The organism is Parabacteroides sp. HGS0025 (assembly GCF_000969845.1).
GTDB classification, from domain to species: Bacteria; Bacteroidota; Bacteroidia; order Bacteroidales; family Tannerellaceae; genus Parabacteroides; species Parabacteroides gordonii.
The window spans coordinates 173,015-230,685 of the sequence record NZ_KQ033902.1 but is presented as its reverse complement, the minus strand read 5'-3'; the positions used below and the strand labels follow the sequence as shown (position 1 = coordinate 230,685).

At 43.7% G+C, this 57,671-nt stretch carries 42 protein-coding genes and 1 riboswitch (2 of these 43 running past the window's edge); of the genes, 37 read left to right on the top strand and 5 right to left on the bottom strand.

What is annotated here, in order from left to right; all coding sequences use genetic code 11:
* Positions 1–1,269 carry the 3' portion of a transglutaminase-like domain-containing protein gene (locus HMPREF1212_RS00785; RefSeq protein ID WP_232430031.1) on the top strand. Its footprint begins 543 nt before the window's first position, so only the last 1,269 of its 1,812 coding nucleotides appear in the window; the start codon falls outside the window, past its left edge; the stop codon is at positions 1,267–1,269.
* Positions 1,270–1,436: 167 nt separating this feature from the next.
* On the opposite strand, the gene HMPREF1212_RS00780 is transcribed toward HMPREF1212_RS00785, so the two are convergent.
* Positions 1,437–2,543, bottom strand: coding sequence for a winged helix-turn-helix domain-containing protein (locus HMPREF1212_RS00780; RefSeq protein WP_157316931.1), 1,107 nt, complete (start codon positions 2,541–2,543; stop codon positions 1,437–1,439).
* A 155-nt stretch (positions 2,544–2,698) separates the two neighbouring features.
* On the opposite strand from HMPREF1212_RS00780, the gene HMPREF1212_RS00775 reads away from it, so the two are divergent.
* The 22 genes from HMPREF1212_RS00775 (at position 2,699) to HMPREF1212_RS00670 (ending at position 37,775) form a co-directional block, all read left to right on the top strand.
* Positions 2,699–2,920, top strand: a complete 222-nt coding sequence (locus tag HMPREF1212_RS00775; protein ID WP_046148082.1) for an NVEALA domain-containing protein — start codon at positions 2,699–2,701, stop codon at positions 2,918–2,920.
* Positions 2,921–2,923: 3 nt separating this feature from the next.
* Complete coding sequence (locus tag HMPREF1212_RS00770; protein WP_046148081.1) at positions 2,924–3,979, top strand: BF3164 family lipoprotein; 1,056 nt, start codon at positions 2,924–2,926, stop codon at positions 3,977–3,979.
* 8 nt (positions 3,980–3,987) lie between these two features.
* Positions 3,988–4,869, top strand: coding sequence for a DUF1573 domain-containing protein (locus tag HMPREF1212_RS00765; RefSeq protein WP_046148080.1), 882 nt, complete (start codon positions 3,988–3,990; stop codon positions 4,867–4,869).
* 218 nt (positions 4,870–5,087) lie between these two features.
* Positions 5,088–5,312, top strand: a complete 225-nt coding sequence (locus tag HMPREF1212_RS00760; protein WP_046148079.1) for an NVEALA domain-containing protein — start codon at positions 5,088–5,090, stop codon at positions 5,310–5,312.
* 117 nt (positions 5,313–5,429) lie between these two features.
* Positions 5,430–6,566 carry a DUF4221 family protein gene (locus HMPREF1212_RS00755; protein ID WP_046148078.1) on the top strand — a complete coding sequence of 379 codons (1,137 nt, stop codon included), beginning with the start codon at positions 5,430–5,432 and terminating at the stop codon, positions 6,564–6,566.
* A 97-nt stretch (positions 6,567–6,663) separates the two neighbouring features.
* Positions 6,664–8,709: a hypothetical protein gene (locus HMPREF1212_RS00750; RefSeq protein WP_046148077.1), complete on the top strand. Its 2,046-nt coding sequence runs from the start codon at positions 6,664–6,666 to the stop codon at positions 8,707–8,709.
* A gap of 44 nt (positions 8,710–8,753) precedes the next feature.
* A complete protein-coding gene (locus HMPREF1212_RS00745; RefSeq protein WP_046148076.1) occupies positions 8,754–10,715 on the top strand; it encodes a discoidin domain-containing protein in 1,962 nt (653 codons plus the stop codon).
* A gap of 30 nt (positions 10,716–10,745) precedes the next feature.
* Positions 10,746–11,621 (top strand): signal peptidase I, encoded by an 876-nt coding sequence (lepB, locus tag HMPREF1212_RS00740; protein ID WP_046148075.1) that lies wholly within the window; start codon positions 10,746–10,748, stop codon positions 11,619–11,621.
* A 10-nt stretch (positions 11,622–11,631) separates the two neighbouring features.
* Complete coding sequence (locus tag HMPREF1212_RS00735) at positions 11,632–13,557, top strand: hypothetical protein (RefSeq protein ID WP_046148074.1); 1,926 nt, start codon at positions 11,632–11,634, stop codon at positions 13,555–13,557.
* A gap of 382 nt (positions 13,558–13,939) precedes the next feature.
* A complete protein-coding gene (locus HMPREF1212_RS00730; RefSeq protein ID WP_046148073.1) occupies positions 13,940–14,173 on the top strand; it encodes an NVEALA domain-containing protein in 234 nt (77 codons plus the stop codon).
* A 78-nt stretch (positions 14,174–14,251) separates the two neighbouring features.
* The gene (locus HMPREF1212_RS00725) at positions 14,252–15,370 is read left to right on the top strand and encodes a 6-bladed beta-propeller (RefSeq protein WP_046148072.1); all 1,119 of its coding nucleotides are present in this window, start codon (positions 14,252–14,254) and stop codon (positions 15,368–15,370) included.
* Positions 15,327–16,355: a hypothetical protein gene (locus HMPREF1212_RS00720; protein ID WP_157316929.1), complete on the top strand. Its 1,029-nt coding sequence runs from the start codon at positions 15,327–15,329 to the stop codon at positions 16,353–16,355. The genes HMPREF1212_RS00725 and HMPREF1212_RS00720 overlap by 44 nt, the downstream gene beginning before the upstream one ends.
* A gap of 27 nt (positions 16,356–16,382) precedes the next feature.
* A complete protein-coding gene (gene lepB / locus HMPREF1212_RS00715; protein ID WP_046148070.1) occupies positions 16,383–17,258 on the top strand; it encodes a signal peptidase I in 876 nt (291 codons plus the stop codon).
* A gap of 23 nt (positions 17,259–17,281) precedes the next feature.
* On the top strand, positions 17,282–19,129 hold the full coding sequence (locus HMPREF1212_RS00710) for an O-antigen ligase family protein (protein ID WP_046148069.1): 1,848 nt from the start codon (positions 17,282–17,284) through the stop codon (positions 19,127–19,129).
* Between the two features lie 87 nt (positions 19,130–19,216).
* Positions 19,217–20,290, top strand: coding sequence for an efflux RND transporter periplasmic adaptor subunit (locus HMPREF1212_RS00705; RefSeq protein ID WP_046150176.1), 1,074 nt, complete (start codon positions 19,217–19,219; stop codon positions 20,288–20,290).
* A gap of 5 nt (positions 20,291–20,295) precedes the next feature.
* Positions 20,296–23,376 (top strand): efflux RND transporter permease subunit, encoded by a 3,081-nt coding sequence (locus HMPREF1212_RS00700; protein ID WP_046148068.1) that lies wholly within the window; start codon positions 20,296–20,298, stop codon positions 23,374–23,376.
* Positions 23,377–23,397: 21 nt separating this feature from the next.
* Positions 23,398–24,885 carry a TolC family protein gene (locus tag HMPREF1212_RS00695; RefSeq protein WP_046148067.1) on the top strand — a complete coding sequence of 496 codons (1,488 nt, stop codon included), beginning with the start codon at positions 23,398–23,400 and terminating at the stop codon, positions 24,883–24,885.
* A 143-nt stretch (positions 24,886–25,028) separates the two neighbouring features.
* Positions 25,029–28,265 (top strand): efflux RND transporter permease subunit, encoded by a 3,237-nt coding sequence (locus HMPREF1212_RS00690; RefSeq protein ID WP_046148066.1) that lies wholly within the window; start codon positions 25,029–25,031, stop codon positions 28,263–28,265.
* A gap of 270 nt (positions 28,266–28,535) precedes the next feature.
* Positions 28,536–30,491: an O-antigen ligase family protein gene (locus HMPREF1212_RS00685; RefSeq protein WP_046148065.1), complete on the top strand. Its 1,956-nt coding sequence runs from the start codon at positions 28,536–28,538 to the stop codon at positions 30,489–30,491.
* Positions 30,492–30,817: 326 nt separating this feature from the next.
* Complete coding sequence (carB, locus tag HMPREF1212_RS00680) at positions 30,818–34,036, top strand: carbamoyl-phosphate synthase (glutamine-hydrolyzing) large subunit (protein WP_028728090.1); 3,219 nt, start codon at positions 30,818–30,820, stop codon at positions 34,034–34,036.
* Positions 34,037–34,123: 87 nt separating this feature from the next.
* Complete coding sequence (locus HMPREF1212_RS00675; protein WP_046148064.1) at positions 34,124–36,196, top strand: ligand-binding sensor domain-containing protein; 2,073 nt, start codon at positions 34,124–34,126, stop codon at positions 36,194–36,196.
* Positions 36,197–36,401: 205 nt separating this feature from the next.
* The gene (locus HMPREF1212_RS00670; protein WP_046148063.1) at positions 36,402–37,775 is read left to right on the top strand and encodes an NAD(P)/FAD-dependent oxidoreductase; all 1,374 of its coding nucleotides are present in this window, start codon (positions 36,402–36,404) and stop codon (positions 37,773–37,775) included.
* 446 nt (positions 37,776–38,221) lie between these two features.
* Here HMPREF1212_RS00670 and HMPREF1212_RS00665 read toward each other — a convergent pair whose 3' ends face one another.
* The 3 genes from HMPREF1212_RS00665 to HMPREF1212_RS00655 are packed head-to-tail and all read right to left on the bottom strand — an operon-like array spanning position 38,222 to position 42,482.
* On the bottom strand, positions 38,222–39,316 hold the full coding sequence (locus HMPREF1212_RS00665) for an ABC transporter substrate-binding protein (RefSeq protein WP_046150175.1): 1,095 nt from the start codon (positions 39,314–39,316) through the stop codon (positions 38,222–38,224).
* Between the two features lie 51 nt (positions 39,317–39,367).
* Positions 39,368–40,462: a YncE family protein gene (locus tag HMPREF1212_RS00660; RefSeq protein ID WP_046148062.1), complete on the bottom strand. Its 1,095-nt coding sequence runs from the start codon at positions 40,460–40,462 to the stop codon at positions 39,368–39,370.
* A 19-nt stretch (positions 40,463–40,481) separates the two neighbouring features.
* Positions 40,482–42,482 carry a TonB-dependent receptor plug domain-containing protein gene (locus HMPREF1212_RS00655; protein ID WP_046148061.1) on the bottom strand — a complete coding sequence of 667 codons (2,001 nt, stop codon included), beginning with the start codon at positions 42,480–42,482 and terminating at the stop codon, positions 40,482–40,484.
* Between the two features lie 33 nt (positions 42,483–42,515).
* A riboswitch (cobalamin riboswitch) is annotated at positions 42,516–42,712 on the bottom strand.
* 164 nt (positions 42,713–42,876) lie between these two features.
* On the opposite strand from HMPREF1212_RS00655, the gene HMPREF1212_RS00645 reads away from it, so the two are divergent.
* From HMPREF1212_RS00645 to nrdG, 12 genes are all read left to right on the top strand, one after another.
* Positions 42,877–44,211 (top strand): threonine/serine exporter family protein, encoded by a 1,335-nt coding sequence (locus tag HMPREF1212_RS00645; RefSeq protein ID WP_028728084.1) that lies wholly within the window; start codon positions 42,877–42,879, stop codon positions 44,209–44,211.
* A 365-nt stretch (positions 44,212–44,576) separates the two neighbouring features.
* Complete coding sequence (atpD, locus tag HMPREF1212_RS00640; RefSeq protein WP_028728083.1) at positions 44,577–46,094, top strand: F0F1 ATP synthase subunit beta; 1,518 nt, start codon at positions 44,577–44,579, stop codon at positions 46,092–46,094.
* 6 nt (positions 46,095–46,100) lie between these two features.
* A complete protein-coding gene (locus HMPREF1212_RS00635; RefSeq protein ID WP_028728082.1) occupies positions 46,101–46,355 on the top strand; it encodes a F0F1 ATP synthase subunit delta/epsilon in 255 nt (84 codons plus the stop codon).
* A complete protein-coding gene (locus HMPREF1212_RS00630; RefSeq protein ID WP_232430030.1) occupies positions 46,352–46,783 on the top strand; it encodes a hypothetical protein in 432 nt (143 codons plus the stop codon). Before HMPREF1212_RS00635 ends, HMPREF1212_RS00630 begins: the two co-directional genes overlap by 4 nt.
* Positions 46,764–47,825 (top strand): F0F1 ATP synthase subunit A, encoded by a 1,062-nt coding sequence (gene atpB, locus HMPREF1212_RS00625; RefSeq protein ID WP_052724895.1) that lies wholly within the window; start codon positions 46,764–46,766, stop codon positions 47,823–47,825. The genes HMPREF1212_RS00630 and atpB overlap by 20 nt, the downstream gene beginning before the upstream one ends.
* Before the next feature lie 49 nt (positions 47,826–47,874).
* A complete protein-coding gene (gene atpE / locus HMPREF1212_RS00620) occupies positions 47,875–48,129 on the top strand; it encodes an ATP synthase F0 subunit C (protein ID WP_007655657.1) in 255 nt (84 codons plus the stop codon).
* A 14-nt stretch (positions 48,130–48,143) separates the two neighbouring features.
* Entirely contained in the window at positions 48,144–48,644 is a 501-nt protein-coding gene (atpF, locus tag HMPREF1212_RS00615) for a F0F1 ATP synthase subunit B (protein ID WP_046148060.1), read from the top strand.
* 3 nt (positions 48,645–48,647) lie between these two features.
* A complete protein-coding gene (locus HMPREF1212_RS00610; RefSeq protein ID WP_028728078.1) occupies positions 48,648–49,190 on the top strand; it encodes a F0F1 ATP synthase subunit delta in 543 nt (180 codons plus the stop codon).
* 13 nt (positions 49,191–49,203) lie between these two features.
* Entirely contained in the window at positions 49,204–50,793 is a 1,590-nt protein-coding gene (gene atpA, locus HMPREF1212_RS00605) for a F0F1 ATP synthase subunit alpha (protein WP_046148059.1), read from the top strand.
* A 14-nt stretch (positions 50,794–50,807) separates the two neighbouring features.
* A complete protein-coding gene (locus HMPREF1212_RS00600; RefSeq protein ID WP_046148058.1) occupies positions 50,808–51,662 on the top strand; it encodes a F0F1 ATP synthase subunit gamma in 855 nt (284 codons plus the stop codon).
* 228 nt (positions 51,663–51,890) lie between these two features.
* On the top strand, positions 51,891–54,098 hold the full coding sequence (locus tag HMPREF1212_RS00595; RefSeq protein WP_046148057.1) for an anaerobic ribonucleoside triphosphate reductase: 2,208 nt from the start codon (positions 51,891–51,893) through the stop codon (positions 54,096–54,098).
* A gap of 16 nt (positions 54,099–54,114) precedes the next feature.
* Positions 54,115–54,615 carry an anaerobic ribonucleoside-triphosphate reductase activating protein gene (gene nrdG, locus HMPREF1212_RS00590; protein WP_046148056.1) on the top strand — a complete coding sequence of 167 codons (501 nt, stop codon included), beginning with the start codon at positions 54,115–54,117 and terminating at the stop codon, positions 54,613–54,615.
* A 206-nt stretch (positions 54,616–54,821) separates the two neighbouring features.
* On the opposite strand, the gene HMPREF1212_RS00585 is transcribed toward nrdG, so the two are convergent.
* The gene (locus HMPREF1212_RS00585) at positions 54,822–55,733 is read right to left on the bottom strand and encodes a helix-turn-helix domain-containing protein (RefSeq protein WP_232430029.1); all 912 of its coding nucleotides are present in this window, start codon (positions 55,731–55,733) and stop codon (positions 54,822–54,824) included.
* Positions 55,734–55,930: 197 nt separating this feature from the next.
* On the opposite strand from HMPREF1212_RS00585, the gene dinD reads away from it, so the two are divergent.
* Positions 55,931–56,767: a DNA damage-inducible protein D gene (dinD, locus tag HMPREF1212_RS00580; RefSeq protein ID WP_046148055.1), complete on the top strand. Its 837-nt coding sequence runs from the start codon at positions 55,931–55,933 to the stop codon at positions 56,765–56,767.
* 266 nt (positions 56,768–57,033) lie between these two features.
* Positions 57,034–57,671, top strand: partial view of an efflux RND transporter periplasmic adaptor subunit gene (locus tag HMPREF1212_RS00575; RefSeq protein WP_046148054.1) — the 5' portion only. It continues 478 nt past the right edge of the window; only the first 638 of its 1,116 coding nucleotides appear in the window; its start codon is at positions 57,034–57,036; the stop codon falls past the right edge of the window.

The following is a 57,671-nucleotide window of genomic DNA, read 5'->3' as shown; positions in this document are numbered from 1 at the left end:
TTCGGTTTATGCGGGGACTATACCCATTTGGCTGTGTATGCCATGCGATCTGTCGGTATACCTGTTTCCACAGGGGTTATCCCTCACTGGGGACGTCGTAATAATAACCATTCATTCAATCTCCTGTACTGTGAAGATGGGAAATATTATGATTTTGCAGGTGGAGAACAGAATCCCGGAGATCATCTAAGACGTTTTGAAGACATACCGAAGGTATATCAGAAAACATTTTCCGTACAACAAAACTCCCTTATCATGACAAATACGTCTAAAGAAGAAATTCCAACATTTTTCAAGAACCCCTTTATGAAAGATATAACAGAACATTTTCCCTTTATCCATCCTCAAACCGTATCTATTCCATTAACAAAAGGAAATACACACAACCAATACGCTTATCTATGCGTATTCGACCCACAAGGGTGGTTTCCGGTAGATTGGGGAAGAATCTCTAACAAAACAGTGACATTCAACCATATCGGCCCGGATATTATCTATCAGGTTGCCAGTTATGAGAATAATTCTTTACGGCCATTGAGTTCTCCTTTTGCTGTCGATTCTACCGGGGAAATCACAACTTACGAATGCCTGAAGGAAAAAGCAAATCTACACCTTGAACGTAAGTATCGCGAACCCACGCAGCTGGCAGCTATACCTCCGGCATTTGTCGGGGGGAAATTCCAAGGATCAGACCATGCAGATTTCCAGATAGCAGAAGACTTGTATACTTTCACGGAAAATCCGGATTTCAAGTACACCACCATTGAAGTCAATCCTAAAAAGAGCTACAAATATTACAGATATCTGTCTTCCCCCAATATACGAGGGAATATGGCAGAACTGGAGTTTTACGATACAAACAGTCAGAACATATTAACAGGAGAAATTATCGGCACAGACAGTACAAGTATCTACAATCCACATGCCACTAAATACAATGTTTTTGACGGCGATCCCCTCACCTTCTTCCACACACGTGACAGCATGAGTTGGGTAGGCCTGGCATTATCAAAACCTACACACATAAATAAAATCCGGTACATCATCCGGAACGATGACAATGGCATCCGGAAGGATAACCTCTATGAGCTTTTTTATATAGACGAATCCGGGAAATGGGCTTCCGCCGGAAAACAAACGGCTGACCAGGACGATTTACTAATATACGAACAGATTCCACAGGGCACTTTATACTGGTTACGCAATTATACCAAGGGAAAGGAAGAAAGGATATTTACTTATAAGGATGGAAAACAGGTTTGGTGGTAAAATTATTCTAAAACATTTTTCGTAAGTTCGCTTTCAAATTTACGTTTGACATATATCAAACGAATAAAACACATATATAGTCTTTTCATTTGATAATTGTTATTCTTTCATTCGATGAACTTCAAATGAAAGATTCTATGTATTAAAAATGTCTATTGAATAGGCTATTATTCATTATTGTGATCTATCTGTTCAATATTTATTTTTATATCATTTTTCCCTTTGATTTGATATCCGCTACCCCGTATAGTATAAATACTTAATGGAATACCTTTCAGGTCTTTCCGTAAACGGATCACGAGTTGTTCCAGATGCTTTTTGTCTACACTCTCTTCATCCGACCAGAGATTTTGAAGTAAGAAATCATACGATTGGAAATAATCTTTCCCTTTCGCCAACAGATAAAACAAACTGAAAACTTTCCGAGCAAGCGATATTTCCTTATCTGCACAAACTAAAGTATGTTTCTTTTCATCCAGAAAAACAACTAAGGTTGTTGGATGAAAATTTAACTCCGGCTGTGTATGCACCTCTACTGGATCTGTAACCAACTCCACATCCTGCTGAACAGATTCGATAGGCAAAACCAGAGGAGTTTCCCGGATAATTTGATTTTCAGAAACAAATTGCTTCAAAGACTTCAACCTTCTCTTTTCCAAGACTAATAGAACCAGAGCCCCAAAGATAATTAAGGATAGTAAGACATAATAACCTTTACCCCATAATAAGCTCTCTAACCAACCGCCTTTAACATACCCCTCTAAAACTATGACATCTTGAATGTCCACCTTATATGTTAATTTCAAATAGTCGGGTAAGAGACATACATTATTTATACCATAAAACGTCTTTTTATCCGAATCATTATTATAAATTGACACTGCCGTTTTAAAATTAAACCCTCTCTCCTTCAAATTCAATCGGAAAATACTGTCCAGCTTTTCGATTTTTACAGGATTCTTGAGTGATAAATAATATTGGTCAGCAAGAAAATCTTTTTCAGCAGAAGTTAACGACGTAGTACCGTCCTTTTTTAAATGCAGAGTTTTATCTTCCGTCTCTATTTTGATACCAGAAGAAATTACAGGAGAAAATCCATGCGTCTTCTTTACACCGATTTCTCTCATCCTATCCGCACAATCATCCCATAAAGTTTGTTTCCAGATTTCAGTCACTTTTGTACGTAAGCTACAAGAATACCAATACCCTACTCCTATAGCAATTACAGAAACTGCAATAATCAAATTCAACCTGCTTGATAAACTCAAATTCATTATCATATTTATTTAAGTTACAAAAATACGAAAGAACCTCTCAAAATGAGGTGAAACAAATAAAAAAACACATATATAGGCAAAATCTAGGTAAAATCTAGGAGTTTCTCCGAAAAAGCCTCCTTATTTTTGCCGCAACAAACATAAAAACAGATATGAAAAATAAATTGAAATTTGTAGGATTAATAGTTTGCCTGATCGCTGGCTTTTGTTTTTGGGCAAATCAAAAAAACGAATTATGCCCTCTTGTATTAGAGAACATAGAAGCATTGGCTAATGGTGAACATGGAGATAGAGTTAACTGCTACGGCGATGGCTCTGTTGAATGCCTCGGAGGTTGGGCTGAAATGAAAATCTCAGGTTTAAGCCTCGAATAAACAATGAAGCATCTCCTATATATATTAATAGGTATTAGCTGCCTGGGCGCCTGCACGAGTTCTCCGGATTCGCACTTCCCGAGATACTCAGACTTTACCAAAACCAAGGCGCTCAGTGCACAGGTTATCAACCTGGATACTATCCTGTTCCGTTATCCATTCCGGGTAACGATCAGGGATAGTATTGCCGTTGTAATGGATCTGCATAATATAGATCATTATTTACATGCGTTTACCTATCCGGAGTGGAAACATATTGCTTCATTCGGCAGACGTGGAGAAGCCCCGGAGGAGATGCTATCAGCAGCAAACATTCAATTTAACTCCTTAGACTCTTTGTGGGCCCTCGATCCCAATAAGATGGAGATTACCCGCTGGAAAATATCTCCTTCTACCGGTTCTGCGGAACGGGTAGAGGAGATTAAACTAGACAAGAAACTTGTCCGCTCTTTGGACTTTCGCACGATGGAATCGGGCTTTTTGATTCCTGACTATATGGGAGAGCATCGCTTTTGGGAAGTGAACAAAAATGGTGAACCAATTAAAAGCAATGGTACAATCCCCAGCGAAACAACCAATGAAAAGACTTCTCGCCCGGCACTGGCACAGGCATGGCGAAGTTTTATGGACTATAATCCTGACAATGGTGTCTTAGCTATGGCTACCCAGTTAGGAGAAACAATAGAAATTTATAACTTGAATGACAATACACATAAAGTCCTGTATGGTCCGGCAGGAGAACCTGAGTTTCAAACGGGTAAAGACGGTTCGGGTATACCTAGCGGAATTATGGGGTTTAGTGACATAAAAGTAACAAACAAACATATCTACGCTGTATTTCAGGGTATTAAATTCAAAGACAAGCTAGCCACCTATCAGCGTGGAGAACGACCGGAAGACGGAGGAAGATTCATCTACGTTTTCGACCTGCAAGGAAACCCGGTTTGCAAATATACCCTCGATCATGCTATATACGGCATCGACATAAACGAAGAAACGAATACGATTGTCGCAACCGAAGTGAAAAGCGATGATCCGATTATAGAATTTAAAATTTAAAGAACAAGATGAAAACTTTAAATCTAATCATACTAGTATTATTACCTATCTTCTTTTCTTGCAAAAATGAGCAAAAAGAGAAAGAAAAACACATTGCGCAGTTGGTGAATGAATGGCAGGGCAAACAAATTGTATTCCCCGAAAATATAATCTTCACTCGTTATCTGACAGATACAACAGATTACCAGATTCCACAATCCGAATATAAAGTATTGGTATACGTCGATTCTATCGGTTGCACCAGTTGTAAACTGCAATTACATAAATGGAAAGAGTTGATCGATTATACCGATTCAGTAACACAGAATAAAGTACCTTTCCTCTTCTTCTTTCATCCGAAAGATGCCAAAGAAATACGTTACTTGCTGAAACGTGATGGTTTCGATCGTCCCATTTGTATTGATTTGGACGACCGGTTAAACAAATTGAACAAGTTCCCGGCTGATATGACTTTCCAGACATTCCTGCTGGATAAAAACAACAAAGTTTCAGTTTTGGGTAACCCCGTACACAATACGGCAGTCAAAGACCTTTATCTGAAACAGATTACCGGAAAAGACAACCCAAACAAAAACATACCGAAAACAATCGCAGAAGCCAGTCAAACTGAAATAGACTTCGGTACATTCGACAAATCGGAAACAAAAGAAACAACCATAGAGGTTAAAAACACTGGGGACAGTCCCCTCGTGATCGTGGACGTAAGTACCACTTGCGGCTGCACGGTAGCCACATACAATAAACGACCTGCGAAGCCCGAAGAAACCCTCCGGGTGGAAATCAAGATGACACCGAAAGACACAGGATTTTTCGATGAAGTCGTAACAATCAAATACAATAGTATTAACAACCAACCTGTCAAGGCTAGGATAAAGGGGAATGCTCAATAAAAGACAAAGGGGAGTCTGCCTTAGGTGTGACAACTGTTACGGCAAACTCCCCGTCCATTCCCTCTTTAATAAAGGAAAGGAGGTATATCAAAATCATTTAAGATCCGAAAACAGAATGATATTAGTTTCAAAAATTTGTATCATTCGACTATCCAAGCTGAATAAGAGTAGGCAAAGATAGAAAATAAACAAAAATACGAATTGTAAATACAAACATTATGAAGAAAAAAATATTCGGGGTAGCTCTTATCGCTGCTATGGCTGTTGCAGCCGGCTGGAATTTCAACCAGAACAAAAATGAAACGAAACTGTCTGATTTGGCTATGGCCAACGTAGAAGCATTAGCTGGTTGTGAAACAATTACTGGTGGAAGTTGTTGGATGAGTTCATACACTTGGCGCTGCTGCGAAGGTGGTGACTGGGGATGCGCTCCATGTGATTAATATTAATTAAAGCTTCCTATCTCTAATTCTTGAAAAATCAATAGATATTCTATAAAAGATAGGAAGCTTTAACTTACAAAGATACAGTAAATCTAATTAAAATCAATTTATTCAACAATGAAAGCAATTCTATTATTATATTTATCCATTTTCCTATTTGCATGTAATAAAGAAAACAAAAGAAATGTTCACCTAGAAAAATCAGGAAGAGAGCTTTCTTTATTACTTGATAGTGACACTAAATCTAATACAAAATCACTTTTTCTGTATAAAAATAAGACAGGAAAGGAATATATTACTTTTCAAAACCAATTCAAAAATGAAATTTATTTCTATAATATTGAAAATCAAAAATTTGAATTCAAAATAACACCTAATTTAGATGGGAACAATGGAGTTGGTATGTTTTTTGGTTATTATATACAAAATTTAGATAGTATCTTTTTGACTAATAGTGAAGTCGAAGAAATAGCACTAATTGATTCTTCTGCCAAATTGAAAGAGCAACTTGTATATGATAAAGCAAGTGATGGGACTCTTCTTAGAAGATCTTTTTCTACTACCAATTTTTTTAGGCCATTAACAATAATAGGAAATAAAATATACACGATTTCAAGATGTAATAGAAATATACATCCTAATCCCGTATCAATTACAATTGATATGAAAACTAAAAAAGTAGATTATTTACCTTTCGAATATCCCCAAATACAAAACAATATTAATAAGATGAAAGCATTTGGTTTAGAGGATCAATTCAGTAGAGTTTTTGATGGTAACCATTTCATCTATTCTTTTTATTTTGAAGAAGATATTTTTGTTGCATCCATTGACCACAAAAAAATTCAAAGGAAAAAAGTAAAAAGTAAATATATTAATAGTGTCCGCCTTTTAGATGATTTTGGAAAATCTACTATACAGGAAGCCTGTGAAAATCCCAATTATGGAAACATGATTTATGATCCGTACAGATCAGTTTATTATCGAATTGCATTTCCTGAAGTAGAATTTGACCATAAATTAGAAATGAATGAAGCTATTGAATTATTGGATTATGGCCGAAAAAAATTTTCTATAATAATTTTAGATAAAGAATTCAATATTATAGGAGAAACGTTGTTTCCCGACTATTCTTACAATCCAGGAATCATGTTTATTAGAGAAGATGGTTTATATATCTCAACTTGTCACCCTATGAATCCTCTGTATAATGATGATTTTTTGAATTTTCAAAAATTTGAGCTAAAAAAATAATTAATAATCTATTTTTTTAATTCTTGATATTATTCCATTTAAATAGATTCCTATCATATACATAATAGATCAACAATTGCACGAAGATATTATTAATATGAAAACAATCAAAAAAAACATATTTTCTTTGACATGCCTAATGTTTCTATTCACAAATTGTTCTTTCAAGCAGGATATGCTGTTAGAATCAACTCTCGACCTTGCCTATGAAAACAAACAAGAATTAGAAATAGTTTTGGAGCATTATCAAGATGATCCTGAAAAACTACGTGCAGCCCAATTCATCATCAAAAACATGATCGGTAAGCAAGTAATAGATAGCAGTTCAATCAAAAACATGCAACCCTTTTATGATGCTCTCACAAACCATCACAAAAAATACGGTGGATACGATAATGATGTACAATATTCCATATGCGATAGCATTAAACGCTTATATCCAAACACAGCAATATTCCCTCGATACCTACCGGATATTCAGAAATTGTCATCTGACTTTCTAATACGTCACATAGACAGGAGCTTTCAAATATGGCGTCAATATCCGTGGTGCAAGGATATCGACACCGAAACTTTTCATAAATATATTCTTCCCTATACAACCAGTAACTACTATTGGGAACAGGCATTGGATTTCTTTGATCGAAAGTATGCGGTATTGAGAGACACAGCACAAAACAAATCCAATACGGAAGTAAGTGAACTTATTATCCATCACATAGATACGACTTTTCTGAGAGAATGGCCTATCTATGATGAAGAACATAAAGGACTGCTTCCAACGACCTTCCAAAATATAGCTGCCGCACAAATGGGCTCTTGCTTAGAAAACAATATTTACCAAATTGCAGCTTTAAGGGCAAACGGTATTCCGGCTGTTTTAAACACTCATCCGGGATGGGGTAATTTTGGTTATACACATTTCTGGACTGAAATAATCAATGATAAACCGGTAAAAAAACTGTATGATAACACTCAAAGACCCTATACATCGAAAGATGATATGTTAATCAGTGATATGTTCTGGGTTAACACTTATAGCCCGGCAGTAAAAGATTTACCTCCGTTTATTTCCCTAAATTATTGCAGAACTGTACCGAAAGTGTATCGATTAAATTATGAGATACAAAAAAACAGTTTAGCACTGATTGCTCAGGAAGAAATTCCAGCCTTATTCAAAGATCCTGGAATAGAGGATATCACAGATAAATATATTGTATGTAAAGATATTAAAGTTCCTCTATGGAATGATCAACATCCCCAAAAGCATATTTACTTATATTGCTATGATGTAGGGAAATGGAATCCTGTATGCTGGAGTGTAGCCGAGAAAAAACAGGCTTCTTTTCATAAAATGGGGGTCAACATTCTTTATTTACCCGCTTTCTATGATAACGGAGCAATGATTCCTGCCGGGGATGCCTTTATCCTAACTGGCGAAGGGGAATTCAGGTTCTTGTCTCCCAAAACAACTGAAAAAGAGAATATTGCCACATTCTACACAAAAATGCCATACCGCCTACATACGGCAATAAAGGCTACCGGAACTATTGGTACGCAATTTTATATGTGTAACAATAGTGATTTATCTGACAGTACCCTTGTTCACACGATTAACAAACAGCCATTTTATATCGATAGTTTCAATATCACAGGAAATACAAAATACCGTTATATGATATGTGATTTTCAGAACGTCCCCTCATTATGTGAACCATTCTGTATCGCTGAAATAAAAGTGTTCGGAAAAGACAACAAATTGATAAAAGGAAACTGGACAGGCACAAAAAATTTACGGAAATATAAGATTGAGAACATCTCAGATGGAAGCCGGGTGTCATTTTATCAACCGGATAAATCCGAAAAACAGCAACGCATCATCCTCGATATGGAACAAGCCCATGAAATCGGGAAAGTAGAATTTTATCCAAGAAGCGATGATAATCGAATAGTCACAGGGGAATTATATGAGTTATTTTATTGGGATGGGAAATGGATCTCTTTAGGCCGACAGCAGGCAGAAGATTACAAACTCGTGTACCACAATATTCCTAAAAACGCTTTATTCATGATCCATAATCATACACAAGGGAAAGAACACAGGCCGTTTACCTACGAAAACGGGAAACAGATTTGGTGGTAATAAGATCGGAAAAGATGGACATGGCAAAAAATTCATAAATAAATATGAGACAGTTGCATAAAAGAATAACAACAGGAGGATTATCCTCGTTTTTAATCATCTTGCTTCTGAATCTTTCGGCCTGTAATTCGCAAAAGTCAGGAATAGACTTTGCGCTAAAAGAGGCAGGAAAGAACAGGGGTGAACTTGAAGCTGTTTTATCGCACTACAAAAGGCTAAACGACACACTCAAACTTAAAGCTGCTCAATATCTTATTCAATATATGCCTTACCATTTTTCTTATGGAACAAACATCAGGGATTATTATCATGCCATAGATTCAGTTGTTGCCTTATCTGATGATAAGCTTGAACAAGAGAAGTATATCAAGCTCCTTCAACTGAGATTTGAGAACAAGTATAGAAAATATCGGGATATCGAAGTCATCACTGCCGATTTTCTAATCCAATCAATCGATGCAGCCTTCAAACAATGGCAACAAGGCAAATGGGCCGCACATCTGAATTTCGATGAATTTTGTGAATATCTTTTGCCGTATAAGTGTTTCGAAGGGCAACCGCTCGAAGATTGGCGAAGTGCCTATTACAACCTTTGCAAGGGGGATATTGACATGGCTTATTTATGCGATGACTATGAACAGAGCTCATTTTTTGCCGCAACGGAAGTAAACAGACGGATGAAAGAGGCAACTCCCCAAAGTTTTGGTCGGCTAACGACGCTACCGATTTACGATCCCGGCATTATCCTAAAATTACCATTCGCCTATTGCAGCACTTACTGCCAGGGATGTGTGCTAACCATGCGCAGTAAAGGAATCCCTGTTGCCTATGATTTCACACCGCACTGGTCCAACAGATCCAATGGGCATTCATGGAACACCGTCTATACATCACGCTTCGGGAATTTGGAGTTTGCTCCTCATGAAACGGATCCCGGTAGCGTTCATTACCCGTACTTAAAAATGCCAAAGATTTTCCGATCGGTTTACAAGCCGAACGAAGAATATCTGAAAATCGCTTCCCGGAAATATATTCCACCGGAAATCAGGAATATATTCATTCGGGACGTAACAGCCGAATACATGCCAACCTTAGACGTTCAAATAAACTTGAAGCAGGCTTTACCCAGCAAACAGTATCCGTTTATTGCAGTCTACGACGGTGAGGACTGGCAACCGGTTTATTGGGGAAAAATGTCTGGTAGAAATGTGACTTTCGAAAGGATGGGATTGAATACTTATTATATGGCTTTTGCTTATGACACGGACGGAAACCGTTTTCCGATTTGCAAGCCTTTTGAAGTCACACTATCTAAACAAATAAAGTTCATGGAATTGGATACTTCTTCATTCAGGACTATCAGGCTGACCCGAAAATTTCCGCAAGGTGACAATATATTCTCCATCCACGAACAAATAGCCGGAGGTATTTTTGAAGCAGCAGACAATCAGGATTTCCATGATGCCCAAAAAATACAGGAATTACCTCAATGGAATTTAACAAATGGTTCTTTTTCCCTTTCAACGGAAAAGGCTTACCGTTATTGGCGTTTCAAGTCTTCCGACACGAATCATTGCGATATGGCAGAAGTCTATTTTTATGATTTACGAGATTCGATCATCCGGGGAAACGTGATGGATTACGGGAATGTACAGCCAAATGAAGAATGGAGAGCAGACAATATTTCGGATAGAGATCAATTGACGAATTTCAGAGCTAAAGGAGAACTAAGCTGGGTAGAATTCGATTTCGGAAAACCGGTAAATATTTCCAGAATCTCATACATTCGCCGTGGTGACGGCAATTCGATCCAACCGGGACTGAGCTATTCTCTTTATTACTGGAATACTGACCAATGGCTATGCATAGGAACAAAGACGGCAAGGGATGTTTTTGTCGAATTTGAACATGCTCCGCGCGAGGCCTTGTTTACTATCAAATGTTCACAAGGCGAAGAACAGAGGATTTTTACTTGTGATGAAAACAACAAGATCTGCTGGTATTAGAATAGCAGGCATTAAAAACATATTAGTCACATGAAGATACAAACATATATATATAACCTGATTAATAAAGTAATCAACATAGTCTTCTGGCTATGTATAATAGTAGCTTTATGGTTTGTGGTACAGGTCTTTGTGTTCGCCTCATTCAAAATCCCCAGTGACTCAATGGAACCGGAATTAACAACAGGCGATAATGTACTGATATATAAACCGACAATAGGCCCCCGCCTATTCAATTTATTTGCTTCCATGCGAAATGAGCAAACAGAGATTTGCAGAATCCCCGGCTTTAAAAAGATCAAACGAAATAATATTCTGGTTTTCAATTTTCCCCATCCAAATAACTGGGATAAAATTGAAATGCATATTCTCAAATATTATATCAAACGGTGTATCGGGTTACCTGGCGATACATTATCTATACGAAACGGATCTTTTCATGTTGAAGGTGTACAAATACCCCTTGGCAATATAGAGTCACAAAAGGAGATTGCTGTTACAGAGAAATTTCAGGACGGAGTATTCCACAGCTTTCCTTATGATAGTATCATCGATTGGAATATCAAAGATTTTGGTCCCCTTTATATTCCGGGGAAAGGGGATTCCATCACATTGGATCGGACAAACTATCGGTTGTATAAAAAGCTGATCGAATGGGAACAACAAGGAGAACTTCAATATAAGGATTCGGCAGTTTTTCTTAAGGGGAACCCGATCAACGGGTATCGTTTCCGGAAAAACTATTACTTCATGGCAGGTGATAACGGAATGAACTCGCAGGATTCGCGCTATTGGGGGCTGTTGCCTGAAGAATATATTGTTGGGAAAGCCTGGATTATATGGAAATCAGTAGATCCGTATACGGATAAGTTCAGATGGGATCGTTTTTTAAAAGTAATTCATTAAACCGAAAGCCATGAAAAGTCTATTTATTATAGGATTAAACATATTTATCAGCATCATTCTGGTGGCATGCAATACATCGAATAGCAAACGTCTGGAACAGGCTCTCCTGTTTGCCGGAGAGAACCGGGGTGAACTAGAGAAGGTGTTAACACATTATGAAAACAATCCTGAGAAACTGGAAGCAGCCCGTTTCCTGATCCGTAATATGCCACGCTGGTATGGATATGAGGGGTGGCAACTGGATTCTATCAAACCGGTATTGATACAAAAAGATAAAGGAGAGGCCGTTCCGAAAGAAGTGATTGAAAAATGGCAACGGGTTTCTTTTTATTCGCTTCCGAAAGTATATGATGCAAAAGTAATCACGGCAGACTACCTGATAGAGAATATCGATCTGGCTTTCGATGTATGGAAAAGATATCCGTGGAACCGGAGTCTGGGATTCGATGATTTCTGCGAACTGATCCTCCCCTATCGTATCGGGGATGAACCGTTGTCGTCGTGGCGGAAATTATATCATGACTATTATACAGCGATACTCGACTCGGCTTATCAGGGAGACGATGTGATAGAAGCAAGCAAAGCTGTGGATGAAGAATTAAAAAAGGTCTATTACCGTTGGGATACAGATTTTAATATACCTCATCAAAGTGCAGACTTCTTGTTTTACCATCGCGTCGGATTTTGCAGAGAAGCTTGCGATGTCATACTTTATGCCATGCGTGCCTGTGGTATTCCGGTAGCCTGCGAATATTTTGTTTACTCACCCGAATACCAGCATCCGCACTTTTGGACAACCTTACGCGATACGACCGGAAAGTTTATTCAGTTCGGCTTTAATGAGTTTGAAGCATCCCGAATCAACCCCGGAAGCGACGGACGAAAAAAAGGAAAAGTTTACCGTTATTGTTTCGGAGCACAGGAAGAGCCTTTTTCCGAAATAACAACGGACGAAAAGGTGCCGGTTCTATTCAGGGATCGTTTTATAAAAGATGTATCTGTCAATTATTACGGGGAAAATGAAGTTTCCATCTCTGTTCAGTCCGGCTATGAAGAATATGTTTATCTGGGAGTCTTCAGTCCAAACGGGTGGATTCCGGTCGATATAGCGTACAATAACAAAGGGAATGTGACTTTCCGGAATCTGGAACCGGATGTCATCTATCAGCCATTAGTCTCGGACGGACAAAACCACCGGGCGGCAGGTTATCCGTTTATTTATACCCCGGAAAAAATATCCGTATTAAAACCGGATACCGGAAATTTGAAAAGAGCTATTGTCAAACGGAAAATGTCACTCTGTGGTGGATATAAAGATTTTCCACATCGTGGAATTATCGGTTCTCGAATAGAAGCTTCCCTAAGCAAGGACTTCTCAAATGCAGATGTATTGTATCAGTTCAATGACACGCTCAGATCGAACTATTGCGAACTGATACCACCTGATATAAACAAAAAATATAGATATATACGTTTTGTTAGTCCTCCAGATAATATATTGGAACTTGCTGAGTTTGCGGTTTTCGCAGATTCCACAGACAGAGGAGAAATCAAATTGAACAGGATAGGTGATTATCCGTGGCCGGAAAGCTGGTTAGACAATATTACCGATGGGGATATATTAAGTTATTTTTCTACAAGCGACAGTTCTTGTTTTGTCGCATACGATCTGGAAAAAGTTACTCCCATCAGGAAAATAGTTTTTTCTCCGCGCAATGATGACAATTATGTTTGGCCGGGAGACGAATACGAGCTTTTCTATCAGGACGGGACAAACGGATGGCAGTCGCTTGGAATCCGGACGGCAACCGGACGGGAACTGGAGTATCTCGTACCGGATAATGCGTTGCTATGGCTTCGCAACAGAACTAAAGGACGGGAAGAGCAGGTTTTTATTTATAAAGATAAGAGACAATGGTTTACTGTTGATTTATGAAGTAGGTGCAGGAAGGATAAACAAAGAAAAAACACCTATATAAGTTATATCTAGGCAAAATCTAGGTAAAATCTAGGAGTTTATCTGAAAAAGCATCTCTACTTTTACAACAACAAACAAGTAAAAGTGATAGAATGCAATAGTATTAACAACCAACCTATCAAGGGAAGGATAAAGGGGAAGTTCGGTGATCGAACAAAAGGGAGTTTGCTGCACGACCGCAAATTGTACAAGCAAACTCCCGGAGACCCCAAAAAGGAGGTGTATGATGGTAATATAACCGACAAAACAGAATGAGTCACATCATTCGACTATCTAAACGGCAAACAGTAAGCAAAGATAGAAAAGAAACAGAATTAAAACTTAATAAGATACTAGAAACATGAAGAAAAAGATCTTCGGAGTAGCTCTTATCGCTGCTATAGCGGTTACAGCAGGCTGGAATTTCAGCCAAAATGAAGAGAATATTAATTTATCAGATGTAGCACTAGAAAACATTGATGCTTTAGCTATTTGGGGTGAAAACCCTGATGGGACATTCCATCTTTGGTATGTAGTACAACATACATCTAGTGGCATGAATTGCACAGGTACAGGTATATTGAACTGTAGATAAAATTAAAAAGAGAATGCTCATAGGTCTTTTTCAATATCAGACGTATAGCATTCTCTCTCAAAAAACAAACATTTTATTATGAAAGCGTTAATTTCATTTTTTATCATTTTATTGGTTTCTTGTACAAACCAAAAACAGATAGAATGTCCAACCATGACATTTGATATTTCTCAAAAAACAACTTTAAATCCAGAAGATATTGAATGTAAGTTCATTGCGCTTGAAACAACCGATAAATGTCTTATAAGAACAATTATTGATATTCACTTTTACGATAACAAAATATTTGTTGTTGATGGCCTAAAGAATGGTAAAGTCTTCATATTTGATGATCAAGGAAAATTTATCACTCAAATAGGAAGTTTCGGAAATGGTCCTGGAGAATATATACAACCATATAGAATGCATATTGACGAAAAAAATAATCAAATAACAATAGCAGACACACGACTTAATAAGCTTATACACTATCGACTAGACAACTACAAATACATATCTGATCAGAAAGCTTTTAACTTTTCAAACTGTGCATGGTTATCTGATGGAAATATTTTATGGTTTGATGCTGTTGGATTTGATACAGGAAAAAGAGAAAATTATTTTATTCAAATTACGAATAAAGAATTGAATACAATCGCCTATTATGGAGAAACAAAAGAAATGCCTCACTATGGTATAGGAGAGCAGGCATTCTATCAATTTAATGGCAATATGTATATTTCTTTTCCTTACTCCCCTGTAGTATATCAAGTAATAGAAAAAGGTATTCAACCACGATTTAAACTTGACTTTGGAATACAAAAAATGCCTTCTTATGACTTTTTCCTCGATTTATTCTCAAAGGGTTCATCCGGGCCTGAAATCATGTTAAAAAGTGATTATATCAATTCCTTTAATATATTTGAAACAAACAGCTACATAGCAGCAAATTACTACAGTAAAAATTTTGAATGCTATTTTGGTTTTTACAATAAAGACACAAAAGAATACAATGCATTATCTAATAAAGATTTAGCTAAGATTATGGAATTACCCAATACCCGCCATATATGCAAAACTATTAAAGATTATTTCATAATGCAACTAGATGCTAAAGATATGCTAAATAAACATTCAACACATAATGAATTAAATAAAATATTAAAAGACACGAATGAAGAAAGTAATCCTATTATATGTATGTTCAAATTTAAATAAAATGAAAATTCTACTTTACATTACAATTGTTGCAATATTTACTTCGTGCACAAATAAAGTAATAACAAAGAAAATAAAAGGAGAAATTTTATTTTCAAAAAATGGAAATTCTTATTTCTATGATTTGAAAATAGACAAATCACATTATATATTTTTAGATGACAAAAGTGATACATTGATGTATGTATATAATAAAAACAACACATCCACTCCAGTACTCTATGTTCTTCGCAGATCTGAAAAAACAAATCTAATTAATCCATTCTTTACAAAAGATGTTCTCTCTAGCAAATATAATGACACAATAACAGTTATTGATAATCATACATATATAAAAAAGATATATTTAATGGACAATAAGCTAGAGATATGCTCTTCACTATTTATCAGAGACTTAACACGAAGCTTTGATTATAACATAACATCCAAAGAATTATATGCCTCACCATTTTTCAGAGAGAAATGTTATTCTTTCTATTATTACAATCCAAAAGAAAAATATTATTGGGTTGATCCTTCCGAACAAGCAAAGAAAGTTTTATCCTACAACCCTATTGCATATACAAGTAATATCTGTGTAAATGAAGAATGTAACACAATAGTTACTTCATATAGATTTAGTAATCTCGTATCTTTTTATGACTTAAAAGGCAAAATTAAAAATACGGTTCAAGTTGGGGAAAACATAGTAATTCCTTATATAGAAAATGACAGAATAGATATGCAAAAATCTATAAAATGTTTTATTTCTATTGCAGGCACAAAAAAATATGCCTATTGCCTATATAATGGTAGATCTGATTTTTCTAATAATTCTACCATTTATGTCTTCACTTGGGAAGGAAAACTCATTGCGACATGGGAACTTGATCGAAATCTAAGAGCCTTAGCGACTAGTGAGAATGATGACATAATATTAGGAATAAGCAGTAATAGCGAAGATGGACAGGATATTATATCATATTCTATAAAAAATAAATTATAATCAACTAAACACTAATAATTCAAATAAATGAAATTTAACACTAAAAAAATAATTGACAAAATTATAAGTTTAATATATTGCATATTTTCATTTATTTGCATTTGTATATTTATTCAAATTTTTATTATTGCCTCTTTCAATATTCCTACAAACTCTATGTATCCTGAATTAATACCGGGTGATAATATTTTAGTATTCAAGCCATTCATCGGAGCGAGAATTTTCAACATATATTCCACCTTAGAACATAAACAAGTTAAGATATTCAGAGCTCCTGGAATAAAAAAAATCAAAAGAAACGATATTTTAGTATTTAATAATCCATATCCAAATAATTGGAATAAAATCGAAATGCACATCCTAAAATATTTCATAAAACGATGTATAGCCATACCTAAAGACACCTTATACATTCAAAATGGTGTCTATCGCATTAATCATTCAAATTTTTCTGTTGGCAATATTCAGTCACAGAAAGTAATTAGCGGATTAAACAAAGACAGTCTGTCCAAAGAGGAGTATTATAGCTTTCCTTTTGATAGTATCATTAGATGGAATATCAAGAATTTTGGTCCACTCTATATTCCGGGTAAAGGAGATACTGTAACATTAGATCGTACAAACTTCCAATTATATAAGAAACTTATCGAATGGGAACAACAAGGCGATCTTCAATATAGGGATTCAACTGTTTATCTTAATGCTAATCCAATTAAAAGTTATTGTTTTCAAAATAATTATTATTTTTTAGCAGGAGACAACGTGATTAATTCACAAGACTCAAGGTATTGGGGATTACTTCCAGAAGAATACATTGTAGGAAAAGCTTGTATTATATGGAAATCATTCGAACCATATACAAATAAATTCAGGTGGGAACGTTTTTTTAAAGTTATTCATTGATAGTAACAGATAATATAAAGAGGATGATATATAAAAAATATATTAGTTACTCCCTACTCGTCATCAGCGGAATTTTTCTGCTGTGCACCGTTTTTGCTGCAGACATCAGTCTGGTAAACGGGCTGGTGATGGGGAAAGTACATTGGTTTCATCTGGCAATGGTGTTTCTGGTTATATGTTGTCTGACGGCAACCGTCCTTACTAAACCGGCGAAACCATTTACTTTCTCAGTGGCAGACGGAGCAATACTGGTCTTAACGGTTATCGTTGCATTTACTTACGACTGGCAATTGAATCCGGAACCGGAAAAAATACTGTTTGCAGGACAATTGGTTGTATTGTGGTTCCTATTACGGTTTATCTTTACCGAATGGCCACAGTCGAAGATTTTTTTCCTGGCTGCGATTGCAGGAACCGGATTGATTGAAGCGGTATCGGGGATGCGGCAATTACATGGATTTGAAGGTTCGAACCATTCGCTGTTCAGACTGACCGGGGATTTTTATAATCCGGGACCTTATTCGGGGTATCTCGCAATGGTGTTACCGGTTTGCCTATGGATGATCCTACAGTTCAACGGCTATAAAAAAGGGGAATGGAGGCAGGCAGAGATTTACCTGCACTACCTGGGGTGGATCAGTTTGCTGGCTATTATTGTCGTATTACCTGCCGGGATGAGCCGGGCGGCCTGGATCGCTGCGGTCGTGTCGTGCGGATGGGTTTACTGGGTACAACGTATCGGATGGGAAAAGACGAAACGGTTTATAAAAGGACACCGAATCTTAACTACAGTATCATCTTTTGTGATACTGATCCTGGTAGCCGGTGCATTGGTAGGTATTTACGTGCTGAAAAAAGAATCGGCCGATGGCCGGCTACTTTTATGGAAAATAACGGCACAGGCTATAACGAAACAGCCCTGGACAGGAACCGGACTCGGCGGTTTCCCGGCGGCTTATGCCGAAACACAAGCAGAATATTTTTCTTCCGGTAAGGCTTCGGAAACAGAAATGCTGGTGGCCGGATGTCCGGAATATGGATTTAATGAGTTCCTACAGATAGGATTGGAACAAGGAGTGTTTGGTTTATTGGTTTTTGTATTGTTGTTAAGTTATTCCTTGTTCCGGGGGGTGAAAAACAGGCAGATCGGGGCGGCCGGGGGGATATTGGCGTTGATGGTGTTCAGCCTGGCGTCGTATCCGTTGCAGTTGCCGGAGTTCTGGGTGGTGTTGGTGGTATTGATGGGAGTGATTTGTACATCTGTTGCCAGTGACACACCCCCTACCCCCTCTCGAGAGGGGAGGAAGATACTTTCGGTCGCTATAACAGGGATATTGATGCTGTGTTGCGGATGGATTTTCTGGCAGCAGAAAGGGTATTATCAGGGATATAAAAAGTGGAATACGATGAAGATGTTGTACAATAACAAGGTTTATGAAGCGGCTTGCGACGGGTATGAAGAGTTGGTACCGTTGCTGGGGCATAAGCCGGAACTGCTGTTTGAAGCAGCACAGTGCTTGAGTAAGGCGGAGCACTTTGCTGATGCGAATGTGTTGCTGGAACGGGCGATGAAGTTAAGCGGAGATCCTATGATACATTATATGGCGGCAAAGAATGAGCAGGCACAGGGAAATTTTCCGGAGGCCGAACGATTATTGCTGCACGCAATCGATATGTTGCCGGAACGGATCTATCCGTATTATCTGTTAACAAAACTCTATGCGGAACCAACTTTCTTTCAGGAAGATAAGTTTATCAAAGCTACCGATGCCGTACTGACGAAAGAGCCGAAAGTGGAAAGTACAGCTATCCGGGAAATGAGAACAGAAGTTAAAAGCATGCTCAACAACATACGACAAAATCGTAATTAATATATTTATGAACAAATTACGAGAACATCGTAACAATAAATTTGTATATTTGCGAATATTGAAAACAGAATCACAGTTTATATGAATATGAAATACTACAATTTGCTGGCAATACTGGTCTTTTTCGGAATGATAGCCTGTTCCGGTGAGAAAAAAGGAGACAGTGCAAAGGAAGAAACTGTAGAAACAGTTCTACCGGACGAGACCAACGAGGTGACCGTGATGACACTGAAGACAACCGACTTCAACCACGAACTGGTGAGTAACGGCAAATTGTCCGCCCGCCGTCATGTCGACCTGCGGTTCGAATCGGCCGAACCGATCGCTTCCATCTTTGTGAAAAACGGCGACCGGGTAACGAAAGGGCAAAAGTTGGCGGAACTATCCACCTTCCGGCTGAAAAATAAAACGGCAGTAGCAAAAGATGCCTTGGAACGGGCCAAACTGGAACTACAGGATGTCCTGATCGGTCAGGGATATGCACTGGCTGATTCCGGGAAAGTACCTCCCGCCACCATGCAACTGGTAAGGGTTAAAAGCGGTTACGACCAGGCATTGGTTCAATATCAACTGGCGGAATATGAAGAGAAGAATGCGGTGCTGACCGCTCCTTTCGACGGGATCGTTGCCAACCTCTTTGCCAAACAATATAATACGGCTTCCACTTCCGAAGCATTCTGTACGATCATCGATCCGCGTAGCCTGGAAGCGGCGTTCACCGTGCTGGAAAACGAATTGCCCCTGATAAAGAACGGTGACCGGGTGGAAGTGACTCCTTTTGCCTTCAACGAGGGAAAAACGGAAGGGCGTATCTCCGAGATCAACCCGCTGGTAGACGAGAACGGCATGGTACAGGTGAAAGCGGCCGTTACCGACAAAGGGAAACTGTTCGAAGGAATGAATGTGCGGGTCAGTATCCATCGTTCGGTTGGCAAACAGCTGGTTGTACCGAAAGAAGCCGTCGTTTTACGTTCCGGCAAACAGGTCGTGTTCATTCTCGACAGCACAAAAACAAAGGCATACTGGACTTACGTACACACCGGACTTGAGAATGCGGAGAACTACACGGTGGTGGACGGCCTGAAAGAGGACGATATCGTAATAACCAGCGGCAATATCAATCTGGCACATGAGGCTCCTGTCACTATCATTGAGAACTAAAAGTTATGGTTAAATTCCTACTACAACGTCCTATCGCGGTACTGATGGCTTTTACGGCCTGTTTTATCGTGGGATTGGTCACTTACTTTACCATTCCTATATCGTTGTTGCCCGATATTGCTATACCGGAGATCACGATACAGGTATCCGGACAGAATACGTCGGCCCGCGAACTGGAAAACACGGTCGTTAAACCGATCCGGCAGCAATTGATGCAGGTGGCCGCCTTACGTGATATCCAGAGCGAAACACGCGACGGGGCAGGTATTATCCGGCTGAGCTTCGACTTCGGGACAAATACGGATCTAGCTTTCATCGAGGTGAACGAAAAGATAGATGCGGCGATGAATTATCTGCCGCGCGAGGTAGAACGTCCACGGGTGATCAAGGCCAGTGCAACGGACATTCCGGTGTTCTGTCTGAATCTGACGCTTAAATCGGGGGATAGCGAAACCGCTTTCCTCGATCTTTGCCAGTTTGCCGAGACGGTGATCAAACGGCGTATCGAGCAGTTGCCGGAAGTGGCTATGGTAGATATTACGGGGATACTGAAACGCCAGTTGCAGATCGTGCCCGATATCAATATGATGGAAATGGCGGGTATTACACTGAGTGATCTGGAGTCGGCATTAAGTTCGAACAATATCGAACCGGGAAGCATGACCGTACGGGATGGATACTATGAATACAACATCAAATTCTCGACCCTGCTGCGTACGCCGGAAGATGTACAGAATATCTATATCCGGAAAAACGACCGTATCTTCCAGCTGAAAGAGTTGGCGAAGGTGGCGGTAGTGCCTGAGAAAGAGGTCGGGGCTTCGCTGTCGGGCGGTAAACGGGCGGTTACACTGGCTGTGATCAAGCAGGCGGACGAGAATATGGATAATATGAAAGAGGCGCTCGGCGAGGTGACGAATTACTTTGCCACGGTCTATCCGGATATCGAGTTCAGTATCAGCCGTAACCAGACGGAGTTGCTCGATTATACGATCTCCAACCTGAAACAGAACCTGTCGCTCGGTTTCCTTTTCATTTGTATCGTGGCGATACTTTTCCTGGGAGACATCAAGAGCCCGGCCGTGATCGGCCTGAGTATGGTGGTCAGCCTGGTTATCAGTTTCCTGTTCTTCTATATGTTCAAGATGTCGCTGAATATCATATCCCTTTCAGGACTGATCATGGCACTAGGTATGATGATCGACAGTTCGATCATCGTGACGGAAAACATCACGCAATACAGGAACAAAGGATGTTCATTGGAAGAAGCATGCAATAAAGGGACTTCGGAAGTTATTACTCCGATGCTGAGTTCCACATTTACCACGATCGCGGTATTTGTACCGCTGGTATTTATGAGCGGGATAGCCGGGGCTATCTTCTACGACCAGGCATTTGCCGTAACTGTCGGGCTGATGGTTTCGTACTTCACCGGGATCATGTTGCTTCCCGTTCTTTACAAGCTGGTTTACAGCATTCCAGACATCAAACATACCGGATTCAATCTACGGATCAATAATCTGATCAAAGAACATACGCTCGATCGTTTTTATGATGCGGGAATCGATTTCGTATTCCGTCATAAGAGATCGAATATGCTGTTCCTCATCGCTATGCTTCCGCTTTGCGCCATCCTGTTTTATGAAGTACCGAAAAGCAGGATGCCGGAGATCGACCAGAACGAGCTGATCGCACATATCGAATGGAACGAGAACATCCATATCGATGAAAACCGGGAACGGGTAAGCAGGTTGTTCACCCAGATGGAAAATGACGTACAGGAATATACCTCGTATGTGGGACAGCAGCAATTCCTGTTAAACAGGGATCGTGAGTTATCGACTTCGGAAGCTGAGTTATACTTTAAAACAGTAAAGACGTCGGATATTGCACCCTTGCAGGAGAAAGTGACGGGCTGGCTCGACAAGAACTATCCGCAAGCCGTTTTCTCTTTCTCCCCTCCGGTTACCGTGTTTGAGAAGTTATTTGTAACCGGCGAAGCGGATATCGTTGCCGAGTTTTATGCACGCAACAAGGCGGAAGCTCCGGAAGCACAGGCTTTAAAATCGTTGGAGTCGAAGATCAAGACAGAAGCCGGACAGGTACCGGTAGGCGTCGCTTTCGAGAACCAGATGAATATATCGGTCGACCGGCAGAAGCTGTTACTTTATAATGTGGATTACAACGAGGTGTATCGTTTGCTGAAAACGGCTTTCAAGGAAAATGAAGTCGCCACCCTCCGCTCCTACCAGCAATATCTGCCGATAACGCTGGCCGGTGACGGCAAGACAGTCAACAGTGTCTTGCAGCAAACATTGGTACAGACCCTCCCGGACAAAGAGGGTAAAAGCCAGTATATCCCTTTGCAATCGCTGGTACGGGTGACGCAGGGGGAAGACCTGAAAACGATCTCTGCCGGAAAGAACGGCGAATACATCCCGTTCAGTTTCTACGATGTTGATAAGGCGGAACCGTTGATGGAAGAGGTGAGAAAGTTAGGGGGACAGGACTGGGAGATAGATTTCTCCGGCAGCTTCTTCTCCAACCAGAAGATGTTGAGTGAGTTGGTCGTGATCCTGCTGATATCCTTGTTGCTGATGTATTTCATCCTGGCAGCCCAGTTCGAGAGTTTCCTGCAACCGCTTATTGTACTGCTGGAAATACCGATCGACGTGGCGGCCGCGCTGTTGATACTTTGGATATGCGGGCATACAATGAACCTGATGAGTGCGATCGGTATCGTGGTGACTTGCGGTATCGTTATCAACGACTCGATCCTGAAACTGGATGCGATCAACGAGTTGCGGAAAGAAGGTACCCCGTTGATGGAAGCGATCCATGAAGCGGGCAGGCGCCGTTTGCGTCCCATTATCATGACTTCGCTGACTACGATATTCGGTATGGTTCCCCTGTTATTCTCATTCGATATGGGTAGCGAGTTGCAGAAACCGCTTTCCATCGCCATGATATCAGCCATGCTGATCGGTACCGCCGTCAGCCTCTTTGTCATTCCGCTGGTGTACTGGTTTATTTACAGGAAACATGACCAGTCGCATTTGACGATTGAAAAACAAACGGAAGTTTAACGAATTATATAGAATGCCGTTATGAAGATAGGTAAGATAATATTATCATTTCTGTTATTCACCTCTGTCTATTTGCAGGCCCAGCCACTTACCCTGTCGCTGGAAAGGACGATTTCGCTGGCGGCGGACAGTTCGCTGGAAGCGTTCAGGACAAAGAATATGTATCTGGCCGGATACTGGCAATACAGGACGTATAAGGCAGACCGTTTGCCGAGCCTGACGCTGAACCTGACACCGGCACAGTATTACCGGGATATTACGCGTAGGTATGACTCTCAGAATGATGTGGATGTATATAAAAAGCAACAATCGTTCTACGCCAGCGGAAATGTAGAGATCAAACAAAACTTCGACCTGCTCGGGGGTACTTTCTATCTGGACTCCGACCTGGGCTATATGCGTAATTTCGGAAACGACGATAACCCCGCAAACAACCAGTTCACCACCGTTCCTATCCGGCTCGGTTATCAACAGAGCCTGTTCGGTTATAACCCCTTCCGATGGGAACGGAAGATCGAACCGCTTAAATACGAGAAAGTGAAAAAAGAACTGCTCTATAATATCGAACAGATCAGCGAACAAGCTACGACCTATTTCTTTGCCCTCGCCATGGCACAAGCCGAATACGACCTAGCCAAAGAGAATGTGGCTTCTACCGATACGCTCTATCGTACCGGCCAGGAGCGGCATAAGATCGCATCGATCAACAAGGCCGAACTCCTGACCCTGAAACTGGATGCCGTCAATGCCCGCAATACCCTGCAAAACACGGAGATCGCTTTGAAAAGGGCGATGTTCAGCCTAGCTTCTTTCCTCAACTTCGATAAGAATACGGAGATACGGTTAAGGCTGCCGGGGCGTCCGCGGGATATGCAGATCTCGGTAGATGAAGCGTTGGTGCTCGCCCGGGAGAACAACCCGAAGTTCCTCGGTCTCCGCCAGGAGATTATGGAAGCGGAACAGCAGGTGGACAAGACAAAGAAAGAGGCCATGTTCAATGCCTCCATCAATGCCAGTATCGGTTTCAACCAGGTGGCGAGCAAGTTGAAAGATGCTTATCGCGATCCGCTGCAACAGGATATTGTCTCTGTCTCCGTCTCCATCCCGCTTGTAGACTGGGGCGTACGCAAAGGGAAACATAATATCGCCAAAAACAACCTGAATGTGACGCAGATCTCCGCCCGGCAGGAAGAACTGACCGTAGAGGAAGATGTGATCATGACGGTAGGCGATTTCAATATCCAGCAGAACCTGATCAGCAGTGCGGAAGAAGCGCTCGACCTGGCTCTTATGGCTTACAGCGAAACCAAACAGCGGTTTATGATCGGGAAGGCGGATATCAACAGCCTGACCCTCTCGCTGAACCGCCAGCAGGAGGCACAGCGCAACTACATCTCCGCCCTTCAAAATTATTGGCTGAGTTATTTCAAGATACGAAAACTGACGTTACATGATTTTGAAACGGGGATATCCCTGTCCAGTGAATTCGACTATGCGCAGGGACTGTAAAAAATGACGGCACCCGTCAACGAGGCTTGACGACCATCGTCAACGGTAACTGACGACCACCGTCAACGAGCTTTGACGACTGCCGTCAATGGCTGCTGAGAATCATTATCGAAAAAACAGATAAATAATAATAGAATATACAGATGTCCGCATCTCCTAAAATATCATCCTTTACGATCATCGTCACCTTCCTTTGCGTGGCGCTGACAGGACTGGCGTTTATTCCTCTCCTGCCGATCAAGCTGTCGCCGTCGCGCACCTTGCCACGGCTGACCGTCAGCTACAACATGCCGGGTAATTCGGCACGTGTGATCGAGATGGAAGTGACTTCGCGGCTGGAGTCGATGCTGGCACGTATCAAGGGGATCAAGGAGATCAACTCCACTTCCGGCAACGGCTGGGGCTATGTGACGCTGGAACTGGACAAACATACGAATATCGATGCCGCCCGTTTCGAAGCCTCCACGATCATCCGCCAGACCTGGCCGAGCTTGCCCGACGGGCTTAGTTATCCGGTACTTGAAATGAGTCGTCCCGACGATAAGGAGTCGGGGCCTTTTATGACCTATACGCTGAATGCCGCGGCCACCCCGATCTTCATACAACGGTTTGCCGAAGACCAGATAAAACCGCGCCTGGCTGGTATCCCGGGCATCTACCGGATCGACGTGCGGGGAGCCACCCCAATGGAATGGCGGTTGGAATATGACAGCCGGCAACTGGCCACGCTCGGTATCACGACGGAAGAGATACAGTCTGCCATCAACCAATATTACAAAAAGGAATTCCTCGGGACAGGAAATGTCAACAGGAAAGGGCACGAAGAATGGATCCGCCTGGCTCTGATACCCGAAGCCGGACAGCAGGACTTCGACCCGTCGCGTATCACCGTCACGAATAAGGAAGGGAAGCTGATCCGTCTGGATCAATTGCTTAAGGTGACCCGGCAGGAAGAAGCACCGCAAAGTTATTATCGTATCAACGGGCTGAATTCGATCTATTTGTCTATCCGGGCAGAAGAAACGGCTAACCAGCTGGAACTGGCCAAACAGGTGAAAAAGGAAATGGAGCATATACGCGGACTACTGCCCCAGGGATATGAGATACATACCAGTTACGACGCGACCGAATTCATCCAGAATGAGCTGAATAAGATCTACATACGTACCGGACTGACTATCCTGATCCTGTTATTGTTCGTCCTGCTGATCACGCGGAACGTGCGCTATCTCTTCCTGATTGTCGTCAGCCTGAGTGTAAATCTCTGTATCGCCGTCATCTTCTTTTACCTGGCCGGATTGGAGATGCAGTTGTATTCTTTGGCCGGGGTTACCATATCTTTAAGCCTGGTGATCGACAATACGATCGTCATGACCGACCATATCCGCAACCGGCATAACCGGAGAGCCTTCCTCTCCATCCTGACCGCTACACTGACTACAATCGGTGCGCTCGTCATCATCTTCTTCCTGGATGAAAAGATCCGGCTGAACCTGCAGGACTTTGCTGCCGTGGTAATTATCAACCTGGCAGTATCGCTGGCCGTCGCCCTGTTCTTTGTTCCCGCCATGATAGAGAAGCTGGGACTGGGACAAAAGAAAAAGGCAGCCCGGAAAGTCGGTGCATTAACAGCCGGTGCAGAACCGACGCGATGGGTACGTTTCAAAAAGCAGGTCAACAGGCAGATCAAACGGTTCCCCGTCCGGTTCAATCGGTTTTACCTGGGACAGATCCACTTCCTCTGCCGCTGGAAGAAGACGGCCTGCCTGGTTCTTGTCCTGATTTTCGGACTCCCCGTATTCCTTCTGCCGGAGAAGATCGAGATGGACGACAAGGACAAGGTATATACCGCTACCGACTCGCTGCTTGTCGAGAAGTATAACAAAATAGTTTCCGGCGAAACATACAAAGAGAAAGTTAAGCCCGTCATCGACAAGGCGCTCGGAGGCACCTTGCGCCTCTTCGTCCAGAAAGTGTACGAAGGCAGTTATTTTACCCGAAATGACGAAACGGTTCTTTCCGTCAGCGCTTCGCTCCCCAACGGAACTACGCTGGAACAGATGAACCAACTGATGGGACGTATGGAGGCCTATCTGAGTACATTCAAGGATATACGCCAGTTCCAGACCAATATCTACAGCGCCCGGCAGGCAGGGATACGCATCTATTTCACCAAAGCGGCCGAACGGAGCGGTTTCCCGTATACACTGAAAAGCAGGATCATCAGCAAGGCACTCGAACTGGGTGGCGGCAGTTGGAACGTATACGGATTACAGGATCAGGGCTTCAGCAACGATGTAAGAGAAGGAGCCGGTTCTTTCCGTATAGAGATGTATGGCTATAATTACGATGAATTATATGAGTGGGCGGAACAGTTAAAGTCGAAACTCCTCACCTACCGCCGTATCAAGGAAGTACTTATCAACTCGGAATTCTCCTGGTGGAAAGACGATTATCAGGAGTTCTATTTCAACCTGAACAAAGCCCGGATGGCACAGGAGAACATCCTGCCGATCGAACTGTTCGCCTCCATCGATCCGGTATTCGGCAAAGACATTTACAGCGGAACGATCATCGTGGACAACGAAACGGAGAAACTGAAACTGAGTTCCCGCCAGGCACGCGACTACGACGTGTGGAGCATGCAGCACGTCCCGCAGCAGATCAAAGGACGATCCTACAAACTGTCGGAACTGGCAACCGTCGAGAAAGGCCAGATGCCCCAGAAGGTGGCCAAAGTGAACCAGCAATACCGCCTGTGCCTGCAATACGAATATATCGGTGCTTCCAACCAGGGGACGAAAATACAGGAACGCGTACTGAAAGAGTTTAACGCAGCCCTGCCGATGGGGTACACCGCCAAGTCGGAAAGTTATTACTGGAGCTGGAATACAAAAGATAACAAACAGTATCTGTTATTATTGCTGATCATCGTGATTATTTTCTTTACAACCAGTATCCTGTTCAATTCGCTTAAGCAACCGTTGGCTGTTATCTTCGTTATTCCGATCTCTTATATCGGGGTATTCCTGACTTTCTACTGGTTCAAACTGAATTTCGACCAGGGAGGGTTCGCTTCTTTCGTCCTGTTATGCGGTATTACCGTGAACGCCAGTATTTATATATTGAACGAGTACAACCAATTACGCACCAATAAACCGCTGATGCCGGCCTGGCGTGCTTACCTGAAAGCATGGAACGCAAAGATCACGCCAATCTTCCTGACCGTGATCTCTACCATCCTGGGATTCATACCTTTTATGCTAGGCCCAGACAAAGAAGCATTCTGGTTTCCGCTGGCAGCCGGAACTATCGGAGGACTGATCATGTCTATTGCCGGAATCTTTATTTACCTGCCTATTTTTACCCTGAAAAAATAATCATATTGTAATCGGTTTAAACGATCTAAAACTATTTTCTTTCCTAAATTTGCGGGATTAATAGACAATTTGTTAAATCCTCTAAACCCTTCTTACCCCCGGGATGTTTATTCTAGGAGCTGAAAAGTAGCGCCTAAGAGAACATCTAAGCTTGAACTTTATTGATCTTTTTCTATGGCGACATCTTAGGATTATGTAAGAAATGGGAAAAGAAGTCCTCTCTTTATTGCAAGAAGCAGAGTCCGATATCACCCTAAAAATAAATTAAAGATGAAAGTTTTATTCAAGTACCTACGACTATTCTCCCTCTCAACGAGCGGAGCGTTACTTCTGTGTATTGTATTTGCCGCTAATCCCAATATTGCGGAAGGAACAATTACCGGCAAAGTATTCTGGTTTCATTTTACCATTTTATTACTTGCATTCAGCGTACTTTTTATGGAAGCCACTATCAGAAAATGTAACTTTACCTTTACACTGCCTGACGGACTTTTGCTACTGTTCTCCGGACTGGTTCTGCTAAACTACGACCATGATCTGAATCCCCAACCGGAAAGACTACTCTTCGCCGGCCAATTGACTATGCTATGGTTCATGCTGCGGGCCGTTATGCAGACACATCCTGAAATCAGGCTCTTTTTCCTTTCAATCATCATGTGTACCGGTGTGTTTGAGGCCTTTTGGGGAATGGGGCAACTATACGGAACTCCGGCGGACAACCATCCCCTGTTTAATGGGAGCGGACTGGAATTTAGCCCGGGGCCGTTTTCCGGTTACTTGGCAATCGTACTCCCCTTATGCCTGAATATTGCATTGCGATTTCGCGACTGCGACAAAATAGCCTGGTGGGAAACCAGAACAATGCTATTTTACCTGGCCGTGTTCGGTATCATTATCATTCTCATCGCTCTTCCGGGAGGACTGAGCCGCCCGGCATGGCTGGCTGCAATCGCTTCTTGCAGCTGGGTATTCTTTCTTCGCAAATCCGGGTGGAAAATACTCAAACAAAGGGTTCTAACACATAGCAAAACCGTTGTGATCACTTGTGCTTTCTTATTTCTTTTCATTGCGGGGCTACCCACTCTGGGAGGTCTTATCCATCCCGATAAGTCGGCCGGGCGTATGCTGATGTGGAATGTCACCACCAAAGCCATACTGGAACAACCCGTAACAGGAACAGGGCTGGGCGGTTTTCCCACCTCCTATGCAAAATCACAAGCCGATTACTTTTCATCCGGAAAAGCTTCCGACATGGAACGGCTGGCAGCCTGTTGTCCGAGATTTGCATTCAACGAGTATCTGCAAATGGGACTGGAGTACGGTATCGTCGGATTGCTGCTTTTCTCTTTGTGGATCGGGTTTGTCCTCTACTACGGACTAAAGAATAAACAGGTCGGATCGACAGGATGTATCATTGCCCTGCTCTTCTTCTCCATGTATTCCTATCCGTTGCAGCTGCCGTCATTCTGGGTGTTACTGTTGTTTTTCTCCGCTACCTGCGTAACGATACCGGGCAAACTACAGAAGCCTTCCCCGAAAACATTCCCATATATCGGAACATTTGCAGCATTGGCCGCCTGTATGTTATTTTTCGGGCAGAGAAGTTATTACCAGTCTTATAAGGAATGGAAGATACCGGGCAAACTACAGAAGCCTTCCCCGAAAACATTCCCATATATCGGAACATTTGCAGCATTGGCCGCCTGTATGTTATTTTTCGGGCAGAGAAGTTATTACCAGTCTTATAAGGAATGGAAAACGCTACGGATACTGGAACAGAAGGACGAACACAGTGTGGCAGCCCAGGGCTACCAGAGCTTGTATCCCAAGTTATCGCACCAGGTAGAATTTTTACGGGAAGGAGCGAAGTGTCTCCAGCAGAACAAACAATTCGCAGATGCGGTTATCTGGACGAACCGCGCCTTACAGCTAAGCGCAGACCCTGAGTTCTATGATATAATGGCAGAGAGCCACCGGCAACTCGGACTTTACAAACAAGCCGAAAAATGCTTGCTGCAATGTCTCCACATTCTGCCGGAACGGATAGAGACTTATTATCAGTTGACAAAATTATACTCGGAAGACTCTTATTATCAACCTGATAAATTAAAGTTAGCCGCCTACTCCGTTCTTACCAGTCAACCTGCGGATAAATCAAAAGCGAGCGAATCGATGAAGGAGGATGTAAACAGACTTCTTCAGCATGCAATAACAAACAACAAATAATTAACTGATTATCGGACAAGCAATACCATTTTAGGACCACTATTCCCTCCATTTTTATTGCACAATTAAATTATATGCCCTATCTTTGCCGAAATTTTGCGAGGAAGAGTTTCATGACGAATAAGATACATAAGTGTAATCCGATGTTTATCTCCGGTTCAACGCCGGACATTGAAGCTCATTTCTTTACTTTACGGGAATATAATTTGTTTATATAGGATGCGTTAGTTATTTTTACTAACGCATTTTTTTTGTGTCCCGCGAGTGGCAATTATATAAGGAATAACATTCTATAAAATATTAATAAACAAAACAACCCAATTACTATGTCGAAAATTGGAATCAAAAAGGTGATTGTTCTGGGCTCGGGTGCCCTGAAGATCGGACAGGCCGGAGAGTTTGACTACTCTGGTTCACAAGCATTGAAGGCACTGAAAGAAGAAGGTATCAGTACCGTATTGCTGAATCCGAACATTGCAACTATTCAAACATCGGAAGGGGTAGCAGACAAGGTGTACTTCCTGCCTATCACTCCGTATTTTGTTGAAGAAGTAATCAAAAAAGAACAACCGGACGGAATCCTGCTGGCTTTTGGTGGCCAGACTGCCCTGAACTGCGGAACCCAGTTATACACCAGCGGCACACTTGCTAAATATGGCGTAAAGGTACTGGGTACTTCTGTCGAAGCTATCATGTACACGGAAGACCGCGACCTGTTTGTAAAGAAACTGAATGAGATCGACGTAAAAACACCGGTAAGCCAGGCTGTTGAGACAATGGATGATGCCGTGAAAGCTGCCTACAAGATCGGCTTCCCGGTAATGATCCGCTCCGCTTATGCACTGGGCGGTATGGGTAGCGGTATCTGCAAGGACGAAGCAGAACTGCGTACGCTGGCAGAAAGCGCTTTCGCTTATTCTTCACAGATCCTGGTGGAAGAATCGCTGAAAGGCTGGAAAGAAATTGAATTCGAAGTAATCCGCGATAAGAACGACCATTGCTTCACGGTTGTAAGCATGGAAAATGTAGATCCGCTGGGTGTACATACCGGTGAAAGTATCGTAGTTGCTCCTACCTGCTCACTGACCGACAAAGAGCTGGATCTGCTGAAAGAACTGTCTACCAAGACAATCCGCCACCTGGGTATCGTAGGCGAATGTAACATTCAATATGCATTCAACTCCGACACTTGCGACTACCGCGTGATCGAAGTAAACGCCCGTCTGAGCCGTTCTTCTGCCTTGGCATCCAAAGCGAGCGGTTATCCTCTGGCTTTCGTTGCCGCTAAGTTGGCGTTAGGTTACAGCCTCGACGAAATCGGCGAAATGGGTACTCCGAACTCTGCTTATAAAGCTCCGGAAGTAGACTATATGATCGTGAAGATCCCGCGTTGGGACTTGACAAAGTTCGTTGGTGTCAGCCGCCTGATCGGTTCGAGCATGAAGTCTGTCGGCGAAATCATGTCGATCGGTAAGAGCTTCGAAGAGATCATGCAGAAGGGTCTGCGTATGATCGGACAGGGCATGCACGGTTTCGTTGGCAACAACGACCTGGAATTCGACAACCTCGACGATGCACTGGCCAACCCGACCGACCTGCGTATCTTCGCCGTAGCAAAAGCGCTGGAAGAAGGTTACACCGTAGAACGTATCCACGAACTGTCGAAGATCACTCCGTGGTTCCTGAACGGTTTGAAAAATATCGTAGACTATACCAAGGTATTGTCTCAATACAATAAGATCGAAGATCTGCCCGAAGAAGTGATGAAGGAAGCTAAACGCTTAGGTTTCTCCGACTTCCAGATCGCCCGTTACGTTGAGAATCCGGAAGGAAACATGGAAAAGGAAAACATCCGTGTACGTAACCTGCGTAAGAAAATGGGTATCCTGCCAAGCGTAAAACGTATCAACACAATCGCTTCCGAACATCCGGAACTGACGAACTACCTGTATATGACTTATGATGGTAGCGAACATGATATTCCTTACTACAAGAACGACAAGAGCGTGGTTATCCTGGGTTCAGGTGCTTACCGTATCGGTTCTTCCGTAGAGTTCGACTGGTGTTCGGTGAACGCTGCACAGACAGCCCGCAAACTGGGTTACAAGTCGATCATGATCAACTACAACCCGGAAACGGTTTCTACCGACTACGATATGTGCGACCGTCTGTACTTCGACGAACTTTCTTTCGAACGTGTACTCGACGTAATGGATCTGGAAATGCCAAAGGGTGTAATCGTATCCGTAGGTGGTCAGATACCTAACAACCTGGCCATGAAGCTGTATCGCCAGAACGTTCCGGTACTGGGTACTTCCCCGCTGTCGATCGACCGCGCTGAAAACCGCCACAAATTCTCCGCCATGCTGGATACACTGGGTATCGACCAGCCGCGTTGGGCAGAGTTGACCAGTATGGAAGAGATCGACGGCTTTATCGAAAAGGTAGGCTTCCCGATCCTGATCCGTCCGTCTTATGTTCTTTCAGGTGCAGCGATGAACGTATGCCACAACAAGGAACAGATGATCGAATTCCTGGATCTGGCCGCTAAGGTATCTAAAGAATATCCGGTCGTTGTTTCCGAATTCCTTCAGGGAGCAAAAGAAGTGGAATTCGACGCAGTAGCCATGAACGGCGAAGTGGTTGAATACGCCATCTCCGAACATATCGAGTTTGCCGGTGTCCACTCAGGTGACGCCACACTGGTATTCCCGGCTCAGAAGATCTACTTCGAAACGGCACGCCGTATCAAGAAGGTGAGCAAGATGATCGCGAAAGAGCTGAATATCAGCGGCCCGTTCAATATCCAGTTCCTGGCTAAGAACAACGATGTGAAGGTTATCGAATGTAACCTGCGTGCATCACGTAGTTTCCCGTTCGTATCAAAGGTTCTGAAACGCAACTTCATCGAAACGGCCACACGCATCATGTTGGATGCTCCTTATACAAAACCGGACAAAAGCGCTTTCGACATCGACTGGATCGGTATCAAGGCTTCTCAATTCTCATTCGCCCGTCTGCATAAAGCAGACCCTGTACTGGGTGTGGATATGAGCTCTACCGGTGAAGTAGGTTGCATCGGCGATGACTTCAACGAAGCATTGCTTTCTGCCATGATCGCCGTAGGTAATACCATTCCTAAAAAGAATGTCCTGGTTTCTTCGGGTGCAGCCAAGAGCAAAGTAGATTTGCTGGAACCCTGCCGCCTGCTGAATGAGAAAGGATACCAGATCTATGGTACCGCCGGAACTGCTAAATTCCTGAACGAGAACGGTATTGCCGCTACAGCCGTATGCTGGCCGGATGAACAGGGCGACCTGAATATCATGGATATGTTCAGCAACCACGTATTCGAACTGGTTGTAAACATCCCGAAAGACCATAGCAAACGCGAGCTGACCAACGGTTACAAGATCCGCCGTGCAGCGATCGACCATAACATTCCGCTGATCACCAACGCACGTCTGGCCAGCGCGTTTATCGAAGCTTTCTGCACTATGGATGTGAAAGATATCCAGATCAAAGATTGGCAGGATTATAAATAAGCAAATATTTTTATTATATTTGTGACCATAATACGTAGAGACAGGACAAAACCCTGTCTCTACACGTTTAATTCTTATTCGAAGCTTATGTATAGACTACCGATATTATTCCTTGCCTTCATGCTCACCTTCTGGGTGGCGCGTGCATCATCGGTAGATGTTCCTAATATCTTCATCAAAAATTTTACTGTAGACGATTATAAAGCCAGTTGCCAGAACTGGGGACTATCGGTAGCCTCCGACGGGGTGCTGTATGTAGCCAACAACATGGGCTTGCTCACCTTCGACGGCAACACCTGGAAACACTATGAAACACCGGACAAGGAAGCCATTAACGGCGTCACTTTCCTGAACGATACGATTTACACCATCAGCGAGGGTTCTTTCGGAGGGTGGACACGCGACAATCTCGGCGTAATGCGTTACCACAAACTCAACAAGATACCGGCCGAAGTTAAATTCAAGGAACCGCCGGCATCCATTCCCTTCGTTCTTCCCGATGAAATACTTCATGCGCAGCCATCTGTCTTTATGACGATAGATGATATGTATTTCATAGGGACACAGAATCGTGGGCTGTATATCACAAGCCCCGACGGAACTATTCTCCGCCATTTATCGACACAGGATCAATCGTTGCCCGACAATATCGTGCGTGCTATCTGTATACAGGACGCCCAGCAGATATGGGTCGCTTTCGATAACGGGCTGTCGCAGATATCATTCGAACCTTCCCTCGTCAGACTGGGAAAGAGAAGCGAGATAGGCAAGCTCAAAAATGCTTTTCTGCGCAACGACACGTTATATATCCAGACCAATACCGGCTATTTCAAAAGGACATTAAAAGGCGGCGACAGTTTCCAGCCTCTCGACATCAGCAAGGAGCTGTTTTATTTTCCGCCTCAGACAATCGCTTACGATACACTTCAGGTCAATTCCATATTCAATAATCCCGAAGCTTTAGGAAACTTTGCCGATGCCGACCAGATTTATCCCATCGGGAACGACCTCTACTGGCTCTGCGTGAAGAACGAAGCCGGACTGTTCCATAACGAAAACGGGAACGCGACATTAAAATGCAGGCTGCTGCTCGACAATTACAATATGAATATGGTGAGCAGAGACAGGAGAATGTTCCCGCTTAGCGACTCTTTACACCTGATCTCAGCCATGCAAGGCGTATTACTGGTCAATATACGCGACCTGATCGGCAGTGGGCTGGGAGCCGGAACGCCCCTGCAAATATCGGAAATAGAATATGTAGACAAGCACGGCGAACATAATTTACCCGTCAACTCGGAAAAGATCACATTACCCCATAATTTCCAGGAACTATCCGTTTACGTGGGAAGTACGATCTTTACGCCCAACCATCTGATCAGCTACATGATAGAGGGAGTGTCGTCCGATTGGTCGCCCTGGCAGAAAGACGGGGAGATATCCTTTCTTCAGCTACCGGAGGGCAAATACACCCTGAAGATACGAAAATACGTGGTCAGAGGCCCTTATATGGAAATAGCGATCCCGATCACCGTCCGTCCCCCCTGGTATAATACCATCTGGGCATGGCTGGCCTATATTATCCTTACCGGGATAATAGCCAAGTTCGTACTCGGTTATCACCTGCGAAATCTGCGTAAGGAAGAACTTGCCCGGCAGGAAGCCGAAAGACAGGCTGAAAAACAGAAGATCCAGCAGATGAAAAGCGACATGCTGGAAGCCGAACTGCAAAATAAGAACAACGAGCTGAGCCTGCAAACCTCGGCACTCCTGAAAAGAAACCAGGCCATACAGGCATTGCTGGACGAGTTGGAGCGTCAGAAAGAAACGCTGGGCGACCGTTATCCGAATAAGTTATATATACGGATGAAGAATCTGATAGAAGAATCTCTGAACGACCAGGCAGACTGGCTGTTGTTTGAGAGCCACTTTAACAGTGCACATCAGAATTTCATCGAACGTTTACGCCAGCAATATTCAGATATCACAACAGGAGATTTGCGTATCTGCTGTTTGTTGCGGATGAATCTCTCTACAAAAGAAATTGCATCGCTTCTAAACGTATCCGTACGTGCCATAGAACTACGCAGATACCGTTTAAGAAAGCGCCTTTCACTGGATGGGGACACCAACCTCATCGATTTCCTTATGAATTACTAAAAAATATTTTCTATTTTTCCACATTCGGCAATAAGCTACATATCAATGATATACCTATCATTGTAGTAGCGATGAGAAAGTATTGTAGCATTATTTTCCACCTCACAAATAAATTGTGCAAGTAGTGTAGTAGTACTTTTTATCCGATATACTTTTAAATATACTTCCTTTGCCAGTGCAAATGAATCTTAATTTCTAAGACACGATGAAACACGAGCTGGAAGAACAACTTGAAGAGTTGGAAAGGCAAGGCATCAGTCGCCGCCATTTCCTGAAAATATTAACAGCCGCTGGTATTATAACAGCTGTAGGTACACAAAAAGTTCACGCATTCTCAAGTGATGCAAAAGGTAAAATTGTAGTTATCGGTGGAGGGGCAGCCGGAATCAGTATGGCAGCACGCCTGATGCACTGGCTGGATAACCCGGATATTACATTGATCGATCCAAGCGACCGTCAGTATTATCAACCCGGTTTTACTTTAATTGCTTCAGGGGTTTACCAACCGGAAGATGTTTGGAAGAAGCAGGAGAATTGTATTCCGGACGGCGTGAAATGGATTAAAGATTCAGTTGCAGCAGTCGACCCGGTAATGAACCAGGTGACAACAGCCAACAACGAAAAGATCCCATACGACTTTCTGGTATTGACACCGGGGGTACAAACAAACTGGGAAAAGGTTGAAGGCATTACACACGATACGTTAGGAGCAGGAAACGCTCACAGTATATATGATTTCGAAGGTGCACAAAAAACCTGGAAAGCGCTTCAGGAATTCTCTAAAACAGGTGGCCGTGGTATCTATACCGATACATACACGAAACACAAATGTGGAGGAGCACCGAAAAAGATTTGTTTGCTGACAGAGGATTACACCCGCCAACACGGGACAAGGGACAACGTTAAACTGGATTACTTCACAGCCGCCAAAGAGCTGTATGATATTCCTTTTTATACTCCCCGTCTACTGGAGATCTATAAGGAACGTAACATTCCGATCAATCTCAACGTGCGTGTAAAAGGTGTCGATACCTCAGCCAAACAGGTACATTTTGAAAAGGTTGAAACAGTCGGAGAAGAAAAGGTGATCACTCCTTTCGTGGAAGATTACGATTTCTTTCACTTCGCACCGCCAATGTCGGCTCCCGATTTCGTTCGCGAAGCAGGCCTGGGATGGACAGAAGGCAAACTGGCTGCCGAAGCCTGGGTGATGGTCGACAAAGCGACACTGGTTCATAAAACGTATCCGAACATTGTCTCCCTGGGAGATGTTGCCGGAATACCGACCAGTAAAACCTCTGCTGCCGTACGTATGCAGGTGCCGATCGCAGCAAAGAACCTGATCTCGCTGATGGAAGGCAAAGAACCTGTTGAGAAATACAACGGTTACGCAGCCTGCCCAATTGTAACAGACTATGGACACGTACTTTTGTGCGAGTTCGACTATGATAAAAAGCCGGTTCACTCGTTCCCGTTCAGCATGCTGGACACATCGAAAGAACAATGGGCGGCTTGGTTACTGAAAGTTTACATGTTGAAACCGATGTATTTCTACGGAATGCTGAACGGTTACGCTTAACGGACCAAAAATAACAACTCCCTATAATTCAAATGCCAAACTACAGAAAATCCCCGGCTCAACTCCTTGAGACCGGGGATTTTGTTTTAAAAGCCTATAAGTACTAATTGTAAACTCCTTACTCAGTATTGCCAGGGTGTACAGGGTATTCCGCCAGGGTGTACAGGATAATTCACCAGGGTGTACTGGGTAACCGATTATCCTGTACACCCTGGCAATACTGAATCCTTACTTTTATACTAATAGGTAATAAGCTTTAAACTAAAAGACAGGCTGAAAAGGAATAATTTTCACAAAAGGGAGTGATAGATAAAGGGTGGCAGATGGCAGATAGGATGACAGATAAAAACATATCATCTGCCACCCTTATAAAACTAGTATTCAATCAAATAAATCATTTTATTGCAGATGGCAGATAATATTCATAAAACTCTTGTATAAAAAAGTTATTCCATCTTCCGGTAATAACGCGGTGTATAATCCGGTAATAATTCCGGATGGAACACCCACACCAGGTCTTTCAACAGATAGTCGGGATGGATCGGAAACTCTTCATAATAAGGCACAACGCCAGTATTGCAGGTATAGATACGACGGTTTTTGAAGGCATCGAAGTTTTCGTAAGGGGTATATTCGATACGCAGATCCTTGTATGTCATATCGTTTGCCTGATTATACTTGATCAGCCACATATCGGCATGGATCGCTTTGTCGAGCACCGTTTCGAATGCCAGAGGTGTACTGCCTGCTCCGGGAAGGTCTTTAAAGACATAATCGGCTCCGGCATCTTTATACAGGTGGGCGATATAACTGTCGCCGGCCGGCATATACCAGGATGAGCCGAATTTCTTTTCGGAGATAACGGTAGGTCGGTCGGCAACCGTCTTTGTCAACTCCTTCAATGCCAGATAGCGTTGTTCCGTTTCGCGGAAAATAGAGTCTGCCATCGCAGCTTTATTGAACAGCAAGCCGTAGAAGCGCACCCATTCGGTTCGCCCCAAAGGCAACGACTCCATATAGTCGGCCGCTTCGATGATAGGAATACCCAGTTTCTCGGCAGGGCCGTAGCCTGCATTCTGGAAAGGGGAAGCAATGATGATCTCTGCACCAATATCAATGATCTTCTCGATATTCGGTGCCGTAGCCTCGCCCAGATCGGCGATCTTTCCGGCACGCAAACCTTCCTGAATAGAAGGAGTATCCATATACCGGGGCTCACATACACCGATAACCTTATCGGCTTCATTCAACTGATCGATAATGGCGGCATGCACAGAGGTATAAACGACTATATTATGAATAGGGGTTCGTACAACCGTTCCTTTAGGCAGATTGCCCGGCACAGCGGACAGATCGCGATCCACCAGAAGATAACGTTGCAGAATACGTGTACTGTCCCAGGGGTCACGTACTTCAACGGACGTATAATCCGCGAAATGCTGTACAGTGAAACCGCTGGCATAACGGATAGAGTCGGTAGAGAGGGATTGATGGTCGGCAGAACCCTGCTTCACATTACAACTGAATGTGAAGCAGAGCATCAGACCTATTAGTATTTTACAAACATCCATTGTACTTACCTTTTACTTTCCTTATTTAAGAAAGCCAACCCCCATCGGGTTGATACCGGATACTTCCAACTGGTTAAGTTTCTTTCCTTCAGCAGAGAAAATAAACATATCACCAGTGCTGGTATAATCGGATGTACCGATATAAATATCACCGTTAGATGGATTTACGTTCAGGCTATAAGCTTTTTCCACCACTGTACCGTCAGTAATAAAGTTCTTCGAAGTCTCGGTATCGCTTTTTGTATCATAAGAAACAAACTGAGTATTGACAGGTTGCCAGTTAGCATCATTCTGCGAATGAATAACATATAATTTATCAGCAGCCATGCCCATCAGAATATTATCGTCTGTATAGATAGAAGTAGATGTTTCGGCTTTTAAGTCGACACGCTGCAAGGAAGCCTTCACATCCCCGAAGTTTCCACCACATACTACATACATTTCTCCATCGCTGTCTGCTCCCATGTACATCGGGTTCAGACCGACAACGATCTTCTTTTCTTCAGTGAATGAAACAGGATCCACAACCGACAAAGTAGAATCCTGTACCGGATTATACCCCCCGGAATTAGCCACATACAGTTTTCCGCCTACTTCGCGAACCTGATAAGGATTAGGGCCTACTTTTGTTTTTTGAGTAATCTCCATTGAAGTCGTATCGATTTCTGCCAGATGACCGTCAAACAGAGTTACATATACTTTTCCTGCATAGGCAGCCAAATAACGAGGAGATTGAGGCTGACCGGAATCATCCTTCGGAGCTAATGTTTTCAACGATTTAGCATTCAGGTCGGTAATCTCGACCGTATTAGACTCACTAACAGTAATATACATTTTAGAGCCGTAAACCATGATATCATTGGCAGTATCTCCCAGACCACGACCGTTAACAGAGGAAAAGACTTTTGTATTCAAATCCTTTGTTTCAAAATCATAATAGTCCAATGTTGCATTATTTGATTGCCACTTTCCGCTATTCATTATATATACACCACGTTGCTGTTCTGATGTTGAGCCTCCCTGTCCTCCATTATCATCATCATCGCTACACGCTGTAAATGAAAAAGAGACACACGCACATAAAGCCGAAAAGCATAGTAATTCTTTTGTTTTCATCTTGTTTCTAATTAATATATTAATAATTTACACTCAAAGTTATTCGCCACGACCGTCCGGGCATAGGATAATATTGTATGACATCATACATTTTATTTGTCAGGTTCACCACTTCTCCCTGTAAACGGAATTTACAGTTCCGAAGATTGAACTCACGGTTCAGTGAAATTGTATGTTCGGCATACCGGTCGATACGGTTATCATCAATATTCTGCGGCAAGGCATAACGATCGCCTACCAATGTCACAGAATAACCGGCATTCACCCACGGATTTTGCAAAGATAAAGCAACCATACCCGAATGTTTGGGAGTATATGGTATTTGATGACGGTAGGTCTTTGCCGTCTCACTCGTTATATCTATTGCTTTCTGAAAAGTGTAATTAGCCTGCACCTGTGCTTCCATTTTCTCAAACAAAGGGATTTCCGCCAGAAAGTTCACATCCGTTCCCCCGATAGACACCTCTCCCATATTCATCATCTTCCAGACAAACATGGTAGGAATGGCTACAATCTTATCCTTTACTCGGTTATAATACCCATCGGCCGAAAGACTAAGAAAACTGAATACGGAAAAATCACCGCTCCAGGTCAGCCCCGCATTATATTGGGTCGCTTTCTCCGGCTTCAGACTTGTATTCCCCATCCGCTGATAATAAAGGTCATTGAATGTCGGGACACGGAAAATATCTTTATAGGAAACACGAACACGCAGATTCTCTTCCGGCAGAATACGCCAGGAAGCACTGACAGCCGGGGATAAACGTTTCCGGTCGGCCGGCTGGTCACCGGTCTCTACCCGTTCAGTCATATAAGTACCCAGTAAACTGGCGGTAACGGTTAGCCGGTTGTCCCGGTATTGCCCCGCCAAATAGGTCAACGATGAGTAGCGGGTTGGAAACGGACATTTCGGTAATGTATTATCCAACGTATTAACGAAGAAATCTTCGATGAGGGAGAAGGAAAAACGATCCGACAAAGTATACAAACCGGATACGGAAGTATAATATTCACGTTGGGTATAATTGTCGATCTGTACACCGTTCTCATATTTATTATTTACATCCTTATACCGGTTCCACGCATAATTAAACTTAGCCTGCGCCTGCAATGCGAATTTTTCACTTAACTGATTCTTATAATAGGCCTGCACAAAAGCATTCTTATCCCACAAACGCTCACCTGCATAATCGTTGTATAAAACAACAGAGCCGGGTAGTCCGCGTTCGGAGTCAAAATAATATCCTTTCACCGAGAAGGTTCCGCCACGTCCTAAATCTCCCCAGAGGTTCAGTTCCGTACGCCACGATTCGATATCACTGTTATGTCGTTTCAACTTTTCCGTTTGTGATACGTTTGTTAATGTAAAAGGATAATTACCATCGGCTCGCAGGTAGTCGCCATCCAAGGAAGCCGCCCATTTCTTTCCCAACTTTTGTTCATACCGGATATAAGGATTGACCATACCGAAAGAACCGGTCTTTACCTGCGCTTTCAGATGAAACGGTTTTACCAGGAAGTCAGGACGTAGCGATTTCACACTCAACGCCCCCGCCGAAGCATACATCCGGGCTGTCTGGAAAATATCATCCGTCTGTCCGATCGACAACGAAACCATTTCGACGTTATCGAGCGAGAAGCGGCTGATATCCACCTGTCCGCTCTGGGCATCCGTGATCGTTATGCCGTCATAGCTGACAGCCGTATGCTGCGCACCCAGACTTCGCACCGAGACAGTCTTCAATCCCCCTATCCCACCGTAATCTTTCACGGTAGCACCGGAGAAGCGTTTTACCGCTTCCGAAAGATCCTGTATGCCGAGCCGTTCGATACCGGTACGATCCATCACTTGAAGAGGAGTAGCCTCGCGGGTAGTGGAAGGACGCGCCTTCTCGACCACCTCGACACCCTTCAGTTGGTGATAAGTCGTCGTATCGATCTGTTGGGCAATCGCAAACACTGACGCATGCAACCATATGCCAAACAGGCATAACATTCTTATTATGTATAAATTACGCATATATCTTTTGGTCTACCAACACCTTACCCGAGGTATTGCATACAAAACAATGGCAGGTTTTCTGACTTGTTCTCCCATGATCGGCCGCCTTCCCGAAGTCATAAAGACTCAGTGGCAACAAGATTTGCCGGGGTTACAGAACTTACAGCTACGGGTACAGTTCCGGACTTGCACCGGATTCCCTTTTACTAGCGACCAGCGAAAGCCAAACCGCTACACCATAATTCGATGGCAAAAGTACGAAATATATCGGAATAGTCGTTATACTAATGTCATTTTGATATCGGAAAAAATCAGTACCTTCGCGCCCAAATTGATTCAAGACCTACTATTCACTCATACTCGTTCCCTTGTGGGTTTAGGTTATTAGATACATTTAGAATTAAACAAAAAGATGACAGACAAAGAAGTATTGTTACTACGACGCAAATTGGATCTTTTGCTCCGTACAGGCAAATTATTGATGGAGAGTGCTGCCGATACGAACCGTATTGAACGAAACATGAAGAGGGTAGCGGCCTTTATGGGTATCCCGGAAGAAAAATTACACATCGATATCCGGTGGACGATGATCATGGTAAATGTGAGTGATGAGAAAAACTCATTCTCCAAATTCCAGAAATGCGAGAAACATGGTATTAATATGACCATGATCTCACAGATCAGTGATCTGTCGTGGCATGCCATCGAGCAGGATTATTCGCTGGACAGATATGAGGAAGAACTGGAAAAGATAGCCTGCAAACCGCGTAACTATATACCTTATCTAGTAGCTATCGGAGCAGGGTTTGCCTGTGGAGGATTCTGTAAGTTGTTCGGATGCGACTGGATCGCCTTTTTGTTTGCTTCTATTAGTGCGTTTATAGGCTTCAGGGTTCGTGCCCGTTGCATAGAGGCCGGCCTGAATGTGTATATGGCTATAGCACTCGCCGCTTTTGTTTCCACATGCCTGGCGTATGTTTCATCCTTTTCGGGGTTATCCGTTACACCATATCATCCGCTATTGGCCTGTGCCCTGTTCATCGTGCCGGGTGTACCGCTGATCAATTTCGTGGATGATATGATCGACAATCATTTGCTAGTCGGGATCACCCGTGCCGCCAATACGGCAATGATGGTCGGAGCCATGACTTTCGGTATCACATTTGCCATGCGTGTTCTTGTGATGAATGACATCGCGATCGACCATAAGTTCAGTGAACTGAGTATGGTTCCCCATGAATCCTATCTTACATATGCAATCGCAGCCGCTATTGCCGCCATGGGGTTCTCTATGATCTTCAATATCCAGCGCCGCCTGTTATGGGTGGTGGCCGTAGGAGGTATCATAGCGGTATGTACACGTAACTTCGTCAACTTCGAACTGGGTTACGGGCCTGTTATCGGTTCGTTCATGGGAAGTTTCGTAGTCAGTCTCCTTGCGGTAAAGGCAGTCCATTGGTTTCATGTACCTAACCACGTACTGACGATACCTTCCGTTATCCCGATGATTCCGGGGGTACTGATGTACCGGTCGTTACTGGCGTTTATTAATATGCACGGAGTGATTGGCGAAGTCACCAACGCTTTTGCCAACGGTATCAATTCGGCACTGATTATTCTTTGCATCTCGCTGGGAGTAGCCGTACCTAATATCTTTGCCCGCCAGTACATCGCCAAAGACCGCAAAAGGTATCTGCAGGAGGAATTGGAAAAACGCCGTCAGCGTGGTAAATTCCTGGAATGGTAAAAACAAATTGTAATAATACATAGTAAGAGGCTGTCTCATTATAACATATGGGGCAGCCTCTTACACTTTTTATACGAAACCTTCTGAAAAAGCCGAATTTTAACAAAGAAAAACAGAATAAGAATTTTCATCCTACTTTTGACTGAGACCAAAAATAATCACTTCCGGAATAAGATTTTAGCCAATTCGTCTCTGAATTGTTCCATATCAAAAAGTTATTGGTTCATTTAGGTACACATTCAAAAATAGTTTAAAGTTTAACTAAATGCAAAAAAGCCCAAAAAGTAATATCTTCGGAATTCCGGCAGGTTGTTTTCGTAATATTGCAACCTTGAAAACAGATTGTAAAGGTTAAAAAGAATTGTATGGGAGAAACAAAAGGTTACGTTTCGCAGGTTATCGGCCCGGTTGTGGACATTCACTTCGATAATGAAAAAGAAGTAAAAATAGTGCTGCCCCGCATCCATGACGCTATGGAGATAGCCCGTCCCAATGGGAAAGCGTTGATTGTCGAAGTACAACAACATATTGGGGAAAATACAGTCCGTACAGTCGCGATGGATACGACAGACGGATTGCAACGGGGAATGGAAGCCGTTTCATGCGGCTCACCTATTACTATGCCGGTCGGCGACCAGGTAAAAGGACGTTTGATGAATGTTACCGGCGATTCGATCGACGGAATGGATGAACTGGATCGGAAAGGCGCTCTCCCCATCCACCGCGAACCGCCGAAGTTTGAGGATTTGACCACCAGTAAAGATGTACTTTACACAGGTATTAAGGTCATCGACCTATTGGAACCCTATTCCAAAGGGGGTAAGATCGGACTTTTCGGAGGAGCCGGCGTAGGTAAAACCGTTCTTATCATGGAACTTATCAATAACATTGCTAAAAAGAATAACGGTTTCTCGGTCTTTGCCGGTGTGGGTGAACGTACCCGCGAAGGAAACGACCTGTTGCGCGAAATGATCCAGTCGGGTGTGATCCGCTACGGGCAGGCCTTCCTCGAAAGTATGGAAGCAGGCCATTGGGATCTGTCGAAGATTGATCATGAGGAACTGGCCAAATCGCAGGCTACACTAGTGTTCGGACAGATGAACGAACCGCCGGGCGCCCGTTCTTCGGTAGCTCTATCCGGATTGACCATTGCAGAGTCGTTCCGTGACCTGGCGCCCGAAGGCGAAACACGCGATATCCTGTTCTTTATCGACAATATATTCCGTTTCACCCAGGCAGGCTCGGAAGTGTCCGCCCTGTTGGGACGTATGCCGTCAGCCGTAGGTTACCAGCCGACACTGGCCACCGAAATGGGAGCCATGCAGGAGCGTATCACCTCGACAAAGAAAGGTTCGATCACGTCCGTACAGGCAGTTTATGTGCCTGCCGACGACTTGACAGACCCGGCACCGGCCACCACCTTTACACACCTGGATGCCACCACCGTGTTGAGCCGTAAGATCACCGAGCTCGGCATCTATCCGGCTGTCGACCCGTTGGAATCGACTTCCCGTATCCTCGACCCGTTGGTCGTGGGAAAGGAACATTACGAAACAGCCCAGCGTGTAAAACAGATCCTTCAGCGAAACAAGGAGTTGCAGGATATCATTTCTATCCTGGGTATGGAAGAACTTTCGGACGAAGACCGCCAGACGGTAAACCGTGCCCGCCGTGTACAACGTTTCCTGTCGCAGCCTTTCGCCGTGGCAGAACAGTTCACCGGCATACCGGGCGTAATGGTCTCTATCGAAGACACGATCCGCGGATTCAATATGATCATGGATGGTGAAACTGACGATATTCCCGAACAGGCCTTCCTCAACGTAGGTACAATCGAGGATGTGATCGAAAAAGGTAAGAAACTGGCAGAACAAGCTAATTAATAACGTATGGAACTGGAAATCATATCACCCGCAGGCATCTTATTCAAAGGTGAAACAGACTACGTATCCTTTCCGGGTATCGCCGGATCGTTCGACGTATTGCCGCATCACGCCCCTATGATAGCCGCGCTGGAAGAAGGTGTCATCCGGTATCAGACAAAAGAAAAGGAAACACAACAGGAAATAAAGATACAAAGCGGATTCGTTGAAATAAAAGATGATACCCTATCCGTATGCATCGAAGAAAAAATACGATCATGAGCAGCGGTAGATTAAGAATGAAGCTAATGGGCCTGATTACTTTTATAAATGTAGTCATCGGTGTCACTTTAGGAGGTTTGTTATACACGATATGGCCTTCGATTTACTTCGAATGGTATCCGTCTATCCCGGTCTTTTACTGGTTGATGGCCATGTTAATGACTTTCTTCCTCGACCATGTAAAACGAAAACATGGCGACGTCACGATCGTTACTTATATGGTAGTCCGGTTATGCAAAATCTTACTGGCGCTTGTTTTCTTATGGTTGTATGCCGCATTTGTCGGACAGAACCTGAAAGCCTTTGGCTTTACGATGATGTTGTTTTATTTCATTTATCTCGTACTAGAGACATATACCATGTATCTATATGAGAAAAAGAGGTTGAAAAGTGAGAAAAGAGAAAAAGATGAACAGAATAAAAAGTAAATACCTGTTTTGGTTTACCTTCCTGCTACTGGCCTGTATCAGCGCCCCGATAAATGCGGCTGCTGCAGGTGAAGAACCGGGAAAGGTGGATGTGCAGGATATCGTATTCTCCCATATCCGGGATGCCTACACCTGGCATATTACCGAATGGAACGGCAAGGAGATCTCCATACCGCTTCCCGTTTTGGTAAAGAGCGAGGAGCGCGGCTGGGATATGTTCCTCTCCTCCCACCTGCATCACGGAAATGTACATCATAATTATTATGTGGCAGGAGAAGGCGAACATGCCGGAAAAGTGGTGGAGAAGAACAGCAGAGGGGAAGAGGTGAAACCGCTCGACCTGTCGCTCACCAAGAATGTGGTCGGCCTGTTGATCAGTTGCGGGATATTGCTTTTTATCGTGCTGCGGACAGCCCGCTGGTATAAGAAGCACCCCAATGAAGCACCCGGCGGATTTACCGGGCTGATGGAAATGGCCGTCATGTATATCCATGAAGGGGTGGTGAAAGAAGGGATCGGCAAAGAGTACAAACCTTTTTCATCTTATCTGTTGACGGTATTCTTCTTTATCCTGATCAATAACCTGATCGGCATTATCCCGGTTTTCCCCGGGGGTGCCAACGTCACGGGTAATATTGCCGTAACGGCGGTATTGGCAGGATGTACGTTCCTGGCGGTGAACCTGTTTGCTACCAAGGAATACTGGAAGGAGATATTCTGGCCGAATGCTCCCCTGTTCCTGAAGTTACCGTTGCCGATCATGCCCTTCGTAGAATTCTTCGGCATACTCACCAAGCCATTTGCCCTGATGATCCGTCTGTTTGCCAATATCATGGCCGGACACACGATCATTCTGGCACTGACTTGCCTGATATTCATCACCGCTTCGATGGGAGTAGCCATAAACGGCACGATGACAGTCGTTTCAGTACTGTTCACCGTGTTTATGAACTGTCTCGAATTATTGGTGGCATGTTTGCAGGCCTATATATTCACCCTACTGTCGGCCAACTATATCGGACTGGCCAAAGTAAGAGAGTGAACAAACATATTTATTAAAAACAAGGTTACTAATTAAAAGATTAAAAACTATGTTATCAGCAATTTTATTACAAGCAGCAGCCGGTGCAGGCATAGCTAAACTAGGTGCAACAGTTGGAGCAGGATTGGCAGCTATCGGCGCAGGTATCGGTATCGGACTGATCGGAAAAGGTGCAGTTGAAGGAATCAGCCGCCAACCGTCGGCAGCCGGCGATATCCGTACATCCATGCTTATTATGGGTGCGTTGGTAGAAGGGGTTGCCCTGTTTGCGATCGTGGTATGTTTCTTAGGATTATTCCAATAAAATAAAAGTAAACTATGTCATTGCTCACACCAGACGCAGGGCTTTTATTCTGGATGATCCTTTCCTTCGGAATTGTCTTTGTCATTCTTTCCAAATATGGGTTCCCGGTGATCATCAAAGCCGTGGAACAACGGAAAGAATACATCGACCAATCCCTCGAATCGGCACACCAGGCAAACGAACAGCTTGCCGGCATACAGGCCGAAAGCGAAAAGATCCTTGCCCAGGCAAGAGAGCAGCAGAATGAGATCCTGAAACAAGCCCTGGTTGAAAAAGAAGAGATCATCAGCGAAGCCCACAGGAAGGCTACCGCTGAAGCCCATCTGCAGGTAGAAGAGGCTACCCGGCATATTCGGGAAGAAAAGGAGAAAGCGATCCGCGAAGTCCGCACCGAAATAGCTGACTTGTCCGTCGCTATCGCAGAGAAAGTAATGAAAGAGAAAATCAGCCGTACCGATGAACAGGAAAAGATCATCAACGGACTGCTCGACAATGTTTCGTTTAGTAAATCGTAAGATATGGATGTAGGTACAATCTCTTCCCGGTATATCAAAGCGCTCTTTTCGCTTGCGAAAGAGAAGCAGCAGGAAACCCGGGTATATGATGATATGAAGATGCTGGCCGTTAGTTTCGAACAGGAACCGGGGTTGAAAGTCGTACTGGATAATCCGATCTTTCCCGAAGAGGAGAAAGTAAAGTTACTGACGACGGCAGCCGGTCTGGAAGTATGCGACCTGTTTGCCCGGTTTATCCGGTTGGTACTGCAGCGTAAAAGGGAAAGCCTCTTACCGCTCATGGCCTATATCTATATCCATATGTACCGGAAGGATAAGAAGATCACCCGGGTATTGTTCAAGACACCGGTTCCGGTAGACGAAGCGACCCGGGAGCATCTGAAGAAACGGTTGCAGGAAGAGACAGGCGATACGATCGAGTTCACAGGAGTGATCAGGCCGGAACTGATCGGAGGATTTGTGCTCCGGATCGGTAATATCCGGATCGACGCCAGCTATTCCAGACAACTCCGGGAGATAAGAAACAAGCTGATCGAAAGAAATTAAAAAAGAAAAACGTATGACAGACCAGATAAAAGTAAGTGAAGTTTCCGCCATATTACGCGAGCAACTGGAAGGTATCAACACCAGCATCCATCTGGAAGAAGTGGGTACCGTGCTCCAGGTAAGCGACGGGGTAGCACGCATCTACGGACTGGATAATGCCGAAGCCAACGAGCTGCTGGCCTTCGACAACGGCATGGAAGCCATCGTCATGAACCTGGAAGAGGATAACGTGGGTGCCGTATTGCTCGGCCCGACCGACCAGGTGAAGGAAGGCGATACCGTAAAACGTACCCGCCGCATTGCTTCTATCAATGTAAGTGAAGATATGATCGGCCGTGTGATCGACCCGCTGGGTAACCCGATCGACGGCAAAGGCGAGATCGTCGGTAAGAAATACCAGATGCCTCTGGAGCGGAAAGCACCGGGCGTGATCTTCCGTCAGCCGGTCAACGAACCGTTGCAGACGGGTATCAAGGCGGTAGATGCCATGATACCTATCGGACGCGGACAACGTGAACTGATTATCGGCGACCGCCAGACCGGTAAGACTTCCATCGCGATCGATGCCATTATCAACCAGCGTAGCAATTACGAAGCAGGCAACCCTGTTTACTGTATTTATGTAGCGATCGGACAGAAGGGCTCTACCGTAGCCTCTTTGGTCAGTACGCTTCAGGAGAAAGGAGCTATGGACTACACGATCGTTGTCAGTGCCACCGCTTCCGATCCGGCTGCGATGCAATATTTCGCTCCTTTTGCCGGAGCTGCTATCGGCGAATATTTCCGCGATAGCGGACGTCATGCCCTGGTGGTTTATGATGACTTGTCAAAGCAGGCTGTTGCTTACCGTGAAGTATCCCTGATCCTTCGCCGCCCTTCCGGACGCGAAGCATACCCGGGCGATATCTTCTACCTGCACTCCCGCTTACTGGAACGTGCGGCGAAGATCATCAACCAGCAGGAAGTAGCCCGCGAAATGAACGACCTGCCGGAAAGCATGAAGGATCTGGTAAAAGGAGGCGGCTCGCTGACAGCCTTGCCGATCATCGAGACACAGGCGGGCGACGTTTCCGCCTATATCCCGACCAACGTGATCTCTATCACCGACGGACAGATATTCCTGGAGACAGACCTGTTCAACCAGGGGAACCGCCCGGCTATCAACGTAGGTATCTCGGTATCCCGCGTAGGTGGTAACGCCCAGTTGAAGGCAATGAAGAAGGTGGCCGGTACGTTGAAGATAGACCAGGCACAGTTCCGTGAACTAGAGTCGTTCACGAAATTCGGTGGCGAAATGGATGCGGTAACGGCCTTTACGATCGATAAGGGACAGAAGAATACCCTACTGCTGATACAGCCCCAATACAGCCCGATGCCTGTCGAGTATCAGATCGCGATCCTGTATTGCGGTACGAAAGGCTTATTGAAGGAAGTGCCGCTGGATAAAGTGCATGATTTCGAAAAAGCCTATCTTCAGACATTGATCACCAATCACCAGAGGGATGTACTCGACGTACTGAGATCGGGAGTGATAAACGACGATGTTTGCCGTATCCTGGAAGAAACTGCTCACCAGGTAAGCGGAGCATACAAAGCAGATTGAATAGAAACTAGATTATGGCATCACTGAAAGAGATAAAAATCCGTCTTGCATCGATCAGGAATACACAGAAGATCACTTCCGCCATGAAGATGGTATCTTCTGCCAAGCTGCATCATACACAGACGATTGTCGAACATATGCTTGCATACGAAAGTAAGCTGAGCACTATATTGAACGGAACCCTGGCTGCCGAAAGCGAACTGAATACCCCTTATACCGCCCGGCGGGAAGTGAAGCAGGTCGCTATCGTTGCCTTTTCGTCCAATACGGGTCTGTGTGGTGCTTTCAATGCCAACATATGGAAAGAGTTGTCCGCCCGCCTTCACCGGTATGAGGCGGATGGCATTGCCGTACGCATTTATCCCGTCGGCAAAAAGATCGCCGACGAACTGCATAAAGCCGGATACCAGACCGACAACAGTTTTCTTCAGGCAGGTGACAAGCTAAACTACGAAGATGCCAGCCAGCTGGCAACTGCGATGATGACGCTTTATACTTCCGGTCAGGCCGACCGGGTGGAACTGCTCTACCATCATTTCAAAAATATGGCGGAACAGATATTGACCGAAAAGGTATTCCTTCCGATCACGTTACCGGAGATAACTCCCACAAGCATGTCGGCCAATTACATTCTGGAGCCGTCGTCCGAACATCTGCTGGCTTTATTGCTTCCCAAAGTCCTTCACCTGCATATCTACACGACACTGCTCGACAATACGACTGCCGAACATGCCGCCCGTATGCTGGCTATGCAGACCGCCAACGACAATGCCAACGACCTGATCCAGGAACTGACATTGCAATACAACAAGAACCGCCAGCAGGCTATCACCAATGAACTGCTGGATATAATGGGAGGGGCAGGATAGTAGCATAAGCGACTGATACTTTTCACATTACAGATTCCCAGCATAAAACAAAACGGAAAACTTTTTATTCGAAAGAATATTAAAGTTTTCCGTTTTTGCAAATATCGCATCTAGCAATCAGGCAGTTGACATATTTTAACTGGTTAAAAGTTTTCCAAAAAGAAAACCGTATTACAATAGAGCATACCTTTGCATAGAAATAAAACGTAATACACCAATACATTTATCATGATTCAGACAGTTATCAAAAGGGATGGTCGTATCGTCGGATTTAATGAGGAGAAAATCGTGACGGCAATCAGAAAAGCCATGCTACACACAGAAATAGGAGACGATTTGCAGCTAATTCGCCAGATCGTCGACCATATTTCATTCAAAGGGGAACCACAAATGACGGTGGAAGCGATTCAGGATGCAGTCGAACTGGAACTGATGAACAGTAGCCGTAAAGACGTAGCACAAAAATATATTGCTTACCGCAATCAGCGTAGCGTTGCCCGTAAAGCAAAAACGCGCGACATGTTCCTGGAAATTATCAATATCAAATCGAATGATATCACCCGCGAGAATGCCAATATGAATGCAGACACGCCCGCGGGTATGATGATGAAATTCTCCAGCGAGACAACCAAACCGTTTGTCGATGACTATCTGTTAAGCGAAGAGGTAAAGGAAGCCATTTCCAACAATTACCTCCATATCCATGATAAGGATTATTACCCGACCAAGAGCCTGACCTGCGTACAGCATCCGCTGGATCGCATTCTAAAATACGGTTTCTCTGCCGGACATGGCGAATCGCGCCCGGCAAAACGTATCGAAACGGCCAGCATACTGGGATGTATCTCACTGGAAACTGCTCAGAACGAAATGCACGGTGGACAAGCGATCCCGGCTTTCGACTTTTATCTGGCTCCTTACGTGCGCAACAGCTTTATCGAAGAGATAAAAACGCTTGAAGAATTGAACGGAGCCGATTATTCGCATCTCTACCAGGTAGAAGTAGACGACTATGTGAACAGCCCGCTGGATGGCCTGACGGGTGAGCAACGAATCATACAACACGCGATCAACAAAACTGTCAGCCGCGTCCACCAGTCGATGGAAGCTTTTATCCATAATATGAATACTATTCACTCACGTGGTGGCAACCAGGTAGTATTCAGTTCTATCAACTACGGTACAGATACTTCGGCGGAAGGTCGTTGCATCATCCGCGAAATATTGAAAAGTACCTACCGGGGTGTCGGTAACGGCGAAACGGCTATCTTCCCGATCCAGATATGGAAAAAGAAACGGGGCGTAAGCTATCTGCCGGAAGACCGAAACTACGACCTGTATGTATTATCCTGTAAAGTATCGGCACGCCGCTTTTTCCCGAACTTCCTGAACCTGGATGCAACTTTCAACCAGCATGAGGATTGGAAAGCCGACGATCCTCAACGTTATATTCACGAAGTGGCAACGATGGGATGCCGCACGCGTGTATTCGAGAACCGTTTCGGGCCGAAAACATCTATCGGTCGCGGAAACCTGTCTTTCTCTACGATCAACATCGTACGCCTGGCTATCGAATGTATGGATATTGAAGATAAAGAGGTACGTATTGCCCGCTTCTTTGCCAAACTGGACGAAATGCTGGAGATTACAGCCCGTCAGCTGCACGAACGTATGGAGTTCCAGAAAACGGCGTATGCAAAACAGTTCCCGCTGCTCATGTCTTCACTCTGGCTGGGTAGCGAAAAGCTGAAACCGACAGACACGATCGCTTCGGTCATCAACCAGGGTACATTGGGTATCGGATTTATCGGGTTGGCAGAATGCCTGGTCGCCCTTACCGGTAAACATCATGGTGAAGATGCAGACTCACAGGAATTAGGTATAAAGATCGTGACTTATATGCGCGACCGTGTAAATAAGTTTTCGGAACAGTATCAGCATAACTACAGTGTGCTGGCAACTCCGGCAGAAGGTCTTTCCGGCAAGTTCACAGGAAGAGACCGTAAGAAATTCGGCCCGCTGCCCGGTATCTGCGACCGCGATTATTATACGAACTCCAACCATGTTCCGGTATATTACAAATGCAGCGCCCGCCATAAAGCAGAAATCGAAGCACCTTACCACGCTTTGACTGGTGGCGGTCATATTTTTTATGTCGAAATTGACGGCGATGCGACCCATAATCCGGAAGTGATCATGAAAGTGGTCGATATGATGGATAAATACAATATCGGTTACGGCTCGGTAAACCATAACCGCAACCGTTGCCTGGATTGCGGCTACGAAAACGCAGATGCCAACCTGGAAACCTGCCCGAAATGCGGCAGCCAGCATCTGGATAAACTGCAACGCATCACCGGCTATCTGGTAGGTACGACCGATCGCTGGAACAATGCCAAGTTATCCGAATTGAACGATCGCATTATTCATAATTGATAAACAGTCAATAGCTATGTTATCTATTATCGATATTATAGAAGATACAACCGTAGATGGCCCCGGTTTCCGGACTGCCATCTACGCTGCCGGTTGCCCGAACCAATGCCCGGGCTGTCATAATCCCGAATCGTGGGATATCAACAAAGGCCGCCCCGTTCCTACCGAAGAAATATTGGAAAAGGTGCTGGCCGATGATTTCGCGGATGTAACCTTCAGCGGCGGCGACCCGATGTACCAGCCGGAAGAGTTCACCAAGCTGGCTCGTGCCATCAAAGAGAAAAGCCGGAAGAACATCTGGTGCTATACCGGATACAAATTCGAGAAGCTACTGGAGAATCCCAAACAAGCAGCATTACTCCAATATGTAGACGTCTTGGTCGACGGTAAATTCAAGCAGGCTCTCCATGACGAAAGTCTATTGTTCCGTGGCAGCACCAATCAGCGGCTGATCGATGTGAAAGCTTCTTTAAAAAAGCGGGAAGTAGTTTTCTATAATTACAATCCGTTTATTTGAGCCCGCCACACCACTAACCCACAATTACATTTTGCTTATATAAACCCTCTTTTGGAGCCCATATGATATGTTAAAAAATATTAGTCGCGATACTAATTCAATTTACCCGCTATATTAATCCCGATTAGTCGGGATAGTAGTATCATTTTGATATAACGGGAAAATCATTTACGTGCCAGAGTAAAAGGATTGCCTGACAACTATCCCTACTCTGCAACAAACTGCTTTTTGTAAGCCAAAGGAGAAATGCCCCGATGCTTCTTAAAGAACTTTCCGAACGATGACTGGTCAGAGAAGTTCAGCATATCGGCCACCTGTTGAATGGTTAAGTCGGGGTTACGCAAGGAGATTTCAGCTTCACGCATCAATGCTTCACTGATCCATTGGTTGACGGTTTTTCCGCTGAAACTCTTCATTATACGCGAAAGATATTCAGGAGTTATACATAACTCACCTGCATAAAAGGAAACGGAATGTTCCGTCCGGCAATTTTTATTCAACAGCTGGATAAAAAGGAACAAAAGCACGTCTTTACTGGGTGGGTTCGGACTTACTTTTCCCCGGTTGGCCTGGTAAATGATATCATTCATTTCCAAAAGAAAGCCACGCAGTTCGTTCAGGACAATGTCCCGTTGCCAGGCATGACCGGTACGTTCCATGTTACGTTCAATCCGCAACAGGCAATCTTCCAGTAAAGCCCCTTCTTCGTCTTTCAATTTCTGGATCGGACGGCTATGGCGCGAAGCGATATAAGCAGCAGGCATACGGCGGCTATTCAGCATGATCTCGGCAAACAGGTTCCTTTCGATAATCAGATGATACCCTCTGAAGTCAGGAGATAAACGAAAATCCTTTACCGCATGCATATCCATAATATCCAACAGCACATTATCCGTCAGATAATAGGTAAAATCATCAATTGTAATCTCTATCTTGCCCCGACGCACCAGAAAAATAGAAAAGGCATCCAATCGAATGGATACACCTTCCTTAAATCCCGGATTTTCATGACCGTCACCATTTATCCGGGCAATGATCAACTTATCCTGATAGGACTTAAAAACCAATTTATAACGCAGCAAATCCTCGATACTGAGTTGTAAGACAGATTGTTCCATGAATACTCTTTTGTAAGTTGGCAAAGATAAGAAATATATCTAAAATCAGATAAAACCATTTTGCGGACATCCGCAAAATGGTCAGGGTTAATTCAAGCATTGAAAGAGAAGGAGATATAAACAAATAATAATAGAATAAATCCTGTTATTATTAAATACTAATCCATATATTTGCGGAAACTATAAAAACAGTAACTATGAAAACTGAAGAAATCAAAGAATTATTTACTCGATTTGAAAGTATTGTCTGTGAATACAATGGGGTTGAATGTTGGAGTGCAAGAGAATTATATCCCCTATTAGGATATACCCAATGGCGTAACTTCCTGCCAGCCATAGAAAAAGCAAAAGCATCCTGCCAAAATGCAGGAGAAGATACAGCCTACCATTTTGCGGACGTCCGCAAAATGGTTTTACTTGGCTCAAGGTCTGAAAGAGAGATAGATAACATACTGCTAACCCGCTATGCATGCTACCTAATTGCACAAAATGGAGACCCTCGTAAGCCTGAAATAGCTTTTGCCCAAAACTACTTTGCCGTACAAACACGCCGTGCAGAGCTTGTAGAACAACGCTTATTGGATTACGAACGCATCAACGCCCGCACCAAACTAGCCGAAACAGAGAAGCTTCTTTCGGGTGTATTATACGAAAGAGGCATCGATAACAAAGGTTTTGCTACCATACGTTCAAAGGGAGACAAAGCCCTGTTTCGCATAGATACCAAGCTGTTAAAACGCAAGTTAGGTGTACCTGAAAGTCGTCCGCTTGCCGATTTCCTACCGACAATCAGCATTAAAGCAAAAGATTTTGCAGCAGAAATGACCTCTGTCAACGTACAGCAAAAAGACTTGTACGGACAATCGCCCATCGAACATGAGCACGTAGATAATAACCTGGCTGTAAGAGACATGCTAGTCAACAGAGGTATTTTTCCGGAACATTTTCCAGCTGGTGAAGATATTAAAAAAGTGGAAAAACGCATGAAAAAAGAGACGAATAAGCTGAGCGACCCCAGGAAGAAAAAGAAATAACGCAATGAAATCAATATAGTATCCTGATCATTTTGCGGACGTCCGCAAAATGATCAGGCGCTATCCCCCTGTTCAAATTTGGAACAACAATATTCAATTTTCAACCACATGAAATCGGGGGAAAAGTCGGACATTTGCACCGGTTATTAGTTAAGGCAGTATATATCAATGAGTAGCAAACTTTCACACTCTGACATTACCGTGTTGATGTTTTGATTTTGGAACAATCCTACTGCCGGGATTATAATTGAAATAATAGCAGAAAAATGAAGAAAAATTTTATTGCCCGATGCCTCAGCGGCCTCGGGGTAGGGCTTATATGCCTTATTGTAAGCTCGTGTAAAGAGCAACCGGCAACAATGGTTAACAGTGAGTACAAGGTACTAAAAGTGTCGACCACTGACAAAACCCTGAGTAGTCTTTATTCCGCCACTATACGGGGACGACAGGATATAGATATCTATCCTCAGGTGTCAGGATTCATTACCCAACTATGCGTAGAAGAAGGGCAGGCTGTACGAAAAGGACAGTTATTGTTTGTTATCGACCAGGTACCCTACCAGGCAGCCTTGCAGACTGCACTTGCCAACGTAGAAGCGGCAGAAGCTGCCCTGAGTACGGCCAAACTGACGCTCGACAGTAAAAAAGAACTGCATGCACAAAATGTAGTATCCGCTTTCGACCTGCAAACAGCAGAAAACAACTGGCTGAGTGCCAAAGCACAACTAGCCCAGATGAAAGCACTGGAATTGAATGCACGCAATAATCTTTCCTATACGGAAGTGAAAAGTCCGTCGAACGGCGTTGTAGCAACACTCCCCTATCGTGTCGGAGCATTGGTAAGTGCCAATTCACCTAAGCCACTGACTACCGTTTCCGACAATTCGGATATGTATGTCTACTT

Excerpts from the sequence above, each read along its gene's own strand:
- HMPREF1212_RS00780 (WP_157316931.1), bottom strand. The coding sequence starts at position 2,543 with ATGAATTTGAGTTTATCAAGCAGGTTGAATTTGATTATTGCAGTTTCT.
- HMPREF1212_RS00775 (WP_046148082.1), top strand. The coding sequence starts at position 2,699 with ATGAAAAATAAATTGAAATTTGTAGGATTAATAGTTTGCCTGATCGCT.
- HMPREF1212_RS00770 (WP_046148081.1), top strand. The coding sequence starts at position 2,924 with ATGAAGCATCTCCTATATATATTAATAGGTATTAGCTGCCTGGGCGCC.
- HMPREF1212_RS00765 (WP_046148080.1), top strand. The coding sequence starts at position 3,988 with ATGAAAACTTTAAATCTAATCATACTAGTATTATTACCTATCTTCTTT.
- HMPREF1212_RS00760 (WP_046148079.1), top strand. The coding sequence starts at position 5,088 with ATGAAGAAAAAAATATTCGGGGTAGCTCTTATCGCTGCTATGGCTGTT.
- HMPREF1212_RS00755 (WP_046148078.1), top strand. The coding sequence starts at position 5,430 with ATGAAAGCAATTCTATTATTATATTTATCCATTTTCCTATTTGCATGT.
- HMPREF1212_RS00750 (WP_046148077.1), top strand. The coding sequence starts at position 6,664 with ATGAAAACAATCAAAAAAAACATATTTTCTTTGACATGCCTAATGTTT.
- HMPREF1212_RS00745 (WP_046148076.1), top strand. The coding sequence starts at position 8,754 with ATGAGACAGTTGCATAAAAGAATAACAACAGGAGGATTATCCTCGTTT.
- lepB (WP_046148075.1), top strand. The coding sequence starts at position 10,746 with ATGAAGATACAAACATATATATATAACCTGATTAATAAAGTAATCAAC.
- HMPREF1212_RS00735 (WP_046148074.1), top strand. The coding sequence starts at position 11,632 with ATGAAAAGTCTATTTATTATAGGATTAAACATATTTATCAGCATCATT.
- HMPREF1212_RS00730 (WP_046148073.1), top strand. The coding sequence starts at position 13,940 with ATGAAGAAAAAGATCTTCGGAGTAGCTCTTATCGCTGCTATAGCGGTT.
- HMPREF1212_RS00725 (WP_046148072.1), top strand. The coding sequence starts at position 14,252 with ATGAAAGCGTTAATTTCATTTTTTATCATTTTATTGGTTTCTTGTACA.
- HMPREF1212_RS00720 (WP_157316929.1), top strand. The coding sequence starts at position 15,327 with ATGAAGAAAGTAATCCTATTATATGTATGTTCAAATTTAAATAAAATG.
- lepB (WP_046148070.1), top strand. The coding sequence starts at position 16,383 with ATGAAATTTAACACTAAAAAAATAATTGACAAAATTATAAGTTTAATA.
- HMPREF1212_RS00710 (WP_046148069.1), top strand. The coding sequence starts at position 17,282 with ATGATATATAAAAAATATATTAGTTACTCCCTACTCGTCATCAGCGGA.
- HMPREF1212_RS00705 (WP_046150176.1), top strand. The coding sequence starts at position 19,217 with ATGAAATACTACAATTTGCTGGCAATACTGGTCTTTTTCGGAATGATA.
- HMPREF1212_RS00700 (WP_046148068.1), top strand. The coding sequence starts at position 20,296 with ATGGTTAAATTCCTACTACAACGTCCTATCGCGGTACTGATGGCTTTT.
- HMPREF1212_RS00695 (WP_046148067.1), top strand. The coding sequence starts at position 23,398 with ATGAAGATAGGTAAGATAATATTATCATTTCTGTTATTCACCTCTGTC.
- HMPREF1212_RS00690 (WP_046148066.1), top strand. The coding sequence starts at position 25,029 with ATGTCCGCATCTCCTAAAATATCATCCTTTACGATCATCGTCACCTTC.
- HMPREF1212_RS00685 (WP_046148065.1), top strand. The coding sequence starts at position 28,536 with ATGAAAGTTTTATTCAAGTACCTACGACTATTCTCCCTCTCAACGAGC.
- carB (WP_028728090.1), top strand. The coding sequence starts at position 30,818 with ATGTCGAAAATTGGAATCAAAAAGGTGATTGTTCTGGGCTCGGGTGCC.
- HMPREF1212_RS00675 (WP_046148064.1), top strand. The coding sequence starts at position 34,124 with ATGTATAGACTACCGATATTATTCCTTGCCTTCATGCTCACCTTCTGG.
- HMPREF1212_RS00670 (WP_046148063.1), top strand. The coding sequence starts at position 36,402 with ATGAAACACGAGCTGGAAGAACAACTTGAAGAGTTGGAAAGGCAAGGC.
- HMPREF1212_RS00665 (WP_046150175.1), bottom strand. The coding sequence starts at position 39,316 with ATGCTCTGCTTCACATTCAGTTGTAATGTGAAGCAGGGTTCTGCCGAC.
- HMPREF1212_RS00660 (WP_046148062.1), bottom strand. The coding sequence starts at position 40,462 with ATGAAAACAAAAGAATTACTATGCTTTTCGGCTTTATGTGCGTGTGTC.
- HMPREF1212_RS00655 (WP_046148061.1), bottom strand. The coding sequence starts at position 42,482 with ATGCGTAATTTATACATAATAAGAATGTTATGCCTGTTTGGCATATGG.
- HMPREF1212_RS00645 (WP_028728084.1), top strand. The coding sequence starts at position 42,877 with ATGACAGACAAAGAAGTATTGTTACTACGACGCAAATTGGATCTTTTG.
- atpD (WP_028728083.1), top strand. The coding sequence starts at position 44,577 with ATGGGAGAAACAAAAGGTTACGTTTCGCAGGTTATCGGCCCGGTTGTG.
- HMPREF1212_RS00635 (WP_028728082.1), top strand. The coding sequence starts at position 46,101 with ATGGAACTGGAAATCATATCACCCGCAGGCATCTTATTCAAAGGTGAA.
- HMPREF1212_RS00630 (WP_232430030.1), top strand. The coding sequence starts at position 46,352 with ATGAGCAGCGGTAGATTAAGAATGAAGCTAATGGGCCTGATTACTTTT.
- atpB (WP_052724895.1), top strand. The coding sequence starts at position 46,764 with ATGAACAGAATAAAAAGTAAATACCTGTTTTGGTTTACCTTCCTGCTA.
- atpE (WP_007655657.1), top strand. The coding sequence starts at position 47,875 with ATGTTATCAGCAATTTTATTACAAGCAGCAGCCGGTGCAGGCATAGCT.
- atpF (WP_046148060.1), top strand. The coding sequence starts at position 48,144 with ATGTCATTGCTCACACCAGACGCAGGGCTTTTATTCTGGATGATCCTT.
- HMPREF1212_RS00610 (WP_028728078.1), top strand. The coding sequence starts at position 48,648 with ATGGATGTAGGTACAATCTCTTCCCGGTATATCAAAGCGCTCTTTTCG.
- atpA (WP_046148059.1), top strand. The coding sequence starts at position 49,204 with ATGACAGACCAGATAAAAGTAAGTGAAGTTTCCGCCATATTACGCGAG.
- HMPREF1212_RS00600 (WP_046148058.1), top strand. The coding sequence starts at position 50,808 with ATGGCATCACTGAAAGAGATAAAAATCCGTCTTGCATCGATCAGGAAT.
- HMPREF1212_RS00595 (WP_046148057.1), top strand. The coding sequence starts at position 51,891 with ATGATTCAGACAGTTATCAAAAGGGATGGTCGTATCGTCGGATTTAAT.
- nrdG (WP_046148056.1), top strand. The coding sequence starts at position 54,115 with ATGTTATCTATTATCGATATTATAGAAGATACAACCGTAGATGGCCCC.
- HMPREF1212_RS00585 (WP_232430029.1), bottom strand. The coding sequence starts at position 55,733 with ATGGAACAATCTGTCTTACAACTCAGTATCGAGGATTTGCTGCGTTAT.
- dinD (WP_046148055.1), top strand. The coding sequence starts at position 55,931 with ATGAAAACTGAAGAAATCAAAGAATTATTTACTCGATTTGAAAGTATT.